This window comes from Stenotrophomonas sp. BIO128-Bstrain (assembly GCF_030128875.1).
GTDB lineage: Bacteria > Pseudomonadota > Gammaproteobacteria > Xanthomonadales > Xanthomonadaceae > Stenotrophomonas > Stenotrophomonas bentonitica_A.
Genome location: NZ_CP124620.1, coordinates 2,178,042 through 2,233,579, shown reverse-complemented (window position 1 = coordinate 2,233,579; position 55,538 = coordinate 2,178,042). Strand labels below are relative to the sequence as shown.

Annotated in this window: 53 protein-coding genes, 4 tRNA genes and 1 pseudogene (2 of these 58 cut by a window edge); 37 read left to right on the top strand and 21 right to left on the bottom strand. The window is 67.0% G+C overall.

Annotation, left to right across the window (positions count from 1 at the left end):
- The 5 genes in view from eno to truD are tightly spaced (at most 37 nt apart) and all read left to right on the top strand, a layout consistent with a single transcriptional unit that may run on beyond the window.
- Positions 1–1,030, top strand: partial view of a phosphopyruvate hydratase gene (eno, locus tag POS15_RS10000; RefSeq protein WP_019183336.1) — the 3' portion only. The gene continues 257 nt to the left of window position 1, outside the view; the window shows 1,030 of its 1,287 coding nt (coding positions 258–1,287); its start codon lies beyond the left edge, outside the window; it ends in the stop codon at positions 1,028–1,030.
- Positions 1,031–1,034: 4 nt separating this feature from the next.
- Positions 1,035–1,385, top strand: coding sequence for a cell division protein FtsB (ftsB, locus tag POS15_RS09995; RefSeq protein ID WP_019183335.1), 351 nt, complete (start codon positions 1,035–1,037; stop codon positions 1,383–1,385).
- The gene (gene ispD, locus POS15_RS09990) at positions 1,382–2,080 is read left to right on the top strand and encodes a 2-C-methyl-D-erythritol 4-phosphate cytidylyltransferase (protein ID WP_026069800.1); all 699 of its coding nucleotides are present in this window, start codon (positions 1,382–1,384) and stop codon (positions 2,078–2,080) included. The genes ftsB and ispD overlap by 4 nt, the downstream gene beginning before the upstream one ends.
- Before the next feature lie 37 nt (positions 2,081–2,117).
- Positions 2,118–2,615, top strand: coding sequence for a 2-C-methyl-D-erythritol 2,4-cyclodiphosphate synthase (gene ispF / locus POS15_RS09985; protein WP_019183333.1), 498 nt, complete (start codon positions 2,118–2,120; stop codon positions 2,613–2,615).
- Entirely contained in the window at positions 2,612–3,658 is a 1,047-nt protein-coding gene (gene truD / locus POS15_RS09980) for a tRNA pseudouridine(13) synthase TruD (RefSeq protein WP_284129602.1), read from the top strand. The genes ispF and truD overlap by 4 nt, the downstream gene beginning before the upstream one ends.
- A gap of 188 nt (positions 3,659–3,846) precedes the next feature.
- Here the strand turns inward: truD and POS15_RS09975 are convergent, their stop codons facing one another.
- Positions 3,847–4,386, bottom strand: a complete 540-nt coding sequence (locus POS15_RS09975; RefSeq protein ID WP_070427087.1) for a Smr/MutS family protein — start codon at positions 4,384–4,386, stop codon at positions 3,847–3,849.
- 186 nt (positions 4,387–4,572) lie between these two features.
- Between POS15_RS09975 and surE the strand changes: the two genes are divergently transcribed.
- Genes surE through POS15_RS09955 form a run of 4 tightly spaced genes read left to right on the top strand, consistent with a single transcriptional unit; the run spans position 4,573 to position 7,436 of the window.
- Positions 4,573–5,352: a 5'/3'-nucleotidase SurE gene (gene surE, locus POS15_RS09970; protein ID WP_019183330.1), complete on the top strand. Its 780-nt coding sequence runs from the start codon at positions 4,573–4,575 to the stop codon at positions 5,350–5,352.
- Complete coding sequence (locus POS15_RS09965; RefSeq protein WP_070427088.1) at positions 5,349–6,026, top strand: protein-L-isoaspartate(D-aspartate) O-methyltransferase; 678 nt, start codon at positions 5,349–5,351, stop codon at positions 6,024–6,026. The genes surE and POS15_RS09965 overlap by 4 nt, the downstream gene beginning before the upstream one ends.
- Before the next feature lie 19 nt (positions 6,027–6,045).
- Positions 6,046–6,660: a YqaA family protein gene (locus POS15_RS09960; protein WP_019183328.1), complete on the top strand. Its 615-nt coding sequence runs from the start codon at positions 6,046–6,048 to the stop codon at positions 6,658–6,660.
- Entirely contained in the window at positions 6,657–7,436 is a 780-nt protein-coding gene (locus POS15_RS09955; RefSeq protein ID WP_019183327.1) for a peptidoglycan DD-metalloendopeptidase family protein, read from the top strand. Before POS15_RS09960 ends, POS15_RS09955 begins: the two co-directional genes overlap by 4 nt.
- Positions 7,437–7,582: 146 nt before the next feature.
- Here the strand turns inward: POS15_RS09955 and POS15_RS09950 are convergent, their stop codons facing one another.
- Positions 7,583–7,957 carry an MTH938/NDUFAF3 family protein gene (locus POS15_RS09950; RefSeq protein ID WP_019183326.1) on the bottom strand — a complete coding sequence of 125 codons (375 nt, stop codon included), beginning with the start codon at positions 7,955–7,957 and terminating at the stop codon, positions 7,583–7,585.
- A gap of 13 nt (positions 7,958–7,970) precedes the next feature.
- Positions 7,971–8,276, bottom strand: a complete 306-nt coding sequence (yhbY, locus tag POS15_RS09945; RefSeq protein ID WP_019183325.1) for a ribosome assembly RNA-binding protein YhbY — start codon at positions 8,274–8,276, stop codon at positions 7,971–7,973.
- 65 nt (positions 8,277–8,341) lie between these two features.
- Here yhbY and rlmE point away from each other — a divergent pair, with 65 nt between their 5' ends.
- From rlmE to POS15_RS09870, 15 genes are all read left to right on the top strand, one after another.
- The gene (gene rlmE / locus POS15_RS09940; RefSeq protein WP_019183324.1) at positions 8,342–8,974 is read left to right on the top strand and encodes a 23S rRNA (uridine(2552)-2'-O)-methyltransferase RlmE; all 633 of its coding nucleotides are present in this window, start codon (positions 8,342–8,344) and stop codon (positions 8,972–8,974) included.
- Between the two features lie 53 nt (positions 8,975–9,027).
- Positions 9,028–10,968 (top strand): ATP-dependent zinc metalloprotease FtsH, encoded by a 1,941-nt coding sequence (ftsH, locus tag POS15_RS09935; RefSeq protein WP_019183323.1) that lies wholly within the window; start codon positions 9,028–9,030, stop codon positions 10,966–10,968.
- 100 nt (positions 10,969–11,068) lie between these two features.
- Positions 11,069–11,254, top strand: coding sequence for a hypothetical protein (locus POS15_RS09930; protein WP_019183322.1), 186 nt, complete (start codon positions 11,069–11,071; stop codon positions 11,252–11,254).
- A gap of 82 nt (positions 11,255–11,336) precedes the next feature.
- Positions 11,337–12,236, top strand: coding sequence for a dihydropteroate synthase (gene folP / locus POS15_RS09925; protein WP_284129601.1), 900 nt, complete (start codon positions 11,337–11,339; stop codon positions 12,234–12,236).
- The gene (miaA, locus tag POS15_RS09920) at positions 12,236–13,189 is read left to right on the top strand and encodes a tRNA (adenosine(37)-N6)-dimethylallyltransferase MiaA (RefSeq protein ID WP_284129600.1); all 954 of its coding nucleotides are present in this window, start codon (positions 12,236–12,238) and stop codon (positions 13,187–13,189) included. The genes folP and miaA overlap by 1 nt, the downstream gene beginning before the upstream one ends.
- 107 nt (positions 13,190–13,296) lie before the next feature.
- A complete protein-coding gene (gene hfq / locus POS15_RS09915) occupies positions 13,297–13,578 on the top strand; it encodes an RNA chaperone Hfq (protein ID WP_019183319.1) in 282 nt (93 codons plus the stop codon).
- 26 nt (positions 13,579–13,604) lie between these two features.
- The gene (gene hflX / locus POS15_RS09910; RefSeq protein ID WP_019183318.1) at positions 13,605–14,915 is read left to right on the top strand and encodes a ribosome rescue GTPase HflX; all 1,311 of its coding nucleotides are present in this window, start codon (positions 13,605–13,607) and stop codon (positions 14,913–14,915) included.
- A 214-nt stretch (positions 14,916–15,129) separates the two neighbouring features.
- On the top strand, positions 15,130–15,624 hold the full coding sequence (locus POS15_RS09905; RefSeq protein WP_019183317.1) for a CinA family protein: 495 nt from the start codon (positions 15,130–15,132) through the stop codon (positions 15,622–15,624).
- A gap of 36 nt (positions 15,625–15,660) precedes the next feature.
- Positions 15,661–17,340: a 2-polyprenylphenol 6-hydroxylase gene (ubiB, locus tag POS15_RS09900; RefSeq protein ID WP_284129598.1), complete on the top strand. Its 1,680-nt coding sequence runs from the start codon at positions 15,661–15,663 to the stop codon at positions 17,338–17,340.
- 476 nt (positions 17,341–17,816) lie between these two features.
- On the top strand, positions 17,817–18,467 hold the full coding sequence (lexA, locus tag POS15_RS09895) for a transcriptional repressor LexA (RefSeq protein ID WP_019183315.1): 651 nt from the start codon (positions 17,817–17,819) through the stop codon (positions 18,465–18,467).
- Positions 18,468–18,670: 203 nt separating this feature from the next.
- Entirely contained in the window at positions 18,671–19,711 is a 1,041-nt protein-coding gene (recA, locus tag POS15_RS09890) for a recombinase RecA (protein WP_026069798.1), read from the top strand.
- A gap of 110 nt (positions 19,712–19,821) precedes the next feature.
- Positions 19,822–20,313, top strand: coding sequence for a recombination regulator RecX (gene recX / locus POS15_RS09885; protein ID WP_019183313.1), 492 nt, complete (start codon positions 19,822–19,824; stop codon positions 20,311–20,313).
- 110 nt (positions 20,314–20,423) lie between these two features.
- Positions 20,424–23,072: an alanine--tRNA ligase gene (alaS, locus tag POS15_RS09880; protein WP_284129596.1), complete on the top strand. Its 2,649-nt coding sequence runs from the start codon at positions 20,424–20,426 to the stop codon at positions 23,070–23,072.
- Between the two features lie 144 nt (positions 23,073–23,216).
- Positions 23,217–23,420 carry a carbon storage regulator CsrA gene (gene csrA, locus POS15_RS09875; protein ID WP_019183311.1) on the top strand — a complete coding sequence of 68 codons (204 nt, stop codon included), beginning with the start codon at positions 23,217–23,219 and terminating at the stop codon, positions 23,418–23,420.
- A gap of 81 nt (positions 23,421–23,501) precedes the next feature.
- Positions 23,502–23,594, top strand: a tRNA-Ser gene (locus POS15_RS09870).
- A 71-nt stretch (positions 23,595–23,665) separates the two neighbouring features.
- Here POS15_RS09870 and POS15_RS09865 read toward each other — a convergent pair.
- Positions 23,666–24,043, bottom strand: coding sequence for a VOC family protein (locus POS15_RS09865; RefSeq protein ID WP_046273630.1), 378 nt, complete (start codon positions 24,041–24,043; stop codon positions 23,666–23,668).
- 225 nt (positions 24,044–24,268) lie between these two features.
- Between POS15_RS09865 and POS15_RS09860 the strand changes: the two genes are divergently transcribed.
- The 3 genes and pseudogenes from POS15_RS09860 (at position 24,269) to POS15_RS09850 (ending at position 28,593) form a co-directional block, all read left to right on the top strand.
- On the top strand, positions 24,269–24,910 hold the full coding sequence (locus tag POS15_RS09860) for an ankyrin repeat domain-containing protein (protein WP_080341551.1): 642 nt from the start codon (positions 24,269–24,271) through the stop codon (positions 24,908–24,910).
- A gap of 114 nt (positions 24,911–25,024) precedes the next feature.
- Positions 25,025–26,172: pseudogene (locus tag POS15_RS09855) on the top strand (aldo/keto reductase).
- A gap of 282 nt (positions 26,173–26,454) precedes the next feature.
- Positions 26,455–28,593 carry a TonB-dependent siderophore receptor gene (locus POS15_RS09850; protein WP_284129634.1) on the top strand — a complete coding sequence of 713 codons (2,139 nt, stop codon included), beginning with the start codon at positions 26,455–26,457 and terminating at the stop codon, positions 28,591–28,593.
- A 58-nt stretch (positions 28,594–28,651) separates the two neighbouring features.
- On the opposite strand, the gene POS15_RS09845 is transcribed toward POS15_RS09850, so the two are convergent.
- Positions 28,652–29,353, bottom strand: a complete 702-nt coding sequence (locus POS15_RS09845) for a pirin family protein (protein WP_284129595.1) — start codon at positions 29,351–29,353, stop codon at positions 28,652–28,654.
- Between the two features lie 140 nt (positions 29,354–29,493).
- On the opposite strand from POS15_RS09845, the gene POS15_RS09840 reads away from it, so the two are divergent.
- Both POS15_RS09840 and POS15_RS09835 read left to right on the top strand, forming a co-directional pair.
- Positions 29,494–30,420: a LysR family transcriptional regulator gene (locus POS15_RS09840; protein ID WP_284129594.1), complete on the top strand. Its 927-nt coding sequence runs from the start codon at positions 29,494–29,496 to the stop codon at positions 30,418–30,420.
- 157 nt (positions 30,421–30,577) lie between these two features.
- On the top strand, positions 30,578–31,723 hold the full coding sequence (locus POS15_RS09835; RefSeq protein ID WP_019183304.1) for an alpha/beta fold hydrolase: 1,146 nt from the start codon (positions 30,578–30,580) through the stop codon (positions 31,721–31,723).
- A gap of 155 nt (positions 31,724–31,878) precedes the next feature.
- Here POS15_RS09835 and POS15_RS09830 read toward each other — a convergent pair.
- From POS15_RS09830 to POS15_RS09785, 10 genes are all read right to left on the bottom strand, one after another.
- Positions 31,879–31,955: transfer RNA gene (locus POS15_RS09830), tRNA-Arg, on the bottom strand.
- A gap of 82 nt (positions 31,956–32,037) precedes the next feature.
- Positions 32,038–32,114: transfer RNA gene (locus POS15_RS09825), tRNA-Arg, on the bottom strand.
- A gap of 54 nt (positions 32,115–32,168) precedes the next feature.
- A tRNA-Arg gene (locus tag POS15_RS09820) sits at positions 32,169–32,245 on the bottom strand.
- A gap of 62 nt (positions 32,246–32,307) precedes the next feature.
- Complete coding sequence (locus POS15_RS09815; RefSeq protein WP_284129593.1) at positions 32,308–33,147, bottom strand: alpha/beta fold hydrolase; 840 nt, start codon at positions 33,145–33,147, stop codon at positions 32,308–32,310.
- Positions 33,144–33,953 carry a bifunctional hydroxymethylpyrimidine kinase/phosphomethylpyrimidine kinase gene (thiD, locus tag POS15_RS09810; protein WP_019183302.1) on the bottom strand — a complete coding sequence of 270 codons (810 nt, stop codon included), beginning with the start codon at positions 33,951–33,953 and terminating at the stop codon, positions 33,144–33,146. The genes POS15_RS09815 and thiD overlap by 4 nt, the downstream gene beginning before the upstream one ends.
- A 43-nt stretch (positions 33,954–33,996) precedes the next feature.
- Complete coding sequence (locus tag POS15_RS09805) at positions 33,997–34,668, bottom strand: YoaK family protein (protein WP_019183301.1); 672 nt, start codon at positions 34,666–34,668, stop codon at positions 33,997–33,999.
- Between the two features lie 30 nt (positions 34,669–34,698).
- Positions 34,699–35,178, bottom strand: a complete 480-nt coding sequence (locus POS15_RS09800; protein WP_046273637.1) for a hypothetical protein — start codon at positions 35,176–35,178, stop codon at positions 34,699–34,701.
- A 23-nt stretch (positions 35,179–35,201) separates the two neighbouring features.
- The gene (locus tag POS15_RS09795) at positions 35,202–36,599 is read right to left on the bottom strand and encodes a PhoH family protein (RefSeq protein WP_019183299.1); all 1,398 of its coding nucleotides are present in this window, start codon (positions 36,597–36,599) and stop codon (positions 35,202–35,204) included.
- 81 nt (positions 36,600–36,680) lie between these two features.
- The gene (locus POS15_RS09790; RefSeq protein ID WP_019183298.1) at positions 36,681–37,160 is read right to left on the bottom strand and encodes a peroxiredoxin; all 480 of its coding nucleotides are present in this window, start codon (positions 37,158–37,160) and stop codon (positions 36,681–36,683) included.
- A gap of 78 nt (positions 37,161–37,238) precedes the next feature.
- On the bottom strand, positions 37,239–37,799 hold the full coding sequence (locus POS15_RS09785) for a glycine cleavage system protein R (protein ID WP_019183297.1): 561 nt from the start codon (positions 37,797–37,799) through the stop codon (positions 37,239–37,241).
- Between the two features lie 164 nt (positions 37,800–37,963).
- Here POS15_RS09785 and dapA point away from each other — a divergent pair, with 164 nt between their 5' ends.
- Complete coding sequence (gene dapA, locus POS15_RS09780; RefSeq protein WP_026069793.1) at positions 37,964–38,857, top strand: 4-hydroxy-tetrahydrodipicolinate synthase; 894 nt, start codon at positions 37,964–37,966, stop codon at positions 38,855–38,857.
- A 26-nt stretch (positions 38,858–38,883) separates the two neighbouring features.
- Entirely contained in the window at positions 38,884–39,408 is a 525-nt protein-coding gene (locus tag POS15_RS09775; protein WP_019183295.1) for a hypothetical protein, read from the top strand.
- A 184-nt stretch (positions 39,409–39,592) separates the two neighbouring features.
- Here POS15_RS09775 and fdxA read toward each other — a convergent pair whose 3' ends face one another.
- The 6 genes from fdxA to POS15_RS09745 all read right to left on the bottom strand — a co-directional run bounded on the left by fdxA (position 39,593) and on the right by POS15_RS09745 (position 44,287).
- On the bottom strand, positions 39,593–39,916 hold the full coding sequence (gene fdxA, locus POS15_RS09770; RefSeq protein ID WP_019183294.1) for a ferredoxin FdxA: 324 nt from the start codon (positions 39,914–39,916) through the stop codon (positions 39,593–39,595).
- Between the two features lie 66 nt (positions 39,917–39,982).
- The gene (locus POS15_RS09765) at positions 39,983–40,861 is read right to left on the bottom strand and encodes a 2-dehydro-3-deoxygalactonokinase (protein WP_284129592.1); all 879 of its coding nucleotides are present in this window, start codon (positions 40,859–40,861) and stop codon (positions 39,983–39,985) included.
- Positions 40,858–41,763, bottom strand: a complete 906-nt coding sequence (locus POS15_RS09760; protein WP_284129591.1) for an SMP-30/gluconolactonase/LRE family protein — start codon at positions 41,761–41,763, stop codon at positions 40,858–40,860. Before POS15_RS09760 ends, POS15_RS09765 begins: the two co-directional genes overlap by 4 nt.
- Positions 41,764–41,769: 6 nt before the next feature.
- Positions 41,770–42,918 (bottom strand): galactonate dehydratase, encoded by a 1,149-nt coding sequence (dgoD, locus tag POS15_RS09755; RefSeq protein ID WP_019183290.1) that lies wholly within the window; start codon positions 42,916–42,918, stop codon positions 41,770–41,772.
- Positions 42,915–43,535, bottom strand: coding sequence for a 2-dehydro-3-deoxy-6-phosphogalactonate aldolase (locus POS15_RS09750; protein WP_019183289.1), 621 nt, complete (start codon positions 43,533–43,535; stop codon positions 42,915–42,917). The genes dgoD and POS15_RS09750 overlap by 4 nt, the downstream gene beginning before the upstream one ends.
- A 2-nt stretch (positions 43,536–43,537) precedes the next feature.
- Positions 43,538–44,287 carry an SDR family oxidoreductase gene (locus POS15_RS09745; RefSeq protein WP_019183288.1) on the bottom strand — a complete coding sequence of 250 codons (750 nt, stop codon included), beginning with the start codon at positions 44,285–44,287 and terminating at the stop codon, positions 43,538–43,540.
- A 239-nt stretch (positions 44,288–44,526) separates the two neighbouring features.
- Here POS15_RS09745 and POS15_RS09740 point away from each other — a divergent pair, with 239 nt between their 5' ends.
- From POS15_RS09740 to POS15_RS09715, 6 genes are all read left to right on the top strand, one after another.
- A complete protein-coding gene (locus POS15_RS09740; RefSeq protein ID WP_026069792.1) occupies positions 44,527–45,489 on the top strand; it encodes a LysR substrate-binding domain-containing protein in 963 nt (320 codons plus the stop codon).
- A gap of 356 nt (positions 45,490–45,845) precedes the next feature.
- Positions 45,846–48,452, top strand: a complete 2,607-nt coding sequence (locus POS15_RS09735) for a TonB-dependent receptor (protein ID WP_237740292.1) — start codon at positions 45,846–45,848, stop codon at positions 48,450–48,452.
- Between the two features lie 125 nt (positions 48,453–48,577).
- Positions 48,578–50,815, top strand: coding sequence for an exo-alpha-sialidase (locus tag POS15_RS09730; RefSeq protein ID WP_284129590.1), 2,238 nt, complete (start codon positions 48,578–48,580; stop codon positions 50,813–50,815).
- A complete protein-coding gene (locus POS15_RS09725; RefSeq protein ID WP_284129589.1) occupies positions 50,812–52,719 on the top strand; it encodes a sialate O-acetylesterase in 1,908 nt (635 codons plus the stop codon). Before POS15_RS09730 ends, POS15_RS09725 begins: the two co-directional genes overlap by 4 nt.
- Before the next feature lie 17 nt (positions 52,720–52,736).
- A complete protein-coding gene (locus POS15_RS09720) occupies positions 52,737–54,446 on the top strand; it encodes a DUF5597 domain-containing protein (RefSeq protein ID WP_284129588.1) in 1,710 nt (569 codons plus the stop codon).
- 46 nt (positions 54,447–54,492) lie between these two features.
- Positions 54,493–55,538, top strand: partial view of a TIM-barrel domain-containing protein gene (locus POS15_RS09715; RefSeq protein ID WP_284129587.1) — the 5' portion only. The gene runs 1,801 nt beyond the window's last position; the window shows 1,046 of its 2,847 coding nt (coding positions 1–1,046); the start codon lies at positions 54,493–54,495; its stop codon lies beyond the right edge, outside the window.

The following is a 55,538-nucleotide window of genomic DNA, read 5'->3' as shown; positions in this document are numbered from 1 at the left end:
CCAGGAAGGCCTGGACCGCCGCCTGATCGATCTGGACGGCACCGAGAACAAGGGCCGCCTGGGCGCGAACGCGCTGCTGGGGGTTTCGCTGGCCAACGCGCATGCTGTGGCCGCCTCGAAGAAGCAGGCGCTGTGGCAGCACCTGGCCAATGGCCGCGACGTGACCCTGCCGGTCCCGATGATGAACATCATCAACGGCGGCGCACATGCCGACAACAACGTCGACTTCCAGGAGTTCATGGTGCTGCCGGTCGGCTTCACCTCGTTCTCCGAGTCGCTGCGTGCCGGCACCGAGATCTTCCATTCGCTCAAGTCGGTGCTCAAGGGCCATGGCCTGAGCACGGCGGTGGGCGATGAAGGCGGCTTCGCGCCGGACTTCCGCAGCAACGTCGAAGCGCTGGACACCATCCTGGAAGCCATCGGCAAGGCCGGCTACACCGCCGGTGAAGACGTGCTGCTGGGCCTGGACGTGGCTTCCAGCGAGTTCTACGAGAACGGCAAGTACAACCTGGTCGGCGAGAACAAGCGCCTGACCTCCGAGCAGTTCGTCGATTTCCTGGCCGACTGGGCCGCGCAGTACCCGATCATCACCATCGAAGACGGCCTGGCCGAGAACGACTGGGCCGGCTGGAAGCTGCTGACCGATCGCATCGGCAACAAGGTGCAGCTGGTCGGTGACGATCTGTTCGTCACCAACCCGAAGATCTTCAAGGAAGGCATCGAGTCCGGCACCGCCAACGCGATCCTGATCAAGGTCAACCAGATCGGCACCCTGACCGAGACCCTGGAAGCGATCGCCATGGCGCACGCGGCCAACTACGCCTCGATCGTCTCGCACCGTTCGGGCGAAACCGAAGACACCACCATCGCCGACATCGCCGTGGCCACCACCGCCACCCAGATCAAGACCGGCTCGCTGTGCCGCAGCGATCGCGTGGCCAAGTACAACCAGCTGCTGCGGATCGAGGAAGCCCTCGGTGCCGGCGCGCGTTACGCTGGTCGTGACGCGTTCGTGTCGCTGAAGCGCTGATCGCATGCGCAACTGGCGCTGGCTGCTGCTGGTGCTCGCGCTGCTGCTCGCGTGGCTGCAGTACCGCTTCTGGTTTGGACCGGGCAACTCGGGCGAGGTGATGATGCTCGAAGCCCAGGTCGAGAACCAGAAGCGGGACAACGCCGGCCTGCAGCAGCGCAATGACGCGCTGGCTGCCGAGGTCAAGGACCTCAAGGAAGGCGAGGCGGCCATCGAAGAACGCGCGCGCAGCGAGCTGGGCATGATCAAGCCCGGCGAGAAGTTCTACCGCGTGGTCGAAGACGCGCCGGTGCCGCCGCCGCGTGCACCGACGGCCGTTCCCGATCCGGACGCGCCGCACCAGGACGTGCCCTGATGGCCGGCATCTGGGCGGTGGTGCCCGCCGCTGGACGTGGCACCCGCTTCGGCGGGCCCACGCCCAAGCAGTATCTGCTGGCCGGCGACCGCGTGTTGCTGGCCCATACCCTCCAGGCGCTGCTCTCGCACCCGGTCGTGGCCGGGGTGATGGTGGTGGTCGCCGAGGATGACGCCGACTGGCCGGGCTGGCAGTCGCTGGCGGACAAACCCATCCTGACCTGCATCGGCGGGGCGACCCGTGCCGGCTCGGTACTGGCCGGCCTGCATGCCTTGCCCGATGACGTGCGGGCCGATGATTTCGTGCTGGTCCACGATGCCGCCCGCCCCAACCTGGCCGCTGCCGATCTGGGCCGCCTGCTGGAAGTGGGGCGTGCCGACCCGGTCGGCGCGATCCTGGCCGCCCCCGTGCGCGACACCCTCAAGCGTGCCGGCGACGACGGCGGCATCGATGCCACCGAGCCGCGTGAGCGCCTGTGGCGCGCGCTGACCCCGCAGCTGTTCCGCCGCCACCAGCTGGCGCGCGCGCTGCAGGAGGCGGCCGATGCCGGCGTGGAGGTCACCGACGAGGCCATGGCCATGGAGCGCCAGGGGCTGCGCCCGCTGCTGGTGGAAGGCAGCGAAGACAACTTCAAGGTCACCACCCCGGCTGATCTGTCCCGTTTTGAATTCGTGTTGTCGCGTCGCGAACCCTGACGTCCGCACGCGCCACACCCAACCGCAGGTTCTTGCAATGACCACGCCACAGTTCCCTCCCTTCCGCATCGGACAGGGCTACGACGTCCATGCCTTCGGCGAGGGCGACCACATCATGCTCGGTGGCATCCGGGTCGAACACAGCTGTGGCGTGCTTGCGCACAGCGATGGCGATGTGATCCTGCACGCCCTGTGTGATGCGATGCTCGGCGCGCTGGCGCTGGGTGACATCGGCGTGCATTTCCCGCCGACGGACATGCGCTGGAAGGGCGCGGACAGCGCGCACCTGCTTGCGCATTGCAACGGCCTGCTGCGCGAGCGCGGCTGGCAGGTCGGCAACACCGACATCACCGTCATCTGCGAGCGGCCGAAGGTTGGCCCGCACGCCCTGGCCATGCGTGAGCGCATCGCCACCGTGCTGGGCATCGCGCTGGACTGCGTGAGCGTCAAGGCGACCACGTCGGAAAAGCTGGGCTTCACCGGCCGCAGCGAGGGTATCGCCGCCCAGGCCAGCGTACTGCTGGTGGCGCTGTGATCCCGTTGCCGCTGGCGTTCGGCGCGCCGTTGCTCACCGCGAAGATCCGCACCACGCCCGAGGATTTCCAGGTCGACGAACTGCCGGCGTTCGAGCCGAGCGGCGAGGGCGAGCACCTGCTGCTGACGATCCGCAAGCGGGGCGCGAACACCGTGCACGTCGCCAAGGTGCTGGCCAAATGGGCCGGGCTGCCGGACATGGCGGTCAGCTACGCCGGCATGAAAGACCGCCATGCGGTCACCACGCAGCGCTTCAGCGTGCACCTGCCCAAGCGCGTGGCGCCGGATCCGGCGCTGCTGGCTTCCGATGAGATCGAGGTGGTCGAGTCGACCTGGCACAACCGCAAGCTGCAGCGCGGTGCGTTGGCCGGCAACCGCTTCAAGCTGGTCCTGCGCGATGTGCAGGGGGATGCTGCGGCCATCGAAGAGCGACTTTCCCATATCGCCTCGCGCGGCCTGCCGAACTGGTTCGGTGAGCAGCGTTTCGGTCGCGATGGCGGCAATGTGCCGGCGGCGCTGGCGATGTTCGGTGGCCGCCGCATGCGTCCGGACCAGCGCTCGCTGCTGCTCTCGGCCGCCCGTTCGGCGCTGTTCAACCAGGTGTTGGCGGCGCGCGTGGAGCAGGGCAACTGGGACGCGCCGCTGGACGGCGAGGTCTGGATGCTCGATGGCAGCCGCAGCGTGTTCGGCCCGGAGCCGTGGACGGATCTGCTGGCCGATCGTCTCGGCCGCTTCGACATTCATCCCAGCGGCCCATTGTGGGGAGAGGGGGAACTGCGCAGCACCGGTGCCGCTGCCGAGCTGGAGCTGGGCGCGGTTGCCGATGCGCAATCGCTTGCACTGCGCGCCGGCCTGGAAAGCGCCCGCCTGAAGCAGGAGCGCCGCGCGCTGCGCCTGCGCCCGGCGATGCTGCAGCACCAGTGGCTGGCTCCCGAGGTGCTGGAACTGAGCTTCGCGCTGCCGCCCGGCTGCTACGCCACCGCGGTGCTGCATGAGCTGGGGCCGGTAGAAGACGCAAGCCAGTCCGACACCCAGGCCGGGTAGAGCCGACCGTTGGTCGGCTGCCGTCCGTCCAGGCACCACAAATTGCGTAGAGCCGACCGTTGGTCGGCTGCCGTCCGTCCCGGCACCGCAAATTGCGTAGAGCCGACCGTTGGTCGGCTGCCTAGCTCAGCCGACCAACGGTCGGCTCTACCCCGTGCGCGTGCGGCGGGGGAATTCCAGGGCCGGCGTTACCGGTTGCTCAGCAGCACCAGCACTGCGCCGGTGCCGCCCTGGCCGGCGGGCGCGGAATGAAATGCGAGCACGTCGTTGCGCAGGCGCAGCAGACGATCGACCAGATTCTTCAGCACCGGTGCGCCGCCATCGGATTGCAGTCCCTTGCCGTGGATGATGCGCACGCAGCCGTACTCATGGGCATGCGCTTCCACCAGGAACTGGCGCACCAGTGTCTCGGCCTGGGCCACCGTCGCGCCATGCAGGTCCAGTTCGTCCTGCACGGAGTACTGCCCGCGCTTGAGCCGCTGGAACATCCGCGGCGGCAGATTCTCGCGCCGGTAGCTGGCGGTATCGCCGGCCTCCAGTGGGCTGCTGTCGCGCAGCAGCCGGGCGAATTCCCCGCGGGCCTCCTGTTCATCCTGTTCGGCCATGCGCGCACGCGGCTTGGGCCGCGGCGTGGCCGGCGGCGGGGTGACCACCTTGCGCAGCGGCTTGACCTCGCCGATGGCGGCCCGGAACAGGGCCGCGGGATCTTCGTCTTCAGAATGTGACATGCGTACAGCCTAATGGGCGGGAGGGGCGATGCCTACCGTTATCGGGGTAGGACGATCTGTCCGCTTGCGGCACAATAGCTGACGCACTTGCGCGGTCGTCGGGCTCCGGAAGGGGCAGGGCCACCGCCGCGAACAGTGGGAAGTGATGGAATCGAAGTCTTGAAAAATCAAGCGGTTAAATCGCAGATGCGGATTCTGGTCAGCAACGACGACGGTGTCGATGCGCCGGGCATCAAGATGCTCGCCACGGTATTGCGTGACGCAGGTCATGAAGTGACCGTGGTCGCCCCCGATCGCGATCGCTCAGGCGCCAGCAATTCGCTGACCCTGGACCTGCCGATCCGCATGAAGCGCATCGACCACTACACCTGCTCGGTGGCCGGCACGCCGACCGACTGCGTGCATCTGGCCCTCACCGGCATGCTCGAGTACGAGCCGGATATCGTCGTCTCGGGCATCAACAACGCGGCCAACCTCGGCGACGACGTGATCTACTCCGGCACCGTCTCGGCGGCGATGGAAGGGCGCTTCCTGGGTCTGCCCGCCGTGGCGATGTCGCTGGTCACGCACAACCACGAGCCACGCAACTTCGAAACGGCCGCCCGCGCTGCGGTGGAGATCGTCACCCGGCTCAAGGCCGATCCACTGCCCGCCGACACCATCCTCAACGTCAACGTGCCGGATCTGCCGTGGAGCGAAGTACGCGGCTTCGAAGTGACCCGCCTGGGCAACCGTCATCGCGCCGAAGGCTGCATTGCCCAGCGCGACCCGCGCGGCAACCAGGTGTACTGGATCGGCCCGGCCGGGCGCGAACAGGACTCCGGCCCCGGCACGGATTTCCACGCGGTGCGCAACGGCTATATCTCGATCACCCCGATCCAGGTCGACCTCACCCGCTACCAGGCGCTGGAGAAGGTGGCCAGCTGGGTCGGCGGGCTGACCGCCGCGCTGGATCGGCCGGCATGAGCCCACGCCTGCGCCTGCAGCCCGAAGCGGTCGGCATCGGCATGACCTCCCAGCGCGTCCGCGACCGCTTGGTCGACCGCCTGCGCGATGCCGGCATCGCCGACGAAGCCACCCTCAATGCCATCCGCGTGGTGCCGCGCCATCTGTTCATCGATGAAGCACTGGCCTCGCGTGCCTACGAAGACACCGCACTGCCGATCGGCCACGGCCAGACCATTTCGCAACCCTGGGTGGTTGCGCGCATGACCGAAGCGGTGCTGCAGTCGGCGCCGACGAAGGTGCTGGAAGTCGGCACCGGCTCGGGTTACCAGGCCGCCGTGCTGGGGGCGATCGGGCTGGAGGTCTACACGGTCGAGCGCATCGGCGATCTGCTGCGCCAGGCGCGCAAGCGCTTCCGCGCGCTGGGCATGAACATCCGCAGCAAGCATGACGACGGGCGCGTCGGCTGGGCCGAGCACGGCCCTTACGATGCAATCGTGGTGACGGCGGCGGCACCGGCGCTGGTCGATGCGCTGGTCGAGCAGCTGGCCGTGGGTGGGCGCCTGGTGGCGCCGGTCGGCGGCCCGGGCGCGCAGTCGCTGATCCAGTTGACCCGTCGCGATGACGGCAGTGTCGAACAGCAGGTACTGGCACCGGTCACGTTCGTACCGCTGCTGTCTGGCATGCTGGACTGATTCCAAGGAGCGTTGCGTCATGAAGATTTTTGGTCCGCTGTACGAGCGGGCAATGAAGTGGGCCGCGCACGAGCGCGCCCCGACCTATCTGACGGTGTTGAGCTTCATCGAAGCGATCATCTTCCCGGTGATGCCCGAGGTGATGCTGGCGCCGATGTGCGTGGCCCAGCCCAAGCGCGGCTGGTGGTTCGCCACGCTCAGCCTGGCCGGCTCGATGGCCGGTGCGCTGGTAGGCTATGCGCTGGGCCACTTCGCCTTTGAAGCGCTCAAGCCGGTGTTCGCCGCGCTGGGCATGCTGGGCAGCATCGAGGGCGGTATCGCCATCGTGCAGGCCAAGATGGCCGAGTCGCCGTGGGCAGTGTTCACCTTCCTGGTGCTGGGCGGCTTCATGCCGATCCCGATGAAGGTCTTCACATGGGCATCGGGTATCGTCGGCGTGCCGTTGCCGCAGTATTTCCTGAGCATGTTGATCGGCCGTGGCAAGCGCGTGTACGTGCTGGCGGCGGTCATTCGTATTGGCGGGCCGCGCGCGGAAGCTGCGCTGCGCCGTTGGATTGAACCGCTGGGCTGGATCGCGACCGCGCTGGTGGTCGTGCTGGTCGCCTGGCTTGTATGGAGGTCGAAGTTCGCATGAGTGCTGATCGTTTGAGCAAGGGAGTGCGCAGCGGCGCGCTGCTGTTGGTGGTGTCGGTGCTGAGCGCCTGCGGCACTGCCACCGTGGTGCGGCCCTCGGGCTCGGGCGGCGGCGTGGCCCACAGCACGCCGCAGACCTCGGTGGCCAAGCCCGGCCAGACTGCGGTCGTCCGTCGTGGCGACACGCTGTATGCCTTGGCCCGCATCCACAACATCACCCCGCGCGATCTGGCTGCCTGGAACGGGCTGGCCGAGCCGTACACGATCTATCCCGGCCAGTCGCTGCGCCTGTACCCGGGCGGCAGTGGCAGCCCTGGCCGCGCCCCGACCACCGTGGTCACCGCGCCGCGTCCGGGCAGCACCGCGCCGGCGGCCACCCCGGCCCCGACCACCGCCATCAAGAGCAACATCAGCTGGCGCTGGCCGGCCGATGGCGCGATCGTTGGCCGCTTCGTCGCCGGCGAGGCGACCAAGCAGGGCGTGGACATCGCCGGCACCAGCGGCCAGCCGGTCCGTGCGACCGCCGCCGGCGTGGTGGTGTATTCCGGTGCGGGCCTGGTCGGTTTCGGTGAGCTGATCATCATCAAGCACAGCGACCAGTGGCTATCGGCGTATGGCCACAACCGCAAGCGCCTGGTCAGCGAAGGGCAGAGCGTGAAGGCCGGCGAGCAGATCGCCGAAATGGGGCGCACCGGCGCTGCGCGCGACATGCTGCACTTCGAGATCCGCTACAACGGCAAGCCGGTCGATCCGCTGCTGTATCTGCCGCCGCGGTAATCAATGCAGCCGACCAACGGTCGGCTCTACCCCGCACAGCCCGTAACCGGGTGGTAGAGCGACGCCATGCGTCGCTGTCGAGCCCGGGACGCAGGCACAAAAAAGGCCGCCCCCGGGGCGGCCTTTTCTGAACGGAAATCCCGGTCTCACCCCTTCAGGATGAACGCCGCCGCCACCTTGCGACCCTCGCTGGCGAGGATGTTGAAGGTCCGTGCGGCCGCCGGGTTGTTCATCACTTCCAGGCCGATCCCCCGGGTCAGGCATGCGGCCATGACCGCAGCGGGCGGGAAGACCTGGGTATCGCCGGTGCCCAGCACCACCAGTGCGGGGTTCAGCGCCAGCACCGGCGCCAGGTCTTCCGGGGTGAGACGGGCGATATCGGCCACCGGCCAGGCTTCGATCAGCGTGTCCGGGGCCAGGATGAAACTGGCGGCCAAGGTCCGGTCATTCACCTTCGCGCTGCGGCCATCGGCGGCACGCAGGGCGTAGGCGTAATCGGGGATTTCGTGGCTCAGCTGCATGGGCGTTCCGGGATCAGCCGCGCGGCAGGACGATCTGGCGCTGTTCCTTGCTTGGGCGGTACAGCACGGCCACGTGGCCGATGCGCTGCACCAGCGCGCTTTCACTGGCACTGACCAGCTCGGCGATGAGGGCGTCGCGGGCCTCGCGGTCTTCCGCGGCGACCTTGACCTTGATCAGCTCGTGGCGTTCCAGCACCTCTTCCAGTTCAGCCAGGAAGGCCGGTGTCACCCCCTTGCCGCCGATCTGGAGCAGGGCTTTCAGATCATGCGCGTGACCGCGGAGGAAACGGGTTTGGGAAGACGTCAGGGCGATAGCCATTCAGGAACAAGCGGTTAACTGGGGCGATCAGGGTATCATGACCTCCCCATCGGACCCGCATCTCAATGGCAACCCGCAGCAAAAGCAGTCAACGTTGGTTGAAAGAGCACTTCGCCGACCCCTTCGTGAAGAAGGCCCAGGCCGAGGGCATGCGCTCGCGCGCGGCCTACAAACTGGAGGAGCTGCTGGAGCGGGATCGGCTGCTGAAGCCGCACATGGTCGTGGTCGACCTGGGTGCCGCCCCGGGCGGCTGGTCCCAGCAGGTCCGCCGTCAGATCGGCGACACCGGCCGGGTCCTGGCGCTGGACATCCTGGAGATGCCGCCGCTGGCAGGCGTGGAGTTCCTTCACGGTGACTTCAGGGAACAGGCCGTCCTATCGGAGTTCGAAGCCATGCTGGGGGATCAGCCGGTAGACCTTGTGCTCTCGGATATGGCCCCCAATAAGAGTGGAATGGACGCGGTGGACCAACCGCGGATGATGCACCTGGCGGAGTTGGCGTTGGAGTTTGCCGACAACCATCTCAAGCCCGGTGGCGCGTTCCTGATCAAGCTGTTCCAGGGCGTGGGCTTTGACGACTATGTGCGCGAAATGCGCCGCCGGTACGACAAAGTGGTGATCCGCAAGCCTGAAGCGTCCCGTAAGCGCTCGCCCGAGGTGTACGCCTTGGGGCAGGGAAAACGCGCGCAGATCAAGTAAGCTCAACCATACGAATCGCGTCAGGAATTAGAGGAACACCGGAGCCAATGAGGATGAACGACTTGACCAAGAACCTCCTGCTATGGGTGGTCGTCGCCGTCGTGCTGATGGTGGTCTTCCAGAGCTTCTCGCCGAAGAGCAGCGGAGCCGGCGCGCAGGGTGCGACGTATTCGCAGTTCCTCGACCAGGTGGACAGCGGCAACATCCAGAAAGTAGTGCTGGGCGAAATGCGCGGCGGTGCCAATGATGTGACCTACACCACCCGCAGCGGCCAGACCAGCACCATCACCGCGCCCTACGATCGCGACCTGATCAACGTGCTGCGCGGCAAGAAGGTGGAATTCGAGCAGGCGCCGCCGTCCAGCGGCATCTCGCTGGGCGCGATCCTGATGAACTTCCTCCCGGTGATCCTGATCATCGGCTTCTGGATCTTCATCATGCGCCAGATGCAGGGCGGTGGCGGCGGGGCCAAGGGCGCGATGTCCTTCGGCAAGTCGCGCGCCAAGCTGCAGGGCGAAGACCAGATCAAGGTCACCTTCGCCGATGTCGCCGGCTGCGACGAGGCCAAGGAAGAGGTTGGCGAACTGGTCGACTTCCTGCGTGACCCGACCAAGTTCACCAAGCTGGGCGGCAAGATTCCGCGCGGCGTGCTGATGGTCGGCCCGCCGGGTACTGGCAAGACCCTGCTGGCCCGCGCCATTGCGGGTGAGGCCAAGGTCCCGTTCTTCTCGATCTCCGGTTCGGACTTCGTGGAAATGTTCGTCGGCGTCGGCGCCAGCCGCGTGCGCGACATGTTCGAGCAGGCCAAGAAGCAGGCCCCGTGCATCATCTTCATCGATGAAATCGACGCTGTCGGTCGCCATCGCGGCGCCGGCCTGGGCGGCGGTCACGACGAACGCGAGCAGACGCTGAACCAGCTGCTGGTCGAAATGGACGGTTTCGAGGGAGGCGAGGGCGTGATCGTCATCGCCGCCACCAACCGTCCGGACGTGCTGGATCCGGCGCTGCTGCGCCCGGGCCGTTTCGATCGCCAGGTCGTGGTCGGCCTGCCGGACGTCAAGGGCCGCGAGCAGATCCTCAAGGTGCACATGCGCAAGCTGCCGCTGGCCGACGATGTCGAGCCGATGGTGATCGCGCGCGGTACCCCGGGCTTCTCCGGTGCGGACCTGGCCAACCTGGCCAACGAAGCGGCGTTGTTTGCCGCGCGTGGCGGTGAGAAGGAAGTCCGCATGGACCACTTCGACCGTGCCCGCGACAAGATCCTGATGGGTGCCGAGCGCCGTTCGATGGCGATGAGCGAAGAAGAAAAGACGCTCACGGCGTATCACGAAGCTGGCCATGCCATCGTCGGCCGCCTGGTGCCCGAGCACGATCCGGTCTACAAGGTCACCATCATTCCGCGCGGCCGCGCGCTGGGTGTGACGATGTACCTGCCGGAAGGCGACAAGTACTCGATGAACCGCGTGGCGATCGAATCGCAGCTGTGCTCGCTGTACGGTGGCCGTGTGGCCGAAGAGTTGATCTTCGGCACCGACAAGGTCACCACCGGTGCCTCCAACGATATCGAGCGCGCCACCAAGATGGCCCGCAACATGGTCACCAAGTGGGGCCTGTCCGACGAGCTCGGCCCGATCGCCTATGGTGAAGAGGACGATGAAGTGTTCCTTGGCCGTTCGGTGACGCAGCACAAGAGCGTGTCCGACGATACCGCGCGCCGCATCGACGAAGTCGTCCGCAGCATCCTGGACAAGGCCTACGCCCGTACCACCGAGCTGCTGACCGCCAACCTCGACAAGCTGCACACGATGTCCCAGCTGCTGCTGCAGTACGAGACCATCGATGCGCCGCAGATCAACGCCGTGATGGAAGGGCGCGATCCGCCGCCGCCGGCGGGCTGGGGCAAGTCGGCCAGCAACAAGGATGGCGGCAACAACGACAAGGGCGGCGATGCCCGTCCGGTCGCCCCGATCGCCGGCCCTGCCGAACAGATCTGAGTGTTGCCCACGTAAGTGACGAAGGCCGGGGAAACCCGGCCTTCGTCGTTTCCGGCGGGTCATAATGTGGCTCTGTTTTCGTTCCCGTTCTGGAGTCGCCATGTCCGCACCCCCACCGCAGCCGATCTCGCACACCACCGAAATGGTGATCGCCACGATCATTGGCGTGGCCATCGGCCTGACCCGCGACAACTTCCTGCTCGGCGCCGGCATCGGCATCGCCGTCGGCGTGCTGATGAGCATCGCCAAGACGGTCTACGTGGAGCGCAAGCGCCGCCAGCGCTGAGGGCAGGCTTCGTCAGCGCGACCGGCAGGCGCTCGCGTGGTCCGGCGTAAACTACGCGCTGGCGTACTTCGTGGATCTGCCCATGTTCGACATTTCTCCCCAGCTCGATTGCGGCGGCCGCCTGCTGCGGCTGGATCGCCCGCGGGTCATGGGCATCGTCAATGTCACCCCGGATTCGTTCTCCGACGGCGGTGAGCACGACAGCGTCGAGGCCGCGGTCGCACACGGCCTGCAGCTGGTGGCCGAAGGTGCCGACCTGCTCGACATCGGCGGCGAGTCGACCCGGCCCGGCAGTGCGCCGGTGCCGCTGGACGAAGAACTGCGCCGGGTCATCCCGGTGATCGAGCGCCTGGCGCGCGAAACTTCCGTGCCGATCAGCATCGACACCTTCAAGCCCGAGGTGATGCGTGCCGCCGTCGCCGCCGGTGCCGGCCTGATCAATGACATTCATGCGCTGCGCCAGCCCGGTGCGCTGGAGGCTGCCGCCGAGCTCGGCGTGCCGGTGGTGTTGATGCACATGCAGGGCGAGCCGGGCAGCATGCAGGACACCCCGCACTACGACGATGTCGTCGCCGAGGTGCATCGTTTCCTGACCGAGCGCATGTTCCAGGCCGAGATGGCCGGCGTTGCCAAGAAGCACCTGGTCATCGATCTGGGCTTCGGCTTCGGCAAGACCACCGAACACAACATGATCCTGCTGGCGCGCTCGGACCGTTTTGTTGAGCTCGGTGTCCCGATGCTGGCGGGTCTGTCGCGCAAGCGCAGCATCGGTGAGCTGACCGGTCGTGAACAGCCGCGTGACCGCGTGGCCGGTTCGGTCGCCGCGCACCTGATCGCTGCCCAGCGCGGCGCAATGCTGCTGCGCGTGCACGATGTCGCGGCCACGGTCGACGCCCTGAAGGTGTGGGCGGCGGTGGATGCCGTGCCGATGCCGCGGGCGTCGGCCGCACCGGCGATGCCGCGCTGGCCGGACGAGGACTGATGGCCGTCGACCAACGCCCGCTTGCGATCGCGGTGATGGGGCCGACCGCGTCGGGCAAGACCGCCACCGCGATCGCGCTGGCCCAGCAGTTGGACGGTGAGATCGTCAGCGTCGATTCGGCCCTGGTCTACCGCGGCCTGGATATCGGTTCGGCCAAACCCGACGCCACCGAGCGCGCCCAGGCCCCGCATCATCTGCTCGATGTGCGCGACCCGTGGCAGACCTATTCGGCGGCAGAGTTCGCCGGCGACGCTGCCCGGGCCGTGCGCGACATCATTGCGCGCGGCCGCATGCCGATTCTGGCCGGTGGCACCGGGCTGTACTTTCGTGCCCTGCTGCAGGGCCTGTCGCCGATGCCTGAAGCCGATCCGGCGGTGCGCGCGCAGATCGCCGCCGAGGCGGCCGGGCAGGGCTGGGCGGCGATGCACGCCCAACTGGCCGATATCGATCCGGCAGCGGCAAGGCGCATTCATGCGACCGATCCACAGCGCATCCAGCGGGCGCTGGAAGTCCATCGCCTGACCGGCACCCCGATCAGCGAATGGCAGAAGCTGCCTGGTGTGGACCGGCTGCCGGTGCGGGCGCTCAAGCTGGTATTGGCCCCCCGCGAGCGCAAGGTGCTGCATCAGCGCATCGAAACCCGGTTCGACGCGATGCTGGATCACGGTTTCCTGGACGAAGTCCGCGCGCTGCGCGCCCTGCCGGCCATGGCCGGGGTGGCCGCGCCGCTGGATCTGCCGGCCGTACGCGCGGTCGGCTACCGGCAGGCATGGGAATACCTGGACGGGCAGGGGACGGCCGCCGAGTTCCGTGAGCGGGGTATCCAGGCTACCCGGCAGCTGGCCAAGCGGCAGCTGACCTGGTTGCGCGGGGAGCTTGATGCGCGCTGGTTCGATCCCCATTTAGAGAAGGCTTCCCTGGCGGATGCGGTGTCGACCTTCGTCGCACGCTGAGTCCACGCCGCCACCCACCCGCCCCGTGTACCATCAAGGGTTCCGGCGGGCGGCGGGGGCCGTGGCAACTGCCGGAAGACCATAAAAACAATAATCAGGAGTGTGCAATGTCCAAGGGGCAATCGCTGCAGGATCCGTTTCTGAATGCACTTCGGCGCGAACGTGTGCCGGTGTCGGTGTATCTGGTCAATGGCATCAAGCTGCAGGGGACGATTGAATCGTTCGACCAGTTCGTGGTGCTGCTGCGTAACACGGTGAGCCAGATGGTGTACAAGCACGCCATTTCGACCGTGGTACCGGCGCGCAATGTGAAGGTCGGGCCCGGTGGTGGCTATGTGCAGTCCAATGATGGCGCCGAAGGCGTCCAAGGTGATGACGACGTTGAGTGACAGTGTGAAAAATTCTGGAGAACTGCGTGTTTGACCGTTCCAAGCGAGGCGAACACGCACTCCTGATCCAGCCGCATGCCGGCCGGCTCGAAGATGACGTGCTTGAAGAGTTCACCGATCTGGCCCGCTCCGCCGGGGCCAGCATCGCGGCCACGTTGACCGCGCGCATCGATCGGCCCAATCCGTCGATCCTGATCGGCAGCGGCAAGCTGGACGAGGTCAAGGCCGCGGCCGAGGCCACCGGCGCTGACCTGATTCTGGTCAACCACGCCCTGTCGCCGGGGCAGGAGCGCAACCTGGAGCGGTTCCTGGAGCGGCGCGTGATCGACCGCACCGGGCTGATCCTGGATATCTTCGCCCAGCGTGCGCGCAGCCATGAAGGCAAGCTGCAGGTGGAACTGGCGCAGCTGCGCCACATGTCCACGCGGCTGGTCCGCGGCTGGACCCATCTGGAGCGCCAGCGCGGTGGTTCCATCGGCCTGCGTGGCCCGGGTGAAACCCAGCTGGAAACCGATCGCCGCCTGCTGCAGAAGCGGGTGGAGCAGCTGCAGAAGAAACTGGAAAAGGTGGAAGTGCAGCGCACCCAGATGCGCCGTGCCCGCCTGCGCAGCGAACTGCCGCGCGTCGCCCTGGTGGGTTACACCAACGCCGGCAAGTCGACCCTGTTCAACGCGTTGACTGGCGCCGAGGCCTACGCGGCGGACCAGCTGTTCGCGACGCTGGACCCGACGGTGCGCCGCATCGCACTGCCCGGTGGCAGCGTCGTGCTTGCCGATACCGTCGGTTTCGTCCGCGACCTGCCGCATGACCTGGTGGCTGCGTTCCGCTCGACCTTGTCTGAAGCCCGCGAAGCGGACTTCCTGCTGCACCTGGTCGATGCGGCCGATCCGCACCGTGAGGAGCGCATCGCGCAGGTCGATGAGGTGCTGACTGCCATCGGCGCGGGCGATCTGCCGCAGCTGCTGGTGTTCAACAAGATCGACCGCATCGACGGGGCCGAGGTGCGCCACGATGGCCAGGACGGCATCCCCGACAGCGCCCGTCGCGAACGGGTCTGGATTTCCGCCCGCGACAACGTGGGCCTGCCGCTGCTGCAGTCCGTGCTGGGCAAGCGTCTGGGCCTGCAGCACGTCAGTGGCGAGCTGCGGCTGCCGCCAAGTGCCGGTCGCCTGCGGTCGCGTCTGCACCAGCTGGAGGTCGTGCGCAGCGAAGCAACCGATGAAGACGGTTGGCTGCTCCAGGTTGAGATTCCGATCGCCGAGGCCGAGAAGCTGGCGGCCGGCGAGGACGGCGAACCGATCCGCGCCATGCTCCCGGAAAAACTTCCGGAGTGGTGAGGGGGGCGCCGGCCGCTGGCCGGCACCCACGATCCTGAGGTAGTGCCGGCCGCTGGCCGGCATTCCATGACCCTGAGGTAGTGCCGGCCGCTGGCCGGCATTCCATGATGCTGAGGGAACGCGACCCTCCGTCGCACCCGGCGACACACGACATCACCCACGATTTCGGCTAAAACTGGGGGCGTTCGTTCCCCCCGTTGATCCAGGATTCCCCATGACCGTTCCTTCCGACGCCGAGCTCGGCGCCCTCGCCAGTGACGTGGGCCAGCGGCTGCAGCAGGCCTCGCTGCAACTGGTGACCGCCGAGAGCTGCAGTGGCGGCTGGATCGCCAAGGCGATGACGGATATCGCCGGTTCCTCGGCGTTCTTCGATTGCGGCATGGTGGTGTACAGCTACGAAGCCAAGCAGCGTCTGCTTGGCGTGCGCGCGCAGACGCTGGAGCAGTTCGGTGCGGTCAGCCGCGAGACCGTGCTGGAGATGGTCTCCGGCGCGCTGATCAATTCCGGGGCGGGCATCGCCGTGGCGGTGACCGGGATCGCCGGGCCGGGCGGCGGCAGCGAGGACAAGCCGGTCGGCAGCGTCTGGATCGGCTGGAAGGGCCGGGGCGGCTACGCCCGTGCGCAGTTGTTCCAGTTCGACGGCGACCGCGAAGCCATACGGCGGCAGACCGTACAGCAGGCGCTGACGGGAATCTTCCCCCTGTTGTGACATCCTGACCGCGTGTGCTGACAGGAGAGTGGGCCGATGTGGGAAACGCTGGGTACCGTGCGTGACCTGGGGCGATTGCAGGAAATCGCGTCGGTCCTGATCCGCTATGGCTTTGGCGACCTGGTGCGCCGGATCGGCCTGGCCGATGTGCTTGAGCGTGCCGGCCGCCTGCTGCACTGGAACGACACCCAGCAGATGCTGCGGATGACCGCGCCGGTGCGCGTGCGCCGCGCGATGGAGGATCTGGGTCCGACCTTCGTCAAACTCGGCCAGGTGCTGGCCACCCGCGTGGACCTGTTCCCGCCCGACTGGATCGCTGAATTTTCCGAACTCCAGAACGCGGTACCGGCGCTGCCGTACGCGCAGGTGCGCGACCAGCTGGAGCGCGACCTGGGCGCGCCGGCGACGGAGGTGTTCGCGTGGCTGGATGAAACCCCGATGGCCGCCGCCTCGCTGGCACAGGCCCATCGCGCGACCCTGCATGACGGCACCGCCGTGGTGCTGAAGATCCGCCGCCCCGGCATCCGCGACGTGATTGAAGCCGACCTGCGCCTGCTGGCGCGGCTGGCCGAGATCGTCGAGGCGCGGCTGCCCGATCTGCAGCGCTACCGCCCGGCCGAGGTGGTGCAGCAGTTCCAGGTGTCACTGCGCCGCGAGCTGGATTTTGCCGCCGAATGCCGCAATGCCGAACGCATCGCGCGCAACTTCCAGGGCCGCAATGACATCCTGATTCCCAACGTGCACTGGCAGTGGACCTGCGAAAGCCTCAACGTGCAGGACTTCGTTGATGGTATTCCCGGCCGCGACCTGGCCGGTGTCGATGCAGCCGGCCTGGACCGCGTGCAGCTGGCCCGGGCCGGGGCGCGCATCGTGCTCAAGATGGTGCTCGAGGATGGCTGTTTCCACGCCGACCCGCACCCGGGCAACATCATCTACCTGCGCGACGGCCCGATCGGCGTGATCGATTTCGGCATGGTCGGCGCGATTTCCGAACAGCGCCGCTTCCAGGTCGCCCAGCTCCTGCACGGCCTGGTCACGCAGGAGCCCGAGCAGGTGGCCGACGTCCTGCTGGACTGGGCCGGTGGCGTGGAGGTGGACGAATCGCGGCTGCAGCAGGACATCAGCACGTTCGTCGACCAGTACCGCGGGGTGCCGCTCAAGGACCTGCACATGGGCCTGATGCTGGGCAACATCACCCAGCTGCTGCGCCAGTACGCGCTGACCCTGCCGGCCGATCTGGCCCTGATGATCAAGACCTTCCTGACCCTGGAAGGGATGGGCCGCCAGCTTGACCCGCAGTTCGACATGGCCAGTGCCGCGCGCCCGTACCTGGAACGGGTGATGTGGCAGCGTTACTCGCCCGGCGCCATGCTCAAGCGCGGCAAGCGCAGCCTGGTGGGGGTGATGGACCTGGTCGGCGACCTGCCGCGCGATGTCCGCCGACTGCTGCAGATGGCGCGCCGCGGGCGGCTCCAGCTCAAGGTCGAGACCACCGCACTGCAGGGCTTCGGCGACCAGGTCAACCGCGCCGCCAACCGGCTGGTGATGGGCATCGTGACCGCCGCACTGATCATCGGCTCCTCCATCGTCATGCACAGTGTCGGCGGCGTCTCCAGCCGCTGGCTGCTGGCGCTGGGCGTAGCCGGGTTCATCGGTGCCGGCTTCTGCGGCGTGTGGATACTGTTCTCGATCTGGCGCAGCGGCAAGAACCCCTAGGGTTCTTGCCGCTGGGATCCGAAGGATCCCCGCAACGTGCCGCCAACGCGGCACATTGCGCGTAGAGCCGACCGTTGGTCGGCTGCTCTTGGCTAGCTGCCTGGCTCGGCCGATCATCGTTTGCCCCAGGTAGCGCCACGCCATGCGTGGCTGCCCTGTTTGCCCCAGGTAGTGCCACGCCATGCGTGGCTGCTCTGTTTGCCCCAGGTAGCGCCACGCCATGCGTGGCTGCTCTCCATCCGGCGCCAGGAATGCCTGACCCAGGAAATGGCAGAGGCTCAACGCCGGAGGGATGGCCGCAAGCGGCACGCCTCCGCAGTGCCAGGCATTGCCGCGCTGCGCGCGGTCACCGACCAACGGTCGGTGGCTACAGGTGTTGCTGGCGGCTTCGGCCGGCGCAATACATCCCTTCTTCTAATAGCTCTTGCTCTGCGGGCACTTGCGTGCCCGCATCGTTAGTAGTAATACTACTAACCATGGACCTGACCGATACCCAGCAGGCGATCCTGCAGTTGATCGCCGAGCGTATAGAGACCGATGGCGCACCGCCGTCGCAGACCGAAATCGCCCGCGCGTTCGGCTTCAAGGGCGTCCGCGCGGCCCAGTACCATCTGGAAGCGCTGGAGCAGGCCGGGGCGATCCGCCGCATTCCGGGCCAGGCCCGCGGCATCCGCCTGGTCCAGGCACCGGCGCTGCAGAGCGGCCTGCCCGAATCGCTGCCCGCCTCGGCGCTGCCGGACCACGTCCTGCGCCTGCCGGTGCTGGGCCGGGTCGCGGCCGGTCTGCCGATCGGTGCGGACATCGGCTCGGATGACTTCGTGGTCCTGGACCGGGTGTTCTTCTCGCCCGCGCCGGATTACCTGCTGAAAGTGCAGGGCGATTCGATGATCGACGAGGGCATCTTCGACGGCGACCTGATCGGCGTGCACCGCACCCGCGACGCGCGCTCCGGCCAGATCGTGGTGGCCCGCATCGATGACGAGATCACGGTCAAGCTGCTGAAGATGGGCAAGGACCGGATCCGCCTGCTGCCACGCAATCCCGATTACAAACCGATCGAAGTGCTGCCGGACCAGGACTTCGCGATCGAAGGCCTCTATTGCGGGTTGCTGCGGCCCAACCGCTGACCCTGTTTTCCCTGAATCACGCGCGGTCTTTTGTGGCACATCTCTGGTTTTGCTGAGGTTGGTACGGATGTCCGATAATTTTTTTCCGAACGCGGGGCAGAATCTCAGCCCGTGCGATACGCCAGCCTTAAAGTGAACCCATGGCCAAGAAGACTTCCAAAGACAGCACCTCCACCGATACGACCTCTGCAAGGACCACTCCGATGGACGAAAACAAAAAGCGCGCCCTCACCGCCGCGCTGAGCCAGATCGAAAAGCAGTTCGGCAAGGGCGCCGTGATGCGCATGGGCGACCGTGTCGTCGAGGCGGTCGAGGTCATCCCTACCGGTTCGCTGATGCTGGATATCGCACTCGGCATCGGCGGCCTGCCCAAGGGCCGTGTGGTGGAGATCTACGGTCCGGAATCGTCGGGCAAGACCACCCTGACCCTGCAGGCTATCGCCGAATGCCAGAAGAAGGGCGGTACCGCCGCCTTCATCGATGCCGAGCACGCGCTGGACCCGATCTACGCCGCCAAGCTGGGCGTCAACGTGGACGACCTGCTGCTGTCGCAGCCGGATACCGGTGAGCAGGCGCTGGAAATCGCCGACATGCTGGTGCGCTCCAGCTCGGTGGACATCGTGGTGGTCGACTCGGTCGCCGCGCTGACCCCGAAGGCTGAAATCGAAGGCGAAATGGGCGACCAGCTGCCGGGCCTTCAGGCCCGCCTGATGAGCCAGGCGCTGCGCAAGCTGACCGGCAACATCAAGCGCTCCAACACCCTGGTGGTCTTCATCAACCAGCTGCGCATGAAGATCGGCGTGATGATGCCGGGCCAGAGCCCGGAAGTGACCACCGGCGGCAACGCGCTGAAGTTCTACGCCTCGGTCCGCCTGGACATCCGCCGTATCGGCGCGATCAAGAAGGGCGACGAGATCATCGGCAACCAGACCAAGATCAAGGTGGTCAAGAACAAGCTGGCGCCGCCGTTCAAGCAGGTGATCACCGAAATTCTGTACGGCGAAGGCATCAGCCGCGAAGGCGAGCTGATCGACATGGGCGTGGAAGCCAAGCTCGTCGAGAAGGCAGGCGCTTGGTACAGCTACGGCGAAGAGCGCATCGGCCAGGGCAAGGACAACGCCCGCGGCTATCTGCGCGACAACCCTCAGGTTGCCCAGCGTCTGGAAGCCGAGCTGCGCGAGAAGTTCCAGCCGGAAGAAGCCGTGCGTGAAGGCGGCGACGACGCCGAAGACGACGCCGAGTGAGTTTCCTGCGGGGCAGGGCGGCGCCGTCAGTGACGCCTGCCCTGGCCCGCAGTTCCACGAATCCCCGACGGGATGGCGCCAAGGATGGCGCACTGTAATGATAGGCGGCCATGCACGATTCCGATCCCCCCGCACCCCGGCGCAAGCGCCGTGTCCAGGAACAGACGCCGGTCCAGCGGGCATTGGGGTTGCTGGTGCGCCGCGAGCATTCGCGCAAAGAGCTGACCCGCAAGCTGCAGGCCCGGGGCATCGAGAACGAGGCCGCCGAAGCGGCCGTCAGCAAGCTGGCCGAGGCCGGCTGGCAGGACGACACCCGCTTTGCCGAGAATCTGGTCCGGATCCGGGCCAATACCGGCTATGGGCCGATCCACATCCGCGCCGAACTGGGCACGCATGGCCTGGATAGTGATCAGATCGCTGCCGCCATGGATACTTTCGAAGGCGACTGGACCGAGAACGCCCGCGACCTGGTCTGCCGCCGTTTCGGCGAGGCCGGCCCGCAGGAACTGCCGCAGCGGCGCAAAGCGGCCGATCTGCTGGCCCGCCGCGGCTTCCCCGGCGACAGCATCCGCCAGGCCACCCGTTACGACCCTGAGGACTGAGCGGCCCGGGCCTGATACCCTTTGTGGTTTCGGCGGTCCTGCAGTTGACACCCGGCCATTGGGGCTGCGTGCCAGGGACTGACCGGCCCGCACAAAGCCAGCCCCCCCCCATGAACGCATCCGTCAAATTCACTACCTCCCAGATCCGCAGCGATTTCCTTGAGTTCTTCAAGGGCAAGGGTCATACGATCGTGCCGTCGGCGCCGTTGGTGCCGGGCAATGATCCGACCCTGCTGTTCACCAACTCCGGCATGGTGCAGTTCAAGGACGTGTTCCTTGGCGCCGAGAAGCGCAGCTACGTGCGCGCGGCCGACGTCCAGCGCTGCCTGCGCGCCGGTGGCAAGCACAACGACCTGGACCAGGTCGGTTACACCGCGCGCCATCACACCTTCTTTGAAATGCTGGGCAACTGGTCCTTCGGCGATTACTTCAAGAAAGATGCCATCGCCTGGGCTTGGGAGCTGCTGACCCAGGTCTGGAAGCTGCCGGCCGAGCGCCTGCTGGTCACCGTCTACCAGACCGATGACGAGGCCTACGCGCTGTGGCGCGATATGGTCGGTATTCCGGAATCGCGCATCGTGCGCATCGGCGACAACAAGGGTGCGCCGTTCGCCTCGGACAACTTCTGGCAGATGGCCGAGACCGGCCCGTGCGGCCCGTGTACCGAGATCTTCTATGACCACGGCGACCACATCGCCGGCGGCCCCCCGGGCTCGCCCGACGAAGACGGCGATCGCTTCATCGAGATCTGGAACCTGGTCTTCATGCAGTTCGACCGCCAGCCCGACGGCGCCCTGGTGCCGCTGCCGGCGCCGTGCGTGGATACCGGCATGGGCCTGGAGCGCCTGGCCGCGATCCTGCAGCACGTCCATACCAATTATGAAATCGACCTGTTCCAGGCGCTGATCCGCAAGGCCAGCGAGCTGACCGGCATGGCCGATCTGGAGAACAAGTCGCTGCGCGTGATCGCCGATCACATCCGCGCGTGTTCGTTCCTGATCGTCGATGGCGTGCTGCCGTCCAACGAAGGCCGCGGCTATGTGCTGCGCCGTATCATCCGCCGCGCGCTGCGCCATGGCTGGATGCTCGGCGTGCGCCAGCCGTTCTTCAGCAAGCTGGTGCCGACCCTGGTCGAGCAGATGGGCGTGGCCTATCCGGAACTGCCGGCCCAGGTCGACACCGTCGTGCGCGCCCTGCAGGCCGAGGAAGAGCGTTTTGCTGAAACGCTGGATTCGGGCATGAAGATCTTCGACGACGTCGCGGCCAAGGTCAGCAACGGCGTGATTCCGGGCGTGGATGCGTTCCGCCTGTACGACACCTACGGCTTCCCGCTCGATCTCACCCAGGACATCGCGCGCGAGCGTGACCTGACCGTGGACATCGACGGCTTCAACGCCGCGATGGAGACCCAGCGCGAGACCGCGCGCGCGGCCGGCAAGTTCGGCGGCGGCGTGACCCTGTCGGCCGATCTGGTCGCCACGCTCAAGCCGACCGTGTTCCTTGGCTACGACCGCCTGCAGGCCGACGACCTCACCGTGGTCGCCATCCTCAAGGACGGCCGGCCGGCGGAGACCGCCCAGGCCGGTGACGACGTCATCGTGCTGACCAACCAGACCCCGTTCTACGCCGAATCCGGCGGCCAGGTCGGCGACAACGGCACCCTGACCGGCGCGGGCGTGCAGGTGGACATCCGCGACACGCAGAAGTTCGCCGGCCAGTTCCATGGCCATGTGGGCACGCTCACCCAGGGCAGCCTGAAGGTCGGCGACGTGCTGTCCGGCCAGGTCGATGGCCAGCGCCGCGGCGCCACCATCCTCAACCACTCGGCCACCCACCTGCTGCATGCCGCCCTGCGCGAAGTGCTGGGCACCCACGTGCAGCAGAAGGGCTCGCTGGTCGCGCCTGATCGCCTGCGCTTCGACTTCTCGCACTTCGCGCCGATCAGCGCCGAGGACCTGGCGATCATCGAGCGCAAGGTCAACGAACAGGTGCGTGCCAACAACGCGGCCGAAGTCCACAACATGGGCATGCAGGAAGCGCTCGATTTCGGCGCGATGGCACTGTTCGGCGAGAAGTACGGCGAACACGTGCGCGTGCTGAAGATGGGCGACTACTCCACCGAACTGTGTGGCGGTACGCATGTCTCGCGCACCGGCGACATCGGTCTGTTCAAGATCACCGCCGAAGGTGGCGTGTCCTCCGGCGTGCGCCGTATCGAAGCGGTCACCGGGCAGGGCGCCCTGGATTACGTGGCCCATGAAGAAGCCCAGCTGAGTGAAGCGGCCGCACTGCTCGGCGGTAACGCCGGTGACGTGGTCGACAAGATCCGCCAGCTCGGCGAGCGCCAGAAGAAGCTCGAGCGCGAACTCGACGCCCTCAAGGCCAAACAGGCTGCGGGCGCGACCGCCGATCTTGGCGCCGGCGCAGTGGAGGTCAAGGGCGTCAAGATCCTGGCCGCGCGCCTGGAAGGCTTCGACGCCAAGGCCCTGCGCGATGCCATCGACCGCCTCAAGCAGCAGCTCGGTGATGCGGTGATCGTGCTGGCCGGCACCCAGGACGGCAAGGCCGCCCTGGTCGCGGGCGTGAACGGCAGCGCAATGGGCAAGGTCAAGGCCGGGGAACTGTTGGCCCATATCGCCAGTCAGATCGGGGGCAAGGGCGGCGGCCGCCCGGACCTCGCCCAGGGTGGTGGTGAGGACGGGCCCGCCCTTGCTTCTGCACTGGCCGCCGTCGTCGACTGGGTCACCCCCCGTATCTGAACAACCTGACGGTTCCTGCTCCTTGAAGGGGCGGGAGGCCTGACGGTACTATGGCGAATCTTTTCCCGTTGTCGTGGGGCGCTCTTGCCGGGGCGCCAAGCCGGTGGGGAAATGCCACCACCGGTTCCCTGGAGACTTGAACAAATGTTGATCCTGACTCGCCGCGTAGGCGAAACCCTGATGATCGGTGACTCGGTCAGCGTGACCGTGCTCGGCGTCAAGGGCAACCAGGTGCGTATCGGTATCACCGCTCCGAAGGACGTGGCCGTGCACCGCGAAGAGATTTACCAGCGCATCCAGCGCGGTGATGAGCCGAATGCATCCGGAAGTGAAAATTCTTCGGATTAAGGCTTTACCTGAGGGCGCGGAAAACGTTATTATTCGCGCCCCCGCTGAGATGATTCATCGCAGTGGCGGACCAAGAACACTGGAGCGGTGCCCGAGTGGCTGAAGGGGCTCCCCTGCTAAGGGAGTATAGGGCTTAAAACTCTATCGAGGGTTCGAATCCCTCCCGCTCCGCCAGTTGTAGAAAAGGCCTTCGTACGCAAGTACGGAGGCCTTTTTCTTTGTGCGATCCGGTTGCGCGATCTGGTTCACTCCACCGACTTGCAGACCGCTTCGATGCGATGCCCGTCCGGGTCGATCAGGAAGGCGGCGTAGTAGTGATCGCCATACTCCTCGCGCAGCCCCGGCGCCCCGTTGCAGGTGCCGCCAACCGCCAGTGCATCGCGGTGGAACGCGTCCACCGCCTGGCGCGAGGGCGCCCCGAAGGCCACGTGGAATCCGGCGCCCGGGGGCGAGGCATCGGCCCGCAGCTTCAGGCACAGAAGATCCTCATCTTCGACATATCCATATCCGATCGCGTCGTCGTCTTCGAAGACGCGGCGCATGCCCAGCGCACCGAGCGCGGCATCGTGGAAGGCGGCGGCACGCGCGAGATCGCGCACGCCCAGTGAAAGGTGATGCAGCATGGTGGCGCGCTTCCGTGTGGGATATGGCGCGCAGCGTCGCATGAAACCGGCGGAACGCGCGTCGGCCGACGCATTCGGATGGCGAATGCAGTCGATCCCCAATCTTCATTGGTGGCGGCGCGGCGGCTCGGCTACGGTCGTTCTCCAGCGGCGCCCACCGGGCGCCCCCGTGGAAGGAGCAGGAACATGTCGATGGGAAGGAGGTCGCTACGCGGCTGGGTGGTCATGAGCCTGCTGATGGGCATGGTCATGCCGGCCGGTGCCGCTTCGTTGGATGAGCGGCTGCATCGGGCAGCGGAGAAGGGCGATGCCACTGCAGTGCGTACGCTGCTGGGGCAGGGCGCCAGGGTGGATGCGCGCGGCGTGGCGAAGGCGACACCGTTGCTGGTTGCGACCCACCACAATCACGTGGAGGCCGCGCTTGCGCTGATCCAGGCGGGTGCCGACGTCAATGCCAAGGATGCGATCCAGGACAGCCCCTATCTCTACGCCGGTGCCCGCGGGCATCTCGAGATCCTGCGCGCGACCCTGGCGGCCGGTGCGGACTTGAAGAGCACCAATCGCTACGGTGGCACTGCACTCATTCCGGCGGCCGAACGCGGGCACGTGGAGACCGTGGCGACGCTGATCGCTGCCGGCGTCGAGGTGGATCATGTCAACAACCTGCAGTGGACCGCGCTGCTGGAGGCGATCATCCTCGCCGATGGCGGCCCGCGGCATGTCGAGATCGTCCGTCAGCTCATCGCGGCGGGCGCGGATGTGAACCTGCCCGACGGTGACGGCGTGAGCCCGCTGCAGCATGCACGCCAGCGCGGGTACCGCGCGATCGAGACGCTGCTTCTCGCCGCCGGCGCTGCCCAGGGCTGAGCATCCGCACGGCGGCGGGGGAGCAATGTTGCCGCTGCCTTGACGCGGCAACGGCATGCTCTGCACCATCGTTCTGCGACGCTGTGCGCTTCCCCCGCAGAATCAGGAGTCGCCGTGAACGCACGTCGCCACTTCCTCTCCGTTGCCGCCGCCGGCACCGCCGCCTTCGCCGCTTCACCGTTGATGGCGCAGTCGTCCGGCCCGGGCAGCGTCCTGCCCACCCGCGGCCAGGCCTCGACGAAACCCTTGCCCGGCAATCCGGCGCAGCAGGGCAGGCGCTATCGTCCGCAGACCCGCCTGGGCCTGGGCGGTGTCGCGATCGGCAATGGCTTCGCGGCCGCCAGCGACGCACAGAGTGAAGCCACGCTGGCAGCGGCCTATGCGGCAGGCGTGCGCTATTACGACACGTCACCCTGGTACGGGCTCGGCCTGAGCGAGCGCCGCTACGGCCATCACCTGCACAACCACCGGCGCGCGGGTACACGCTGTCGACCAAGGTCGGCCGGCTGCTGACCGCGACCGCCGGTGAACTGCAGGAGGTGATGTGGAAGGATCCCTCGCCGTTCCATTACCGCTACGACTACTCCGCCGACGGCACGCGGCGTTCGGTGGAGGACAGCCTCAACCGGCTTGGTGTGTCGCAGCTGGACGTGGTCTTCATCCATGACCTCTCGCCGGACAACGAGAAAGATCTCGGCATGCCGTGGGAGCAGCGCTTCGCGGAAGCGGCGAAGGGCGCGATGCCAGCGCTGACCCGCATGCGCGAGGAGGGCTTGATCAAGGCGTGGGGCTTCGGTGTGAACCGTCCCGAGCCCGCCCTGCGCGCGGTGGCCGAGGCGGATCCGGACATCTTCCTGCTCGCCTGCCAGTACTCGCTGCTCGACCACGAGCAGGCCCTGCACGACACCTTCCCCAAGATCGCCGCACACGGAGCATCGGTAGTGGTCGGCTCGCCGCTGCTGGCCGGCTACCTGGCTGGGCGCGATCGCTATCTGTATGACGGCAAGGTGCCGTCGTGGGCGCCGGAAAAGCGTGCCAGGGTGCAGGCCATCTGTGATCGCCATGGCGTGGACCTGCGCACCGCGGCGCTGCAGTTCGCCGATGCGCCGGAGGTGGTCTCGGCGGTCATTCCGGGCGCGCGCACGCCCGAACAGGTGCTGGCCAACGTCGCTTCCATGTCCGTGGCGGTGCCGGGCGCCTTTTGGGCAGAGCTCAAGCAGGAAAAGCTGATTGCCTCCGATGCGCCGGTGCCGCGCGGCTGACCAGGCCGAAGCGCCGGCAGATCGCTTGAGCTGATCGGCGCGCCAACCCGACCCATCACGCCCCGCGCCCAGTGGGGCATGGCTGGGCGCCGTGCGCGTCCCTGGGCGGGCTGGCCTTCCGCTGGCCCGCCGGATGCGGCATCATGCCGCCCAATCGTTACCTCCAGCCGCCGCCAGAGGAATCCCTTCCTGCCTGGAGGCATTGCCGTGTCCGTCGTTCCGTTCCGTGTTGCCCCGATCCATTCGGGTCGCCGTCGTGCTGTTACCTCGATCTCCCCGCTGATGCAGGCGATGGGCTGCGTGCTGGGCCTGGCCCTGTCCGCGTCTGCCGTGCAGGCCGAAGAGGCGCCGGCGGGTGAGGCGCCTGCCAAGGATGGCGCACAGACCCTGCAGACCGTGCAGGTCACCGCCAACCAGCTCGGCACCGTCACCGAGGGCAGTGATTCGTACACGCCCGGCACGATCGCCACCGCCACCCGCCTGGTGCTCAGTCCGCGCCAGACGCCGCAGTCGATCAGCGTGATCACCCGTCAGGAAATGAACGACTTCGGCCTCAACGGCATCGATGACGTCATGAAGGTCACGCCCGGCGTGAGCATCGTCACCTATGACAGCGAGCGCACCGAGTACTACGCGCGCGGCTTTGCGGTACAGAACTTCCAGTACGACGGCATCCCGATGGCGCGCGATTCGGCCTACTCGGCCGGCAACACGCTCAGCGACATGGCCATCTATGACCGCATCGAAGTGCTCAAGGGCGCCACCGGCCTGCTGACCGGCATGGGCGATCCGGGCGCGACCATCAACCTGGTGCGCAAGAAGCCGACCCGCCAACTGGCTGGCAGCGCCACGCTGGGCGTGGGCTCGTGGGACAGCTATCGCGCCGAGGTCGATGTCGGCGGGCCGCTCACTGAAAGTGGCCGCGTGCGCGGCCGCGTCGTGGGCGCCTACCAGGACAAGCATTCCAATGCCGACCACTACCAGCGCAGCAATGAAGTCTTCTACGGCATTCTCGAGGCCGACATCGGCGAGAGCACCCTGCTGACTGTCGGTGCCGATTATCAGGACAGCGATCCGGAAGGCTCCAGCTGGGGTGGCATTCCGCTGCTGGACAGCGAGGGCAACTTCAACAAGATGCCGCGCTCGTTCAACAACGGCGCACGCTGGAGCCGCTGGGGTCAGTACGCTCGCACCGGCTTCGCCACGCTGGAGCACACCTTCGCCAATGACTGGGTCGCCAAGTTGCAGCTCAATCACCAGGTCAACGGCTATGACGCCTCACTGGGCGCGGCGGCCGGTGGCAATCCCGATCCGGTTACCGGTGAGGGTGTGAGCATGTGGCTGGGCCAGTACATCGGCAAGACCACCAGCAATGCGGCCGATCTGTACGTCAGCGGAAAGTTCGAGTGGTTCGGCCGCCAGCACGAGCTGGTCGTCGGTGGCAGCGTGTCGCGCAAGCGCTGGGTCAACAACGGCTACTCGCCACAGCCGGGCTATGTCAGCAGCGTTGCCGACTACTACGCGTGGACCGGCGATGTGCCCGAGCCCGATTGGCAGTGGGGCTACGGTGACAACCAGGTCACCCGTGAAAGCGGTGCCTACGTGGTGGGCCGTTTCGATCTGGCCGATCCGCTCAAGCTGATCCTCGGCAGCCGCATCGCCAACTACAAGTCTCCGGATACCGACGAGAGCGGCGTGGTCGTGCCGTATGCCGGCCTGGTGTACGACCTCAATCGCAACTTCTCGGTGTTCGCCAGCTACAGCACCATCTTCAAACCGCAGGGCAACCAGGACGAGCAGGGCCGGGTGCTGGATCCGCTGGAAGGGCGCAGCTACGAAGCCGGCCTGAAAGCGGAGTTCTACGATGGTCGCCTCAATGCCAGTGCGGCGGTGTTTCAGCTGGAACAGGACAACTACGCGCAGCCGACCGGCGGCAGGACGCCGAGTGGCGGGATCGCCTATGAAGGCCTGATGGGGGTGCGCACCAAGGGCTACGAGCTGGAGGTGTCCGGTCAGCTGGCGCCGGGCTGGCAGGTCCAGGGCGGCTACGCGCACAAGATCGCGCGCCAGCAGTCCACCAAGGTCTCCACGCTGGAGCCGGAAGACCAGTTCAGCGTGCACACCAGCTACCGGCTCACCGGTGCGGCCGATGGCTGGAGCCTCGGCGGTGGCGCGCGCTGGCAGGGCAGCACCTTCGGCACCATCACCAACCCCGCCACCGGCGGGAGCCAGCTCCATCGCACCGAGCCCTATTGGCTGCTCGATGCCATGGCGCGTTACCAGTTCAATGACCAGCTCTCGGCGACGCTCAACGTCAACAACCTGCTGGACAAGCACTACTACACGATCTTCAGCTGGTACAGCACCTACACCTGGGGTGAGCCGCGCAACGTCCGGCTGACGCTGAACTACAGATTCTGATCCACGCAACGAACGACACCCCGGGCAACCGGGGTGTCTGCGTTTCCGCGCCTGGTGATTACAGCGCGACGTCGAACACGATGACTTCCGCATCATTGGCGTTCTCCAACGTCAGCTGCGCCTCGTCGCTGACCTGCAGCGCATCGCCGGTTTCCAGGGTGATGCCGTTGACCTGCAGCTGCCCGCGGGCCACTTGTACATAGGCGCCGCGGCCCGGGGCCAGCGGCAGGTGGACGCGGTCGTCACCGTCCAGGATCGTGGCGTAGAGGTTGGCATCCTGGTGGATCAGCAGCGAACCCTCACGGCCATCGCGCGAGGCGATCAGGCGCAGCTGGCCGCGCTTGGTCTCCGGCGCGAAGTGGGTCTCCTGGTAGCTCGGGGTGATGTTCTCCTGATCGGGGAACAGCCAGATCTGCAGGAAGTGCACCGCCTCGTCGGCCGAGTGGTTGAACTCGCTGTGGCTGACGCCGCTGCCGGCGCTCATGCGCTGCACATCGCCGTAGCGCAGCACCGAGCCGGTACCCATCGAGTCCTTGTGCTCCAGCGCGCCGCCGAGCACGTAGGAGACGATCTCCATGTTGCTGTGGCTGTGGGTGCCGAAACCCTGGCCGCCCTGCACGCGGTCTTCGTTGATCACCCGCAGCGGGCCGAAGCTGACGTAGCGCGGGTCGTAGTAATTGGCGAAGGAGAAGGTGTGCATGGAGTTCAGCCAGCCATGGTCGGCCTTGCCACGGGTGTTGCTCTTGCGGATCTGCAGCATGGGAATCTCCTGGGTGTTCGATGGTTTCGATGGCGGTCCGGGGTGGTCGCTGCCGTTCCCTTTCCTGTTGCGGCCAGTATCCGCTTGCTCCGGGCGCTTGAAAAACGGATAGTTTCGCAAGCCATCATCGAAAATTTCGAATGCTCAAGCTCAGCCTCGACGCCCTGCAGATCCTGGATGCCATCGACCGCCGTGGCTCGTTCGCCGCGGCCGGCAAGGCCCTGCACAAGGTGCCCTCGACCATCTCCTACACGGTCGCCAAGCTGGAAGAAGACCTGGGCGTGCAGCTGTTCGACCGGGTCGGGCCGCGCGCGCACCTGACCCCGGCCGGGGAGGCGCTGCTGGAAGAGGGGCGCCATCTGCTGCGGGCCGCCCGCGAGCTGGAGATGCGGGTGCGGCGCGTGGCCTCCGGCTGGGAAGCCGAGCTGACCGTGGCGGTCGATTCGATGTTCGTACCGGCGCTGCTGGCCGAGGACGTACGAGCCTTCAATGCGGTGGCCGAACAGACCCGGATGCGGCTGATCACTGAATCGCTCTCGGGCACGTGGGAGGCATTGCTGGACCGGCGCGCGGACCTGCTGGTCGGCGCGGCGGGTGAGGGGCCCAGTGGCGGCGGCTACGTAGTCGAGCCGATGGGCGTGGTGCGCTTCGTGTTCGCCGTGTCGCCCTCCCATCCATTGGCGGCCGCGCCCGAACCGTTGGGCCGTGAGCAGCTGGCCACCCACTGCGCGATCGCCGTGGCCGATTCGGCACGGCGGCTGCTGCCGCGTACGGTGGGCCTGCTGATGGGACAGGAAACGGTCACCGTGCCGGACATGGTCAGCAAGTTCCGCCTGCAGTGCGCCGGGCTCGGTTTCGGTTTCCTGCCCGAGCCGTATGTGCAGCAGGCGGTGCGGGACGGCCGGCTGGTGATCAAACAGGTCGAGGAACCCAAACCGGACGAGACGTTCTGGCTGGCCTGGCGCACCGGCGGGGAGGGGGCCGCATTGCGCTGGTGGCGGGAGCGGCTGCAGCGCCCGGAGGTGCTGGCGGGCTGGTGGCCCACCATGGAAGGCTGGCTGGGCTGATCGCAGGCCGGGCACGGGCCTGCACGGCGATGCCGCTGCCCGTCCGTTCAAGCTGAATGTTGGCTTGGCTGTCATGGGATGGTCATCTGGATGCGATAGAGCGGCGCTTGCGTGATCGGTACCCTGCGCGACTCGTCTGGTTTTTCCGATTCTGCCCATGAAGCGCTTGCTGCTGTTGCTGCTGGCCGGGGCTGGCCTGTGGCTGGCTGCCTGCTCTTCCTTGACCTCCACCGCTGCCTCGACCTCGTTGAGTGATCGCCTGATCGCGCCCGGCGGCGTATCCACGCTGCTGGACATGCCGCGCATCGCCGAAGCGGTGGAGAGCGTGCCCAACCGGCATGGCCGGGTGACCGGGCGCGCGGGCGTGCCGATCTTCTGGCGTGCGTTCGACCCGGGTCAGTACGGGCTGCATTACCAGTACCTGGCCCAGCAGCACGACAACGGCGAGCCGCTGCGCACCGGCATGGCGCTGGACCTGCCGCACCCGTTCCGGGCGCAGGCACCGCGCGGCACGGTGGTGCTGCTGCACGGCTGGATGATGAACGGTGATGCGATGCTGCCGTGGTCGCTGCAGCTGGCGCAGTCCGGCTACCGCGTGGTCACCATCGACCTGCGCAACCACGGCCATTCGGGTGCGGGACCGTCGGGCTACGGCACCTTCGAATCGGACGACGTGGTCGATGTCATCGCGGCGCTGAAGGCGCGTGGTGAAGTGGTCGGGCCGTTGTACCTGTTCGGGGTGTCCTATGGCGCTGCCACTGCGCTGTTCACCGCCGACAAGCTCGGCGACCAGGTCACCGGCGTGGTGGCGATGGAGTCTTTCGCCAATGCCGGCGATGCCATCCGCAGCATGATCCCGCACCTGATGTCACTGCAGCCGACGGCATGGAAAGCGCAGGCGATGGCCGCCTACGGGCGTTGGCGCTATGGCGGTCAGGATATCGACCAGGTGATCGCCGCCGCCAGCCAGCGGCTGGACCTGGATCTGGACCGCGTCGATGTCACCCGCGCGCTGGCCGACAGCCGCGCCTGCGTGCTGCTGTTGCATGGCCAGGACGATCAGCATGTACCGGTCGGGCAGGGGCGCCGCCTGGCGGCCGCCAGCCCGCGCGTGCACTACATCGAGCTGCGTGGCGAAGACCACATCACGCTGCCACTGCGCGTGGATCTGCTGGGCAGTGTGGTGGATGACTGGCTGGCGCATGACGACCACGCCGGTGGTGCGTGCCCCGCGCCGGAACTGCCGGGTGAAGCCGACCTGATGGCGATGCAGGCGGCCCGGGCACCCGCACCGCAGGGTTGACCTCCCGGTAGTGCCGGCCGCTGGCCGGCTCCAGGTGATCGTCCAACATTCATGAGAGCCGGCCAGCGGCCGGCACTACCCGTCACTGTCGAATGGCAGCCGGCGCCAACGCAAAAAAAAACAGCAACCGATGGCTGCTGTCTTCGTCGATGCAATGGTGCGCCCGGAGAGATTCGAACTCCCGACCGCCTGGTTCGTAGCCAGGTACTCTATCCAACTGAGCTACGGGCGCATTTGCATTGTCTGGTTGTGTGTCCTGCCGCGCGTGTTGCCACGTTCGACGGGAAGGCAAGCAAGCCTGCCATTCGATGTAATGGTGCGCCCGGAGAGATTCGAACTCCCGACCGCCTGGTTCGTAGCCAGGTACTCTATCCAACTGAGCTACGGGCGCATTTACATCGAATTTTCATTACTGATACCGACGGCGAAATCGATACCCTGTTGATGGTGCGCCCGGAGAGATTCGAACTCCCGACCGCCTGGTTCGTAGCCAGGTACTCTATCCAACTGAGCTACGGGCGCGTCAACAGGAGCGGAATTATGCGGATCGGCGTCGCATTCGTCAACGGTTTTTGTGAAGGTCTTCATTCAAATGAATGAAAAAGGCGCTCCACCACGGCTTCCGGCGTTTTCATCCAGGCGAAGTGATCGGCACGCGTGCCCAGCGCCTGCGCACTCAACACGCTGAGCTGCGCACGCATGCCGGGTATCTTGGCCAGCAGGGCCTGCATCGAGGAAGGCGGTGCCAGCCAGTCGTGATCCATCACCACGGCAGTGGCCTGGCCCTCCAGGGTGCGCATGCCGGCCTCCAGATCGGTCGCCATGCCCACCGCCGCATAGTGATTGTTGAGGCCCACGCGTGACCAGTCGCGGATCAGGCCGCGCGCTTCCGTGCCGCCGAAGCCGAGCCTCTTGCCGTGCAGGACCCCTTGGCGCTGGGCCAGCCAGGGCAGGAAGCGGTACACCAGCGGCAGCGCCCAGCCGCGCGGGGCGGGGAAGGTGCGCCAGTACGGCGTGCCGCTGGCGACCAGCCACACCCGTGCGAAGCGCTGCGGGTGCAACCCGCCGAAGCAGCAGGCCAGCTGACCGCCGAGGCTGTGGCCGCCGATGATCAGGGGCGTTACCGCGTCTTCGGGCATCTGGGCCAGGCTGGCCGGCAGGTCGTGTTCGAGGATCTCGCGATACCCCCAATCCTGCGTGCGCGACGGCCGCAGGCTGCTGCTGCCGTTGCCGCGCCACTCATGCAGGTACACCGCGATGCCACGCGCCGCGAGCGCATCGGCGTAGGGCAGGTAGTGGCGCGCGGCCACGCCCAGCGCCGGCAACCACAGCAGGCGTGCGCGTGGCTGCGTGGGCACGCGTGCCAGCAGTTCGAAGCGATGGCCATCGCCGGTCTGCACGGGCAGGGGAGAGGCGTCGATCATGCCGGGCGTGCCGCGCCGAAGTGGTCGATCACCAGCACCTCGCTGCGGCCCGGGTAGTAACCGCTCTGCAGGCCACGCGCGACGTAGTCGATGGCCGCTTCGCAGGCGTTGGGCAACGAGAGGCCCTGGCACAGCTGCGCGGCGATCGCCGAGGCCAACGTGCAGCCGGTGCCGTGCGCATCCACCGGCAACCGGGCGTGGATGAACTCGTCGCGGGTGACGCCGTCGAAGTAGCGATCGATCACGCGGCTGCCTTCATCCAGATGGCCGCCCTTGAGCAGTACCGCGCCGGCACCCAGCTCGAGCAGCGCGTCGGCGGCATCTTCGGCGTCTTCGGCGGTGACGATGCGGCGGCCGAGCAGCAGCTCGGCTTCCGGCGTGTTGGGCGTGAGCAGCGTGGCCAGTGGAACCAGGCGCGTGCGCATGGCCTCCAGGGCGGCGTCTTCAAGCAGTTTGGCACCGCTGGTGGCGACCATCACCGGATCCAGCACGACGTGCGGCGGGCGGTGCTTTTCCAGCGCGTCGGCCACCAGGCCGATCACCTCGGCATTGGCGAGCATGCCCAGCTTCACCGCATGGATATCGAAATCGGCGAAGCAGGCGTCGATCTGCGCCTGCAGGAACTCCAGTGGCGGCACGTGCACGGCGGTGACGCCGCGGGTGTTCTGTGCGGTCAGCGCGGCAATCGCCGAAAGGCCATGTACGCGATGGGCGGCGAAGGCCTTCAGGTCGGCCTGGATGCCTGCGCCACCGCCGGAATCGGAGCCGGCGATGGTCAGGGCGGAAACGGGGCTGGAAGGCGTCATGCCTGGATTGTGCAATGTTTGCCGCCGTATTGCTGCCGTGCCGTCAGCGCGCCCGCAGCAGCGCCCACTGCCGGTACAGCACGTAGCCCAGCCCGGTGCCGCCGGTCAGCAGGGCAGGCGCCAGCAGCGCGTCGTAACCGAAGCGCAGGAACAACCCGGCGCCGATCACGCCGCCGGCCAGGAAACCGCTGACGATCAGGCCGCTCAGGGTCAGCCGCCGGATCGGCAGTGGCAGGCCGCGCAACAGGTGACCCAGGCCGATGCCCAGGTCGGTGAACATGCCGCTGAGATGGGTGGTGCGCACCACCGCACCGCTGAACGTGGTCGCCATCGCGTTCTGCAGGCCGCAGGCCATCGCCGCCGCGAGCGCGCCCCAGATCTGCTGCTGTTTGAACAAGGGGATCGCGATCAGCAGCAACAGCGATTCCAGCGCCAGCACCACGCCATAGCGGCGCCCCAGCTGCAGGCCGCTGTCCTGGATGATCACGCCGCTGAGCGTGGCACCCACGCAGAAGGCGATCAGCAGTCCCCACAGATGCCCGACCACGCGCCAGTCGCGCTGGGCCAGTGCCATGCCGAGCTGGCTGGTGGTGCCGGTCATGTGGCTGACCGCCTGGTGCTCGAAGCCGAGGAAGCCGACCACGTTGACCATTCCGGCCACGCAGGACAGCGCGATCGCGCCGATCCAGACCCAGGTGGGCAGCCGGATGCTCATCCGGCGCGTGTGGTCGGGGTCACGGCACGATCAACGGCCCGCAGGCGGGCCGTTGAACTGCACATCCGAGAAACTGCCGCTGGCCGGATCGAACACCGCGCCCCAGAACTGCGCGCCGCCATCGCAGACCCGGATCGCATCGCGCGCCGGGTCGATATCGGCATCGTCGGGCAGATGGAAGGCGTTGAGATAGATCAGCTGGCGGCCGTCCATTTCGATGCCCACGTATTGGCGATCGAAATCGGCCGCCTTGGGCACCTGCGCCTCCAGCGACGGCAACTGGGCTTCCAGCTGTTCGACCTGTTGGCGGCTGGGGGCCCAGTAGCCGGTGACGCGCCCCGGCTCGCGGCCGGGGCTGGAGCGTGAGCAGGTATCCAGAACCTGGGCGGCGACGACCGGTCGCGTCACCACCCAGGACTGGCCGGTCTTGACCGCGGTCGGGACGCTGGCGCCCGGCCGTGTATTGGCAGGCGTGCAGGCGGCCGCCAGCGCAGCAAGCGCCAGCGGCAGGACCGCACGGGACAGGAAACGGCTCACAACACCTCCGAAGCGTAATCGGCCAGGCGCGAACGCTCGCCACGGCGCAGCGTGATGTGCGCGCTGTGCGGCCAGTTCTTGAAGCGGTCCACCGCGTAGGTCAGGCCCGAGGTGGTCTCGGTCAGGTACGGGGTATCGATCTGTTCCACGTTGCCCAGGCAGACGATCTTGGTGCCGGGGCCGGCACGGGTGATCAGGGTCTTCATCTGCTTGGGAGTGAGGTTCTGCGCTTCATCCAGGATCAGATAACGCGACAGGAACGTGCGGCCACGCATGAAGTTCAGCGAGCGGATCTTGATCCGGCTGGCGATCAGGTCGTTGGTCGCCGCACGGCCCCACGCGCCGCCTTCCTGGGTATGCGTGAGCACTTCCAGGTTGTCGGTCAGCGCGCCCATCCACGGCGTCATCTTTTCTTCCTCGGTACCGGGCAGGAAGCCGATGTCCTCGCCGACGCTGACCGTGGCGCGGGTCATGATGATCTCGCGGTAGCGCTGCTGGTCCATGGTCTGGGCCAGGCCGGCGGCCAGCGCCAGCAGGGTCTTGCCGGTACCGGCGGTGCCGAGCAGGGTGACGAAATCGATCTCCGGGTCCATCAGCGCGTTGAGGGCGAAGTTCTGCTCGCGGTTGCGCGCGCTGATGCCCCACACCGCGTGGCTGCCGTGGCGGAAATCGTTGACCAGCGACAGCGTGATCTTCTCACCGTCTACCTTGGCCACGCGCAGTTCGACTTCATCGTCGCCCGGCAGGTAGGCGTACTGGTTGGGATGCCAGTTCTCGTCTTCGCTGGCGATGATTTCGTAACTGGTGCGTCCCTTGTCGCTCCAGCTGCGCAGGTTGTCGGTGTGTTTCTTCCAGAAGTCTTCCGGCAGCTCGGTGGCGCCGGTGTAGAGCAGGCTGAAATCGTCGAGCGCGCGGTCGTTTTCGTAGTCTTCGGAGACGATGCCGGCAATGGCCGCCTTGATCCGCAGGTTGATGTCCTTGGAAACGAACACCACCGGAATCTCCGGGACCTGCTCCTTCAGGGCCAGGATCGCGCCGAGGATGGCGTTGTCGGGAATGACCGCGCCGAAGCTCTTGCCGGCGTCGAAGTGGCTGGTCTGGAAGCGCAGCAGGCCCACGCTCTGCTTGCCGCGCAGCTGCAGCCCGTTCGGGCGCTGCAGTGGAATGCCGTCGGCCAGGTTCTCCAGGCCCGAAGCCTGCACCAGTTCATTGAGGAAACGGCTGACCTGGCGCGCGTTGCGGCTGGCCTCGGTGGTGCCCTTCTTGCCGTTGTCCAGCTCTTCGATCACCTGCATCGGCAGGTAGACATCATGCTCCTCGAACTTGAACAGCGCGGTCGGATCGTGCATGAGCACGTTGGTATCCAGTACGTAGATGCGCTTGCCTCGGGTCATCGTCAATTCCTGGTGGCAGAACAGGGACAAGCCATCACGACCTGCGGGGCAGGGTGATGGCCATTGGGGGTGCCGGGGTGGTCACTGGGTTTTCGCGGCCTTCAGGGCTTCAAGGACGGTGTCTGCGTGGCCGGCCACTTTGACCTTGCGCCACGCCTGCACGATACGACTGTCCGGCGAAATGAGGAAGGTGCTGCGCTCGATGCCGCGCACCTGCTTGCCGTACATGTTCTTCAGCTTGATCACGTCGAACGCGGTGCACAGTGCTTCATCGCCATCGCTGATGAGCGGGAAGGCGAAGCCCTGCTTGGCGCAGAAGTTGTCGTGGGATTTGACCGAATCGCGGGAAACGCCGAACACGCGGGCGCCGGCCTGGGTGAACTGCGGGAGCAGTGCGTTGAAATCGATGCCCTCGGTGGTGCAGCCCGGGGTGCTGTCCTTGGGGTAGAAGTACAGTACCAGCCACTGGCCGGCCAGATCGCCGAGGGTGGTGGTCTCGCCGCCGGACAACGCCAGCGGCAGTGCGAGGGTGGTGCTGTCCAGGGTGTCGCCGTCGTTCATGGGTTCCTTTCCGGATCCTGGGGTAGATCTACTACAACTGCATGAAACCCCGCGCGCCCGTGACGAGCGCGCGAAACATCAGAACTTCATCGGGTCCATGATCGCATCGAGGTTGAGGTGATCGCAGAACTCGAGGAAATCATCGCGCAGCGCAGCGATGTGCATGTTGGCCGGCACACCGATCGTGACCTGCGCGGAGAACATTTCCGCACCGGTCTGCATCGCGCGGTAACGCGTGCTCTGCAGGTTTTCGATGGTGATGCCCTGGCGGTCGAAGAAATCGGCCAGCTGGAACAGGATCCCCGGCTTGTCGGCGGCGATCACTTCCACGATGTAGGGCAGCAGGTTGGACTGGGCCTGCTTGGCACCGGTGCGGTACCAGACCAGCTTCAGGCCTTCCTCACGCTCCAGCCGGGTCAGCATCGCCTCCAGCTTGGCCACCGAGTCCCACGAGCCGGTGGCCAGGGCGGTGACGGAGACGTCGCGGCCGACCGTGGCCAGGCGGGCATCGACCAGATTGCAGCCACTGTCGGCGATACGCCGGGTCACAGGCAGCAGGGGGGACTCCGGATGCGTCGTATAGGCGTTGATCAGGAGGTGGTTTTCGGTCGGCGCAGGCCGCGGCGTGGTGTCGGTCAAGATGGTTCCGGGTGATGCAAGGTGAGTCTGAACGGCCGGACGAGGGCACGTTCGCCGGAGTCCAGCATACTTGCCCGCGCTTTCGACCCGCAAGTAACATGCAACGTACATCTGGCCGGCGTTTACGCAGGCACGGTGCCCCCTTTCTTCCGAGCACGATGTCCTTGTCCCTTTCCGGTCTCATCACCGCGCTGGCGACGCCCTTCCAGGCGAACGGCGCATTGGATCCCGACGGTTGGCAGCGCTTGCTGCATCTGCAACTGGAGGGTGGTGTTCACGGGGTGGTGGTGGCCGGTTCGACCGGTGAAGCCGCGGCCCTGTCCGACGACGAATACGACCAGTTGCTGCGCAGTGCGGTCAAAACCGTCGCCGGGCGCATCCCGGTACTGGCCGGCACCGGCCTGTCCGGGACGGCCAAAACGATCGAGCAGACCCGCCGGGCGGCCGCCAATGGCGCCACGCACGCGCTGGTGGTGACCCCGCCGTACGTGCGCCCCACCCAGGAAGGCCTGATCGCGCATTACCGCGCGGTGGCCGACCAGGGCGGCCTGCCGGTCATCCTGTACAACGTGCCCGGCCGCACCGGCTGCGACATGCTGCCCGCGACCGTGGCCGAGCTGGCCAGCCACCCGAACATCGTCGGCATCAAGGAAGCGGTGGGCGATATCGGCCGCGTGCATGCCCTGCTGGCCCTGCGTTCGCCGGATTTCGCCATCCTCAGTGGTGACGACGGCACGGCCGCGCGCTCGATCCTGTCCGGCGTGGACGGCCTGATCTCGGTCGGTTCCAACGCCTTGCCGGGTGCCTACCGGCGGATGTGCGACCTGGCAGCGGCCGGTGAGCGCGAGGCGACCGAGTCGTGGGATGCCCGTCTGGAGCCCTTCCATGAATTCTGCGGCGTGGAGTCCAACCCGATCCCGGTGAAGGACCTGCTGCGCCGGATCGGCATTGGTGACGGCCTGCGCCTGCCGCTGCTGCCCCTGTCCGCGGCCCACCACGCCGCTGCCGAACACCTGGCCACCGATATCGGTGCGCTGGAAGCACTATCCAACCACTGACCACAGTGGTCACCCAGGAGATTCCCATGCGTCAATCCGTTTCCGCCATCCGCGTGCTGTCCTTCGCGATCCTGGCTACCGCCACCCTCGTCGGCACCACCGGTTGCTTCAAGCGCGGTGCCAAGGGCGACTACGCCCTGGCCCCGGAAGTGCGTCCGCTGGAAGTGCCGCCGGATCTGAACGTCCCGGCCGGCCAGGCCGCCGCCACCGCCGCCACCAGCTCCACGCTGGCCTCGCAGTCTGCGCGTCCGGCGCCGTCCTCGACCCAGGCACCGGCCAACAATGCCGGGTTCACTGTGCCGGGCACCAAGGAAGAGGTGTTCGCCAAGGTCGGCACCGCGCTGGAGTCCGTTGAAGGCGTGAAGATCGCCAGCAAGGCACAGTTGCTGGGTTCCTATGACGTGGCCTTCGAAGGCAGCGACTTCCTGGTCCGCGTGGTGGCCGTCGATGCCGGCGCCTATGTGTCGGCCGTGGATCCGCGTGGCCTGCCGGCGACCGCCGCCGCGCCGACCAAGCTGCTGGGTGAGCTGAAGGCGAAGCTGGCTCCGTAAAAGCGCCAGCGGCCGGCCCGGCCGCTGGCCGGGGCAGGCACGCATCGCGTGCCGTCCGGGCCGGGCCTGGATGGCAGCAGAGCGAGGAGCAGCCGGCCAGCGGCCGGCACTACCGAAGCTGCGGGTCAGAGAAACGAAAAGGGCGCCCTCGGCGCCCTTTTTGTTGCCGCCAGCGCCGGAAGGCTCAGCGTTCCAGCAGCTTCAGCTTGTCCGGCTTGCCGTCCCATTCGCCGGCGTCGGCAGGCGGGTCCTTGCGCACGGTCAGCACCGGCCAGGCCTGGGCCAGTTCGGCGTTCAGGGCGACGAACACTTCCTGCCCGGCGGGCACGTCGTCTTCAGGGAAGATCGCGTTGACCGGGCACTCCGGTTCGCACAGGGTGCAGTCGATGCACTCATCCGGGTCGATCACCAGGAAGTTGGGGCCTTCGTGGAAGCAATCCACGGGGCACACTTCCACGCAATCGGTGTGTTTGCACTTGATGCAGTTTTCAGTGACGACGAAAGGCATGGGGAAATCCGGCGTTAAGCCGACCAATTCTAGAACAGGTTGTGCCTGAATGCTGGGGCCGTGCGCTCAGCCGAGCAGGGCGCGCTGCCGCGCAAGACGGTACAGGCCCCGCGCCGCAAGGCTTTCAGGCGCATCGACGGGGGTCCTGTCGAGCACCTTCAGCGCGTGGGCATAGCGCGTGGTCAGCGTGGTACTGCCCACCAGGTGCACCTCGGCCCCGGGCGCGGCCAGGTCGCGGATTTCATGACCGAGCAACAGGCCGGAGAGATAGGAGGGGGCGGCCGAAGGCGCGAGTCGCTCGAACAGGCCCAACGCACGCACGCCGAACAGGTGGTGCAGCAGGCCACCGGCATCGCCGCTGCGCTGCACGCCTTGGGCGAAGGCGATGGCATCGAAACCATCGCCGTCGTCCATCAGGCGGCCGAGCAGGCTGTGCTGGCGCAGCAGCGCGAACACCTCGCCGGTCATGGCGGTCGCAAAACCGGTGATCGCCCCATCGTGCAGCGTTGCCCACTTGCTGTGCGTACCAGGCAGGCAGACATGGGCGTGGCCTGCGCGGGTGTCCAGGCCGAACAATTGGGTTTCTTCGCCGCGCATCACATCCGGCGTCCCGCCCGCGCCCTGGACGGCCACGCCAGGCACGAACCAGAGATCACGGCCAGGCAGCCGTGCATCGTGGTGCAACTGCAGCGCTGCGGCGAGATCGGCCAGCCCGGCCGGGCAGGGCAGGTAGGCCTGCTCGATCCAGCCATTGCGGCTGCCGATCATCCCGCTGAGCAGGATCGTGCTGTCCGGCCAGCCATCGACCAGCCCGGCCAGCACGTCGGCGTAGTTGCCATCGCAGTGCAGTATTCCGCGCGCACTGGCGCGCTGCTCAAGGGTGGCGCCGTGCTGGTCCAGCCGGTAGCCGCGCAGGCTGCTGCTGCCCCAGTCAACGGCGATCATCCGCGGATCCGGCTCTCGGGCAGGCCAGGCTGCGCCTGGCGCGCGGCGAACAGGCTGCCGGCGTGCGTGCTTGCGGCCAATTCCTCCGGCGTGTGGTCCAGCCGCGAGCTGATCACGTACAAGGTACGCAGGTCATTGCCGCCGAAAGCCACGCAGGTGGGGTGTTTGACCGGCACCGGCTGGACCTGCAGCAGGGTGCCATCGGGTGCATAGCAGCTGACCTGGCGCGCGCGCCATTGCGCGTTCCAGACCCGTCCGGCCGCATCGACGGCCGAGCCATCCGGTTCGGCCGCCGTATCGGCCAGGGCGGTGAATTCGCGCACGTTGCGGGTGCTGGCCTGCTCGGGGTCGTAATCGCAGGCCATGATCCGCGGCGATACCGAGTCGCACCAGTACATCGTGCGGCCATCCAGGCTGAAGCTGATCGCGTTGGAAATCACGATGCCCGGCAGCGGCAGCTCGCGCAGGCCGTGGCGGGTGGAGTACTGGTAGAAGCGGCCATCGGCAGCGCGCTCGGGGTGCTCGTTCATGGTGCCGAACACGAAATTGCCGTGACGATCGGCGCGGCCATCATTGCTGCGGGTATAGGGCTTGTAGGGCTCCACATCGGCAAGCCACTGCAGGGGCAGGGTGTCGTCGGTGGCGCTGGCAAGATCTGCGCGGTGCAGCGAGCTGACCAACGCCACCAGCAAGGTGCCGTCGTCGAACAGGCCGATGCAGCCGGGGCGGTCAGGCAGCACCCAGTAGCGGCGGGTGCCGCGCGCGGGGTGGTGCTCCCACAGCCGGCGCTCGGCGATGTCGATCCACAACACGCTCTGCCGCTGTTCGCACCAGAGCACGCCTTCGCCATGGGTGCAGCGGCTGTCCACCACCAGCGTGGCCGGGGCCAGCTCAACGCTCATCGCCACTCACCATTCGGCAACGGAGCCGTCGCTGTGGCGCCAGATCGGGTTGCGCCAGTCAGGCGGGTTTTCATGGGCATGGCGCAGGCGCTCCTCATCGATTTCCACACCCAGCCCGGGTTTGGGCAGGGCGGCGATGCTGCCATGGTCGCAGTGGAAGTCGTCCTTGTTCAACACGTAATCGAGCAGATCGGCGCCCTGGTTGTAGTGGATGCCGATGCTCTGTTCCTGCAGCACCGCGTTGTGCGAGACGAAATCCAACTGCAGGCAGGCCGCGAGCGCGACCGGGCCCAGCGGGCAGTGCGGCGCGAGCGCGACATCGTAGGCTTCGGCCATCGCCGCGATCTTCAGACACTCGGTGAGGCCACCGGCATGCGAGAGATCCGGTTGCAGCAAGGACAGACCGCCGTTGGCGAGGACCTGCTTGAATTCGAAGCGCGAGTACATGCGCTCACCGGCCGCCAGTGGAATCGAGGTGGCCGCGGCCAGGCGCGGGTAGTACTCGGCCTGCTCCGGAAGGACCGGCTCTTCAACGAACAGTGGCCGGTATGGCTCCAGTTCCTTGAGCAGGACCCGGGCCATCGGTGCGCCCACCCGGCCATGGAAATCCACGCCGAAATCGATGCTGTCGCCGAATGCATCGCGCAGCGCGGCGACCTTGGCGATGGCGGCATCCACGCGGCGGGGGCTGTCCAGCAGCTGCATCTCTTCAGTGCCGTTGAACTTGAACGTATCAAAGCCGAGCGCGCGGTACCGATGTACCTGCTCGACCAGATCGGCCGGCCGGTCGCCGCCCACCCAGCGGTAGGTCTTCATGCGATCGCGCACCAGGCCCCCCAGCAACTGGTAGACCGGCACGCCGAGCGCCTTGCCCTTGATGTCCCACAGCGCCTGGTCGATGCCGGCGATGGCGCTCATCAGGATCGCGCCGCCGCGGTAGAAGCCGCCGCGGTACATCGTCTGCCACAGGTCGTTGATCCGGGCCGGGTCCTTGCCGATCAGATACGCCGACAGCTCATGCACGGCGGCGTCCACCGTGCGTGCGCGGCCTTCGATCACCGGTTCGCCCCAGCCGACGATGCCCTCGTCGGTCTCGATCTTCAGGAACAGCCAACGCGGTGCGGCGTGATAGGTAACCAGTCGGGTGATCTTCATCCGTGCGTAGTCCGGTAGGCCTGGAGGAACGCCTGGGCCTGCTCGCGGGTACGCTGCAGCGGCTGGGCGGGTTGATAGAGATCGCCCCCGATCCCGGCACCGACCGCACCGGCGGCGAGGTAGCTGGCGAGGGAGTCCGGGGTCACGCCGCCGACCACGTACAACGGCAGCTCGCGCGGCAATACCGAGCGCAGGGCGCGCACGTGGCCCGGGCCATAGGTGGCCGCCGGGAACAGCTTGAGCATCTGCGCACCGGCATCGATCGCATCGAATGCCTCGCTGGCGGTGGCGAACCCGGCCATCACCTGCAGGCCCCGATCCACCGCGTGGCGGATCAGCGCCGGCCGCGTGTTGGGGGTGACGATGAAGCGTGCTCCGATCTCCACCAATGCGTCCACCTGCTGTTCGCGCAGCACGGTGCCGCCCCCGATCCAGGCCTGTGCACCGAACGCGCGCTGCGCGCCGGCGATGCTGTCTTCCCAGCGTGGCGAGTTCAGCGGGACTTCGATCGCATCGAAGCCGGCATCCACCAGTGCGCCGACGTGAGCGAGGGTGTCTTCGGGGGTGATGCCGCGCAGGATCGCGACAAGCGGCAGATGGAAGGTCGGTGCGGTCATGATTACTCGTGGTAAAGCTGGGAACGGCCACCGTCGATCAGGATGTCGGTGGCATTGATGAAGCGGGCTTCGTCACTGGCCAGGAACAGCGCGGTATGCGCCACCTCGCCGGGCTCGCCGATGCGCTTGCAGGGCAGCAGCTGCTCCTGTGCGTGGCGCGTGGCCGCCGGGTCGGCGCTGTTGGCGAACCAGGCTTCGATCCGCGGCACCAGGATCAGCCCCGGCGAAATCGAGTTCACCCGGATGCCCTGCGCCGCATACTCGATGCCCAGCGCTTTGCTCAGCCCGATCAGCCCATGCTTGGCGACCGGGTAGGGGAAGGCGTGCGGGATGATGCGGTGGCCATGCACCGAGGCGATGTTGACGATGGAACCGGCCTGCTGCGCCAGCATCGCCGGCAGCACTGCGCGGCACACGTTCCAGGCGCCTTTGAGGTTGAGGTCCAGGCAGCGTTCCCACTGTGCGTCTTCCAGCTGCAGTGGGTCGGCGAAGACATCGGCCCCGGCATTGTTGACCAGCACGTCCACGCGGCCATGCTCGGCGCGGATGGCCTCTACCAGGGCACGCACGGCGGCGGCATCGGTGATGTCGGCCAGGCGATGGTCGATCCGGGCATCCACGGCATGCGGTGGATTGAGATCCAGTCCGATCACCCGGGCGCCGTGCTCGGCGAACAGCGCGGCGGTGGCCGCACCGATGCCGCTGGCCGCGCCGGTCACCAGCGCGATCTTGTCCTGCAGTCGTTTACTCATCGAACAGTGTGTCCAGGGGAGCCAACGGCAGACGGTACGACAAAGCGGGGACGGACAAAGCAGGCTCCAGGAATCGGCGGGCGCGGGGGGGCGCTGGCGGGCTGGCAGCCGGGGGCGGCGCAACCATACGATCAGGGTTGCGTGCGAAGGTATTCTTATCAAATGAAATTTTTCGGGATATCTATTCCACCGTCGAATACCGTGATTCAATGCGGCGATCAACGCAGAACGGATGTGTGATGACGACCGCGCCTGGCCCCTGGACAAATGCCTCCCGGCTCAAGACCCGGCATTTGATGTTGTTGCTGCACCTGCATGAACATGGTTCGGTCCTGCGCGCGGCCGAGGCCGCCGCCATGACCCAGCCGGCCGCGTCCAAGCTGCTGGCGGAGATGGAAGACATGCTCGGGGTGAAACTGTTCGAGCGCCATGCCCGCGGCGTGGAGCCGACCTGGTACGGCCACGTGCTGATCCGGCGCGCACGCTCGGCAATGTCCGAGATCGGGCGGGCCACGGAGGAGATCGCCGCGCTGCGCAGCGGGCATCGGGGCCAGGTGTCGATCGGCACCGTCGTCAACCCGGGCACCAACCTGGTGCCACAGGCGATCGCCGAGGTGAAGCGCGAGTTCCCGGACATCCTGATCCGGGTCGAGATGGACTACAGCCGGCCCCTGGTGGCCCGTCTGCTGGACGGCCAGCTGGACCTGGTGATCGGCCGGATCCTCGGGCCGGAGGGTGCGGCGGACCTGGCCTTCGAAGCGCTGGCCGATGAACCGCATTCGGTGATCGCCCGTGCCGGCCATCCGCTGGCCAACCGCGATGATCTGCACCATGCCGATCTGGCCCGGCATGGCTGGATCCTGCCCCCGGCCGACAGCGTGCTGCGCGCGCGGCTGGACGCGCTGTTCCTGGAACAGGGCCTGCCGATCCCGCAGAACATCATCGAGACCAGTTCATTGCCGGTGATGACCAGCCTGCTGCGCGGCAGCGATCTGCTCGCCGCGCTGCCGGTGGAATCGGTGGCGCCCTACATCCAGGCCAAGCTGCTGACCGTGCTGCCGATCGATGTGGGCGTCCGCATGGAATCGTTCGGGATCATCTACCGGCGCGGCCACGTGCTGCCGCCCGCCGCCGAACGCATGCTGTTGGCCCTGCGTACCACCGCGCGCTGGCTGTATCCGGGGCTCCGCGGGAGCGGCTGACACGGGCCGGGCCCCTGCTGGTATAGGCACCGTGAATGGTATTCTCCGAAGGAATACATCCGGCCCAATATTTTATTGGCATGGAATGGCTCCCGCTGCCTAAGCTGCCCGCCAGCTACCACCCCTCACGAGGGTGGCCGCGATGATCCCCGGGTCGGTTCCACCGGTGTCGGGGTCACCTTAAAACCTGATTGTTACAGGCAGCGCCGCCTTCGCAGCGCTGTCCACCGTCAGCACATGTGTCCTGGGAGGGAAACATCATGTCAGTACGTTGTTGCCGTGGGGCGACAGGCGCATCCGTGCCTGCACGCACCCCCACCGCTGTGCGCCGCCGCGCGCTGGCGGTCTGCGTTTCGATGCTGGTTGCCGGCCAGGCCATGGCGCAACAGAGTGATATCCAGGACACCACCGCGGCGACCCAGCTGGACACCGTCCAGGTGACCGGCACCCGCAGCAGCGTGACCCGTGCCCAGCAGATCAAACAGAATGCCGAGCAGATCGTGGATTCGATCGTGGCCGAGGACATCGGCAAGCTGCCCGACAACAATGTCGCCGAGGCACTGCAGCGCATCTCCGGTATCCAGATCACCCGCAACTACGGCGAGGGCAGCACGATCGCCATCCGTGGCCTGACCCAGGTGCGCACCGAGCTCAACGGGCGTGACATCTTCACCGCCAATGACGGTCGCGGCCTGAGCTTCGAGGATGTGTCGGCCGAGCTGCTCGGTGGCGTCAATGTCTACAAGAATCCGTCGGCGGAAATGATCGAAGGTGGCCTCGGTGGCACCGTCGACCTGCGTACGCGGCTGCCCTTCGATTACGAGGGCCGCAAAATCGCCGGCAGCCTGCAGTACAACCATTACGATCTGGCCGATGACAGCAAGCCCGCGTTCTCGGGCATGTTCAGCGACCGCTGGCAGACCGGCATCGGCGAAGTCGGCCTGCTGGTGAACTACTCGCAGCAGACCAGCCCGTTCCGCCAGGACACGATCTCGCTGGAGCCCTGGTATTCGCAGACGGACCTGCCCGGCTTCGAAGGGACCGAGGTATTCGTCCCGCATGGAGCCGGCGTCAACACCACCGTGGGTGAGCGCAAGCGCCGCACCGGCGCGGTGGCGCTGCAATGGCGTCCGCGCGATGACATCGAGGTGCAGGCGCAGGTGCTGCGCTCGGACTACGATTTCCGCTGGCAGGACTATTCCTTCTTCGCCTACAGCGGCGGCGATGCCATGCAGGGCGCGCGCGATATCGTGGTCAACGACCGCAACGAACTGGTCAGTGGCGTATTCCAGAATACCCCGGCCGATTCCAACACCAGCCTGACCCAGCGCAAGTCGATCACCACCGACTACTCGCTCGGCGCGAAGTGGACGGTGAGCCCGAGCCTGACCCTGAGCACCGATGTCCAGTACGTCGATGCCACCACCAAGGGGACGCGCTACATCGTGGGCACCGGCATGAACGCCACGCCGTTCTACACGATCGACCTCAGTGGCGACCTGCCGTACCTGGCGGTGACCGATGCAGTGGGCAACCAGGGATACCTCACCGATCCGGCCAACTACGTCGGCTGGAAGTTCCACCTGGACAACAAGGACGACAACAAGGGCACCGAGTTCGCGTGGCGCTCGGACATGGACCTGGCGTTCGAGGACGGCTTCGCCCGCAGCTTCAAGGCCGGCGTGCGCTACACCGACCGCAAGGCCGAGAACCAGGGCAATGTCTGGCGCTTCATGTGGCTGGGCGCGCCGTTCGCCGATTTCCCGAACGTGGGCCTGGTGCCGAACCCGATCACCGACTTCTTCCGCGGCAAAAGCTACACCTTCGGGCCGACCCTGAGTGCCTCCGATGCCGCGGTGGAGAATTACGAGCAGACCCTGGCCGCGTTCGGTGCCGATCCGCTGGAATTCTCACCGAACAACATCAACAACCAGCGCGAAAAGACCTACGCCGCGTACGGCGTCCTTCGCTTCGGTGCGGATGACTGGGGCGTCCCGTTCGATGGCAACATCGGGGTGCGCGTGGTGCGGACCGAGGTGACCTCCGACGGCGTGCGTACCGGGACCGACAGCGAAGGCGGTGGCCTGCTGCCGGTCAATGTCGAGCAGTCCTACACCGATGTGCTGCCCAGCCTCAACCTGCGCTGGATGTTCACCGACCAGCTGCAGCTGCGCTTTGCCGCCTCCAAGGGCATTTCGCGCCCGGGCTTCGACAAGCTCAACCCGAACCTGAGCCTGAGCGCGGCCGATGCCGGGGGGGGCGTGACCCGGCGCACCGGTTCGGCCGGCAATCCCAACCTCAAGCCGATGGAGGCCACCCAGTTCGATACGTCGCTGGAGTGGTACTTCGGCCAAGGCTCGATGATGTACGGCACCGCCTTCTACAAGAAGGTCGATGGGTTCATCGCCAACGCGGTGTTCAACGAGGTCTACGCCGGCGAGAACTGGGAGATCACCCGCCCGGTGAATGGCGATGACGGCAAGATCAAGGGCGTGGAGGTGGGCTACACCCAGTTCTTCGACTTCCTGCCGGGCTGGATGAGCCATTTCGGCCTGCAGACCAACTACACCTATGTCGACTCCAAGGCGCCCAGCCCGAATGCCACCGATACCAATGGCAGCCAGTTGGTGGTGCCGCTGGAGGGGCTCTCCAAGAACAGCTACAACGTCATCCTCAGCTATGAAGTCCCGCGTTTCCAGGCGCGCGTGGCCTACAACTGGCGCAGCGACTGGCTGATCACCACGGCCGGCAACGGCACCGGCAACCTGCCTGTCTACAACAAGGGCTTTGGCCAGCTGGACGCCTCGCTGCGGTTCAACATCAACGAGGTGTGGTCGGTGTCGCTGGACGGCATGAACCTGCTCGATACCCGCAACGAAAGCTACCTGGGCTACACCACGCGCTACCGCGACTTCGTGATCAACGATCGTCGCTACGGCATCACCCTGCGCGCCAGCCTGTAACGCGTGACCGTCTGCGGGCCTTCCTGCTTCGTGGCACCTCCCCAGCACGAAGCAGGGAGGACCGCAGCTTCTGTTCCAGGCGTGTGGCCATTGGGCCGCATGCCGCTCCACCGGGAGGCCCGTGCATGACCCCCGCCGATTGGCTGATCTGGACCGTGCGCGCATCGGTCCGCCCGCGTCACTGCCGGGCAGGGTGGCTGGTGCTGCTGCTGGCCGTGTTTCCGGTTCTCGCCACCGCGGCGCCCTACCAGTGGCGCAACGTGGCCATCGGTGGCGGTGGCTTCGTGACCGGGCTCGTCTTCCATCCGGCCGAACCGGACCTGCTGTACGCGCGCACCGATGTCGGCGGTGCCTACCGTTGGGATCAGGCCAGCGGCCGCTGGAGCGCGTTGACCGACGGGCTCGGTCGTGACGATGCCAATCTCACCGGTATCGAAAGCCTGGCCGTGGACCCGCGCGACCCGCAGCGTGTCTATCTGGCCGCAGGCACCTATACCAACCCCCGCGTGGGCAATGGCGCGATCCTGCGTTCGTCCGATCGGGGGGCCACGTTCGCGCGCACCGATCTTCCCTTCAAACTCGGTGGCAACGAGCTTTCGCGCGGCAATGGCGAGCGACTGGCCGTAGACCCCCATCAAGGCGGCATTCTCCTGCTCGGCTCACGCAGCAATGGCCTGTGGCGCAGTGACGACCATGGTGCGCACTGGCAGGAAGTGACGACCTTCCCGGCGATCGCGCGCAGCGCGCAGGCCAGCGCGCCGGCCTGGAACGGCACGCAGCAGATCGGCATCGTGTTCGTGCAGTTCGATGCGCGCAGTGGCCGCGCTGGCAGCCCTACACCGGTGATCTACGCTGGCGTATCGACGACGACGGGCCCGGCGATTTTCCGCTCCACGGATGGTGGGCGCGCCTGGCAGCCACTGCCCGGGCAACCGACCGGTCTGCGTCCCACCCGCATGGCGCAGGGCAGCGACGGTCGCCTCTACATCGCCTATGCGGATCTGCCCGGCCCGGACCGCATGGGCAACGGGGCGCTGTGGCGTTTCGACATCAAGCAGGCTCGGTGGCAGGACATCAGCCCGGTGCCGCAATCCAGCGACACCCAGGGCGATGGCTTCGGCTGGGGCGCGGTCGCGGTGGAGGCCGGCAACCCGGACGTGGTGATGGCCAGCACCTTCAACCGTTTCGGACCGCACGACGATATCTTCCGTAGTACCGATGGCGGTCGCAGCTGGACACCGGTCATCGCGGGCGCGAGGTTCGACCACGGCAACGCGCCATGGACCGCACACGCCTCGCCGCACTGGATGGCCGACGTGCAGATCGATCCGTTCGATCCGCGCCGGGTGCTGTTCGTCACCGGCTACGGCCTGTGGGCGAGCCGCGATGTCCGCGCGGCCGATCACGGCCAGCCCGTGCAGTGGTGGTTCCAGAATGATGGGTTGGAAGAAACGGTCCCGCTGGACCTGGTCAGCCCGGGGCAGGGCGCGCACCTGCTGAGCGCGCTGGGCGACATCGATGGCTTCCGCCACGATGACCTGACCGTGTCGCCATTGCAGTACGCCGGTCCGCGCCTGACCAACAGCGAGAGCATCGACGCTGCCGCGCAGTCACCTTCCCACGTGGTGCGCAGCGGCACCGTGCGCCATCGCCTGCATGACGAGGTCCGTGCGGCCTGGTCGAACGATGGTGGGCGTACGTGGCAGGCGTTCGTCAGCGAACCGCCGGACGGCGAGGGCGCGGGCCGCATCCGCATCGGCAGCGATGGCGGCCGGGTGCTGTGGCACACGTTGCGCGGCAGCCATTGGTACACCGATGACCACGGCCGGCATTGGCAGGCCGTGCGCGGCCTGCCCAACACTGCCGTGGTGGTCGCGGACACCCGCTCGCCTGCGCACTGGTATGGGTACGACGCCGCCAGCGGCGCGTTGCTGCGCAGCGACGATGGTGGCGCCTCGTTCGTCGCCGACCGCGTACGCCTGGCGCCGGCCCCGGTGCTGACGGCCGAGCTGCGCGCGGATCCACAGCAAGGTGGGCTGGTGTATGTCGGTGCCGGTCCGCAGGGGCTGCTACGCTGGCGCGCTGGTGATCTGCAGCGCGTGGCGGGGGTGGATGCGGTTCACAGCCTCGGCGTCGGCAAGGGTGCCCCGGGTCGTGACGTTGCCAGCCTGTTCGTTGCGGGCACCGTCGAGGGCGTCCATGGGCTCTTCCGTTCCGATGACGGCGGTGCCCGGTGGCTGCGCATCGATGACGCCGCGCACCAGTTCGGGCAGATTCAACGCGTCACCGGGGATCCGCGCCTGCATGGGCGCGTCTACTTCGCCACCGGTGGGCGCGGCATCGTCTATGGAGATCCACAATGAAACGAGCGTGTGCGCTGGCGGTATCGCTGTGGATGGTCACCGCCGCCGTGCAGGCCGAGCCGGTCCTGCCGCGGATGTTCGCCGACGGCATGGTGCTGCAGCGTGACCAGCCGCTGCCGGTGTGGGGTACGGCCACGCCCGGCGCACGCCTGCAGGTCGGCATCGACGGCGAACGTGCCAGTACCACGGTCGGTACGGACGGTAGCTGGAAGGTCGTGCTGCCGCCGCACGCGGCCGGTGGCCCATTCCAGCTGGAGATCACGGGCGACGGGCGCGCGCTGCAGGTGCGCGATGTCCTGTTCGGCGATGTCTGGCTGGCCAGCGGTCAGTCCAACATGGAATGGCCGCTGCACGATACGCAGGACGCGGCGGCGGCCGTCGCCGCTGCGAGCGACGCGCAGCTGCGTCATTTCAAGATTCCCAAATCCTGGTCCGGGCAGCCGGAAACCACACTGGCCGGTGGCCGCTGGCTGCCGGCGTCCCCCGCCAACGCGGGGAGCTTCTCCGCGGTCGCGTACTACTTCGCGCGCGAGCTGCGGCAGCACGCCGGGGTGCCGATCGGCATCATCGACAGCACCTGGGGCGGCAGCACCATCGAAGCCTGGATGCCCGCCGCGCTGCAGGACATTGATGCAGGCGCGCTGGCCACGCGCATGCAGGCGCAACGCGAGACGGATGCACGCACCCTGGCCAAGGTGCGCCAACGCCTTGCGCAGTGGCACACCTTTGACGAGCAGCCGCAGTGGGCCGCAGCCCGGTTCGACGACCGCGACTGGGAAGCCGCCACGCTCCCGGGACTATGGGAAACCGGCGGCTATGCCGGCATGGACGGGATCGGCTGGTACCGTGCCGAGTTCACCCTGAGCGCGGCGCAGGCTGCGCAGGCCGGCACCCTTGGAGTCGGGCGGATCGATGATTCGGACCGCACCTTCGTCAATGGCGTGCAGGTCGGCGCGACGACGATGGCCTGGAACACACCGCGTGTGTATCCGCTGCCCGCCGGCCAACTGCAGGCCGGCCGCAACGTGGTTGCGGTGCGGGTCGAGGACCTGGGCGGTGGCGGTGGTATCCACGGTGAGCCGTCCGAACTGTTCGTGCGCCTGGCCGATGGCAGCCAGGTGCCGCTGCAAGGCTGGCGTTTCCGTCCCGGCAAGGTGACGGTCGCCCTGGACGATGACAAGAACCAGACCCCGACGCTACTGTACAACCGCATGATCCACCCGTTGCCGCCATTCCCGATCAAGGGGGTGATCTGGTACCAGGGCGAGAGCAATGCCACCGATGCCGGAGCGCTGGCCTATCGGGATCAGTTCAAGGCCTTGATCCAGCAGTGGCGGCAGGACTGGAACGCACCGGCGCTGCCGTTTGTCTGGGTGCAGCTGGCCAGCTTCGGCGCGGGCGCCGATCACGGTGAGCAGAGCCCGTGGGCGTTGCTGCGCGAGTCGCAGTCGGCGGCGCTGTCGCTGCCGCATACCGCGCAGGTGGTGAGCATCGACCTGGGCAATGCGACGGATATCCATCCGCGCAACAAGCGCGATGTCGGCGCACGCCTGGCGCTGGCCGCCCGGCACGCGGCGTATGGCGAAACGCTGACGTACAGCGGTCCGGTGCAGCGCGACGTCCGCTTCGATCGCGGCCAGGCCGTCATCACCTTCGATCCGATGGGCAGTGTGCTGGCGGTGCGCGGCGGTGGGATGCAGGTACAGGGCTTCACTGTGGCCGGTGCCGACCGCCGGTTCCACGCTGCACAGGCGCGAATCGATGGTGATCGCGTGATTGTCCACAGCGAGGCGGTCGCCACGCCGGTGGCAGTGCGCTATGCCTGGCGGGAGAACCCCGCCGACGCCAACCTGATCAATTCGCAACAGCTGCCGGCGTCGCCGTTCCGCAGCGATACCTGGTGACCACAAGGACCCCGTGCATGTCTCCGACCACATACCCGCTTCCGCTGTTCCCGCGCCGCCTGCTGCTGCCGGCTGCCTTGCTCTGCGTGCTTGCGGCCTGTGAGCAGGCACCGACGCCGACACCGGCCGATGGCGCCACGGCTGCACAGCCTTCCGCGACAGGCAAACCGGCGACGAACGATGACGCCAGGCAGGCGCCGATCCCGCAGTTCACCAGCAAGGATGGCAGGCACGCGCTGCTGGTGGATGGCGAGCCCTTCCTGGTGCTGGGCGCGCAGGTCAACAACTCCAGCAACTACGCGGCGGCGCTGGAGGCAGTGTGGCCGGCGGTGAAGATCATCGGGGCCAACACGGTGCAGGTGCCGATCGCCTGGGAACAGATCGAGCCGGAGGAGGGCAAGTTCGATTTCACCTTCGTCGATACGCTGCTGCAGCAGGCGCGTGAACACGACGTGCGCTTGGTGCTGCTGTGGTTTGCCACCTGGAAGAACAACGGCCCGGCGTACGCGCCGCGCTGGGTGAAGACCGATAACACCCGCTTCCCCCGCGTGATCACCCGCGACGGGCGCAGCATCGGTTCGCTGTCGCCGCACGCCCCGGCCACGCTGGAGGCGGATCGCAGGGCCTTCGTTGCCTTCATGCAGCATCTCAAGGCGGCCGATCCACAGCGCACGGTGATCATGGTGCAGCCGGAGAACGAGCCGGGCACCTATGGCAGCGTCCGCGATTTCTCGCCGATGGCGCAGCAACTGTTCGACGGCCCGGTGCCGGCCGAGCTGCTGCGCAAGCTCGGCAAACCGGCCGGTACCTGGGCCCAGGTATTCGGCGCGGACGCCGACGAATTCTTCCATGCCTGGTCGATCGGGCGCTTCATCGACCAGGTCACCGAAGCGGGCAAGGCGGTGTATCCGTTGCCGATGTACGTCAACGGCGCATTGCGCGGGCCGTTCAACCCCGGCCAGCCGGGCCAGTACGCCAGCGGCGGCCCGACCGACAACGTGCTCGATGTGTGGAAGGCCGCCGGGCCCCATATCGATTTCCTGGCCCCGGACATCTACATGCCCGAGTACCGCATGTACACCACGGTGCTGGAGCGCTATGCGCGGCCCGACAATGCGCTGTTCGTCGCCGAGACCGGCAACGCGCCACCGTATGCACGCTACCTGTTCCCGACGCTGGGCCATGACGGCATCGGCTGGTCCACGTTCGGCATCGATTTCAGCCACTACAGCAACTATCCGCTGGGCGCGAAGACGGTGGACGAGGCAACACTGGCGCCGTTCGCCACGGGCTTCCAGCTGGTCAGCCTGGGCATGCGCCAGTTCGCTAAGGCCTCGGCCGAAGGCAAGCTGCATGGCGTGGCCGAAGAAGCCGGCCAGGCGGTGCAGGACCTACCGCTCAATGCGCGCTGGCGCGCCACCGTCACCTATGGCGTGCCGCAGTTCTGGTTCCAGGGCCAGCCGCCGGGCAATCCCGAGCCGATCGGCAGTGCGCTGATCGCCGAACTCGGCCCGGACGAATTCCTGATCACCGCCCAGCACGCGCGGGTCACCCTGCACCCGGCCGGAGAGGCCACCGCGAACATGGTGCTCGATCGTGTCGAGGAGGGGTTCTACAAGGATGGCCAGTGGCAGTTCCAGCGCAACTGGAACGGCGACCAGACCGATTACGGCTTGAACTTCACCACTGCGCCGCAGCTGCTCAAGGTCACGCTGGCGACGTATTGAACCGGGGGTGCCCGCACCCGCGCAACGAATGAGAAGGGAGCACTGAATGCGTTACATGAGCGTACTGAGCGTGCCGCTGCTGGCACTGCTGGCGTCACCGGCGATGGCCCAGAGCCATCGCGTGCTGGACAACGGTGTGGTGGTGGTGCCGGCCCAGGCCGGCGCGGCCCAGGTCCGACTGGAACTGGTGGACGACAACATCGTGCGGGTCAGCGCCGATCCGGACGGCGACTTCAAGCGCACCCCCAGCCTGATGCGTGTCCCCGTGCAGGGGAAGCCGCGCTTCACGGTGGAGCAGGGCGGCGGCAACGTGCGCCTGGTTGCCGCCGGCATCAGCGCGGAGATCTCCGAAGCCGATGGCCATGTCAGCTTCCGCGATGCCGAAGGCAAGCCGCTGCTGGCCGAGCGCGCCGGTGGCCGCAGCTTCAGCCCGCTCAGCGTGGAAGGCAAGGCGTACTACAGCGTGCGCCAGCGCTTCGAGTCACCCAGCGATGAGGCGATCTACGGGTTCGGCCAGCACCAGCAGGGCTGGATGAACCAGAAGGGGCGCGACGTCGAGCTGCTCCAGGGCAACATCGACATGGCGGTGCCGTTCATCGTCTCCAGCCGCAATTACGGTCTGCTCTGGGACAACAATGCGATCACCCGCCTGGGTGACCCGCGCGGGCTGCAGCCACTGCAGTCGTCCCTTCAGGTGTTCGATGCAAAGGGCAAGGCCGGCGCCTTGACCGCCCGCTACATCGTCGATGGCAAGACCCGCGTCGAGCGCCGCGAGCCGGAAGTGAACTACCAGTACATCAAGGACCTCACCGCGTTCCCGGCCAAGGGCAGGAACACGGCTGAGGGTGGGCGCTCGCAGGTGGTCTGGGACGGCGCGATCGAGGCGAAGACCGCCGGTCGCCATACCTTCTCCCTGTACGGCAGCGAATACATCAAGCTGTATGTGGACGGCAAGCTGGTGATCGACCGCTGGCGCCAGAACTGGAACCCGTGGCATCACGAGTTCGCGCTCGAACTCACGCCCGGCACCCGCCACCAGATCAAGGTCGAGTGGGACCTGATCGACCCCAGCTACATCGCGCTGCTGCACCG

Excerpts from the sequence above, each read along its gene's own strand:
- ftsB (WP_019183335.1), top strand. The coding sequence starts at position 1,035 with ATGCGCAACTGGCGCTGGCTGCTGCTGGTGCTCGCGCTGCTGCTCGCG.
- ispF (WP_019183333.1), top strand. The coding sequence starts at position 2,118 with ATGACCACGCCACAGTTCCCTCCCTTCCGCATCGGACAGGGCTACGAC.
- POS15_RS09975 (WP_070427087.1), bottom strand. The coding sequence starts at position 4,386 with ATGTCACATTCTGAAGACGAAGATCCCGCGGCCCTGTTCCGGGCCGCC.
- surE (WP_019183330.1), top strand. The coding sequence starts at position 4,573 with ATGCGGATTCTGGTCAGCAACGACGACGGTGTCGATGCGCCGGGCATC.
- POS15_RS09965 (WP_070427088.1), top strand. The coding sequence starts at position 5,349 with ATGAGCCCACGCCTGCGCCTGCAGCCCGAAGCGGTCGGCATCGGCATG.
- POS15_RS09960 (WP_019183328.1), top strand. The coding sequence starts at position 6,046 with ATGAAGATTTTTGGTCCGCTGTACGAGCGGGCAATGAAGTGGGCCGCG.
- POS15_RS09955 (WP_019183327.1), top strand. The coding sequence starts at position 6,657 with ATGAGTGCTGATCGTTTGAGCAAGGGAGTGCGCAGCGGCGCGCTGCTG.
- POS15_RS09950 (WP_019183326.1), bottom strand. The coding sequence starts at position 7,957 with ATGCAGCTGAGCCACGAAATCCCCGATTACGCCTACGCCCTGCGTGCC.
- yhbY (WP_019183325.1), bottom strand. The coding sequence starts at position 8,276 with ATGGCTATCGCCCTGACGTCTTCCCAAACCCGTTTCCTCCGCGGTCAC.
- rlmE (WP_019183324.1), top strand. The coding sequence starts at position 8,342 with ATGGCAACCCGCAGCAAAAGCAGTCAACGTTGGTTGAAAGAGCACTTC.
- ftsH (WP_019183323.1), top strand. The coding sequence starts at position 9,028 with ATGAACGACTTGACCAAGAACCTCCTGCTATGGGTGGTCGTCGCCGTC.
- POS15_RS09930 (WP_019183322.1), top strand. The coding sequence starts at position 11,069 with ATGTCCGCACCCCCACCGCAGCCGATCTCGCACACCACCGAAATGGTG.
- folP (WP_284129601.1), top strand. The coding sequence starts at position 11,337 with ATGTTCGACATTTCTCCCCAGCTCGATTGCGGCGGCCGCCTGCTGCGG.
- miaA (WP_284129600.1), top strand. The coding sequence starts at position 12,236 with ATGGCCGTCGACCAACGCCCGCTTGCGATCGCGGTGATGGGGCCGACC.
- hfq (WP_019183319.1), top strand. The coding sequence starts at position 13,297 with ATGTCCAAGGGGCAATCGCTGCAGGATCCGTTTCTGAATGCACTTCGG.
- POS15_RS09905 (WP_019183317.1), top strand. The coding sequence starts at position 15,130 with ATGACCGTTCCTTCCGACGCCGAGCTCGGCGCCCTCGCCAGTGACGTG.
- ubiB (WP_284129598.1), top strand. The coding sequence starts at position 15,661 with ATGTGGGAAACGCTGGGTACCGTGCGTGACCTGGGGCGATTGCAGGAA.
- lexA (WP_019183315.1), top strand. The coding sequence starts at position 17,817 with ATGGACCTGACCGATACCCAGCAGGCGATCCTGCAGTTGATCGCCGAG.
- recA (WP_026069798.1), top strand. The coding sequence starts at position 18,671 with ATGGACGAAAACAAAAAGCGCGCCCTCACCGCCGCGCTGAGCCAGATC.
- recX (WP_019183313.1), top strand. The coding sequence starts at position 19,822 with ATGCACGATTCCGATCCCCCCGCACCCCGGCGCAAGCGCCGTGTCCAG.
- alaS (WP_284129596.1), top strand. The coding sequence starts at position 20,424 with ATGAACGCATCCGTCAAATTCACTACCTCCCAGATCCGCAGCGATTTC.
- csrA (WP_019183311.1), top strand. The coding sequence starts at position 23,217 with ATGTTGATCCTGACTCGCCGCGTAGGCGAAACCCTGATGATCGGTGAC.
- POS15_RS09865 (WP_046273630.1), bottom strand. The coding sequence starts at position 24,043 with ATGCTGCATCACCTTTCACTGGGCGTGCGCGATCTCGCGCGTGCCGCC.
- POS15_RS09860 (WP_080341551.1), top strand. The coding sequence starts at position 24,269 with ATGAGCCTGCTGATGGGCATGGTCATGCCGGCCGGTGCCGCTTCGTTG.
- POS15_RS09850 (WP_284129634.1), top strand. The coding sequence starts at position 26,455 with ATGCAGGCGATGGGCTGCGTGCTGGGCCTGGCCCTGTCCGCGTCTGCC.
- POS15_RS09845 (WP_284129595.1), bottom strand. The coding sequence starts at position 29,353 with ATGCTGCAGATCCGCAAGAGCAACACCCGTGGCAAGGCCGACCATGGC.
- POS15_RS09840 (WP_284129594.1), top strand. The coding sequence starts at position 29,494 with ATGCTCAAGCTCAGCCTCGACGCCCTGCAGATCCTGGATGCCATCGAC.
- POS15_RS09835 (WP_019183304.1), top strand. The coding sequence starts at position 30,578 with ATGAAGCGCTTGCTGCTGTTGCTGCTGGCCGGGGCTGGCCTGTGGCTG.
- POS15_RS09815 (WP_284129593.1), bottom strand. The coding sequence starts at position 33,147 with ATGATCGACGCCTCTCCCCTGCCCGTGCAGACCGGCGATGGCCATCGC.
- thiD (WP_019183302.1), bottom strand. The coding sequence starts at position 33,953 with ATGACGCCTTCCAGCCCCGTTTCCGCCCTGACCATCGCCGGCTCCGAT.
- POS15_RS09805 (WP_019183301.1), bottom strand. The coding sequence starts at position 34,668 with ATGAGCATCCGGCTGCCCACCTGGGTCTGGATCGGCGCGATCGCGCTG.
- POS15_RS09795 (WP_019183299.1), bottom strand. The coding sequence starts at position 36,599 with ATGACCCGAGGCAAGCGCATCTACGTACTGGATACCAACGTGCTCATG.
- POS15_RS09790 (WP_019183298.1), bottom strand. The coding sequence starts at position 37,160 with ATGAACGACGGCGACACCCTGGACAGCACCACCCTCGCACTGCCGCTG.
- POS15_RS09775 (WP_019183295.1), top strand. The coding sequence starts at position 38,884 with ATGCGTCAATCCGTTTCCGCCATCCGCGTGCTGTCCTTCGCGATCCTG.
- fdxA (WP_019183294.1), bottom strand. The coding sequence starts at position 39,916 with ATGCCTTTCGTCGTCACTGAAAACTGCATCAAGTGCAAACACACCGAT.
- POS15_RS09765 (WP_284129592.1), bottom strand. The coding sequence starts at position 40,861 with ATGATCGCCGTTGACTGGGGCAGCAGCAGCCTGCGCGGCTACCGGCTG.
- POS15_RS09760 (WP_284129591.1), bottom strand. The coding sequence starts at position 41,763 with ATGAGCGTTGAGCTGGCCCCGGCCACGCTGGTGGTGGACAGCCGCTGC.
- dgoD (WP_019183290.1), bottom strand. The coding sequence starts at position 42,918 with ATGAAGATCACCCGACTGGTTACCTATCACGCCGCACCGCGTTGGCTG.
- POS15_RS09750 (WP_019183289.1), bottom strand. The coding sequence starts at position 43,535 with ATGACCGCACCGACCTTCCATCTGCCGCTTGTCGCGATCCTGCGCGGC.
- POS15_RS09745 (WP_019183288.1), bottom strand. The coding sequence starts at position 44,287 with ATGAGTAAACGACTGCAGGACAAGATCGCGCTGGTGACCGGCGCGGCC.
- POS15_RS09740 (WP_026069792.1), top strand. The coding sequence starts at position 44,527 with ATGACGACCGCGCCTGGCCCCTGGACAAATGCCTCCCGGCTCAAGACC.
- POS15_RS09735 (WP_237740292.1), top strand. The coding sequence starts at position 45,846 with ATGCTGGTTGCCGGCCAGGCCATGGCGCAACAGAGTGATATCCAGGAC.
- POS15_RS09730 (WP_284129590.1), top strand. The coding sequence starts at position 48,578 with ATGACCCCCGCCGATTGGCTGATCTGGACCGTGCGCGCATCGGTCCGC.
- POS15_RS09725 (WP_284129589.1), top strand. The coding sequence starts at position 50,812 with ATGAAACGAGCGTGTGCGCTGGCGGTATCGCTGTGGATGGTCACCGCC.
- POS15_RS09720 (WP_284129588.1), top strand. The coding sequence starts at position 52,737 with ATGTCTCCGACCACATACCCGCTTCCGCTGTTCCCGCGCCGCCTGCTG.